General features: G+C 59.9%; 49 protein-coding genes (2 of these 49 only partly in view). 30 read left to right on the plus strand and 19 right to left on the minus strand.

What is annotated here, in order from left to right:
• The 3 genes in view from JFT66_RS05145 to JFT66_RS05155 are tightly spaced (at most 40 nt apart) and all read left to right on the plus strand, a layout consistent with a single transcriptional unit that may run on beyond the window.
• Positions 1-1,536, plus strand: the 3' portion of a protein-coding gene (locus JFT66_RS05145; RefSeq protein WP_153839833.1) for a (2,3-dihydroxybenzoyl)adenylate synthase. It extends 300 nt beyond the left edge of the window; 1,536 of the gene's 1,836 nt are visible here — the last part of the coding sequence; its start codon lies off the left edge, out of view; its stop codon occupies positions 1,534-1,536.
• Between the two features lie 40 nt (positions 1,537-1,576).
• Positions 1,577-2,746 (plus strand): histidine decarboxylase, encoded by a 1,170-nt coding sequence (locus tag JFT66_RS05150; RefSeq protein WP_153872031.1) that lies wholly within the window; start codon positions 1,577-1,579, stop codon positions 2,744-2,746.
• Between the two features lie 34 nt (positions 2,747-2,780).
• The gene (locus tag JFT66_RS05155; protein ID WP_198858904.1) at positions 2,781-3,104 is read left to right on the plus strand and encodes an isochorismate lyase; all 324 of its coding nucleotides are present in this window, start codon (positions 2,781-2,783) and stop codon (positions 3,102-3,104) included.
• A gap of 137 nt (positions 3,105-3,241) precedes the next feature.
• Here the strand turns inward: JFT66_RS05155 and JFT66_RS05160 are convergent, their stop codons facing one another.
• Genes JFT66_RS05160 through JFT66_RS05170 form a run of 3 tightly spaced genes read right to left on the minus strand, consistent with a single transcriptional unit; the run spans position 3,242 to position 8,163 of the window.
• Entirely contained in the window at positions 3,242-5,062 is a 1,821-nt protein-coding gene (locus JFT66_RS05160) for a hypothetical protein (RefSeq protein ID WP_198858905.1), read from the minus strand.
• Positions 5,063-5,074: 12 nt separating this feature from the next.
• Entirely contained in the window at positions 5,075-7,204 is a 2,130-nt protein-coding gene (locus JFT66_RS05165) for a S8 family serine peptidase (RefSeq protein ID WP_198858906.1), read from the minus strand.
• Entirely contained in the window at positions 7,186-8,163 is a 978-nt protein-coding gene (locus tag JFT66_RS05170) for a trypsin-like serine protease (protein ID WP_152612350.1), read from the minus strand. Before JFT66_RS05170 ends, JFT66_RS05165 begins: the two co-directional genes overlap by 19 nt.
• A gap of 280 nt (positions 8,164-8,443) precedes the next feature.
• On the opposite strand from JFT66_RS05170, the gene mexE reads away from it, so the two are divergent.
• The 4 genes from mexE to JFT66_RS05190 all read left to right on the plus strand — a co-directional run bounded on the left by mexE (position 8,444) and on the right by JFT66_RS05190 (position 15,109).
• Entirely contained in the window at positions 8,444-9,685 is a 1,242-nt protein-coding gene (gene mexE / locus JFT66_RS05175; protein ID WP_034119543.1) for a multidrug efflux RND transporter periplasmic adaptor subunit MexE, read from the plus strand.
• A 15-nt stretch (positions 9,686-9,700) separates the two neighbouring features.
• Positions 9,701-12,880 (plus strand): efflux RND transporter permease subunit, encoded by a 3,180-nt coding sequence (locus JFT66_RS05180; protein WP_153839827.1) that lies wholly within the window; start codon positions 9,701-9,703, stop codon positions 12,878-12,880.
• Positions 12,877-14,292, plus strand: coding sequence for an efflux transporter outer membrane subunit (locus tag JFT66_RS05185; protein ID WP_034119498.1), 1,416 nt, complete (start codon positions 12,877-12,879; stop codon positions 14,290-14,292). The genes JFT66_RS05180 and JFT66_RS05185 overlap by 4 nt, the downstream gene beginning before the upstream one ends.
• A gap of 292 nt (positions 14,293-14,584) precedes the next feature.
• On the plus strand, positions 14,585-15,109 hold the full coding sequence (locus JFT66_RS05190; RefSeq protein WP_198858907.1) for a hypothetical protein: 525 nt from the start codon (positions 14,585-14,587) through the stop codon (positions 15,107-15,109).
• A gap of 718 nt (positions 15,110-15,827) precedes the next feature.
• Here JFT66_RS05190 and JFT66_RS05195 read toward each other — a convergent pair.
• On the minus strand, positions 15,828-16,859 hold the full coding sequence (locus JFT66_RS05195) for an AraC family transcriptional regulator (RefSeq protein WP_034119496.1): 1,032 nt from the start codon (positions 16,857-16,859) through the stop codon (positions 15,828-15,830).
• Between the two features lie 168 nt (positions 16,860-17,027).
• Between JFT66_RS05195 and efeU the strand changes: the two genes are divergently transcribed.
• The 4 genes from efeU to efeO (JFT66_RS05215) are packed head-to-tail and all read left to right on the plus strand — an operon-like array spanning position 17,028 to position 21,248.
• Positions 17,028-17,873: an iron uptake transporter permease EfeU gene (gene efeU, locus JFT66_RS05200; protein ID WP_034119495.1), complete on the plus strand. Its 846-nt coding sequence runs from the start codon at positions 17,028-17,030 to the stop codon at positions 17,871-17,873.
• A 10-nt stretch (positions 17,874-17,883) separates the two neighbouring features.
• Positions 17,884-19,086, plus strand: a complete 1,203-nt coding sequence (gene efeO / locus JFT66_RS05205; protein WP_153839825.1) for an iron uptake system protein EfeO — start codon at positions 17,884-17,886, stop codon at positions 19,084-19,086.
• A 13-nt stretch (positions 19,087-19,099) separates the two neighbouring features.
• On the plus strand, positions 19,100-20,404 hold the full coding sequence (efeB, locus tag JFT66_RS05210; RefSeq protein WP_153839824.1) for an iron uptake transporter deferrochelatase/peroxidase subunit: 1,305 nt from the start codon (positions 19,100-19,102) through the stop codon (positions 20,402-20,404).
• 25 nt (positions 20,405-20,429) lie between these two features.
• Positions 20,430-21,248: an iron uptake system protein EfeO gene (efeO, locus tag JFT66_RS05215; RefSeq protein ID WP_198858908.1), complete on the plus strand. Its 819-nt coding sequence runs from the start codon at positions 20,430-20,432 to the stop codon at positions 21,246-21,248.
• 72 nt (positions 21,249-21,320) lie between these two features.
• On the opposite strand, the gene pssA is transcribed toward efeO (JFT66_RS05215), so the two are convergent.
• The gene (gene pssA, locus JFT66_RS05220; RefSeq protein ID WP_034119491.1) at positions 21,321-22,664 is read right to left on the minus strand and encodes a CDP-diacylglycerol--serine O-phosphatidyltransferase; all 1,344 of its coding nucleotides are present in this window, start codon (positions 22,662-22,664) and stop codon (positions 21,321-21,323) included.
• Between the two features lie 125 nt (positions 22,665-22,789).
• Between pssA and JFT66_RS05225 the strand changes: the two genes are divergently transcribed.
• A complete protein-coding gene (locus JFT66_RS05225) occupies positions 22,790-23,353 on the plus strand; it encodes a TetR/AcrR family transcriptional regulator (RefSeq protein WP_153839871.1) in 564 nt (187 codons plus the stop codon).
• Positions 23,354-23,407: 54 nt separating this feature from the next.
• On the plus strand, positions 23,408-23,887 hold the full coding sequence (locus JFT66_RS05230) for a nuclear transport factor 2 family protein (protein ID WP_198858909.1): 480 nt from the start codon (positions 23,408-23,410) through the stop codon (positions 23,885-23,887).
• 36 nt (positions 23,888-23,923) lie between these two features.
• Here JFT66_RS05230 and JFT66_RS05235 read toward each other — a convergent pair whose 3' ends face one another.
• Entirely contained in the window at positions 23,924-25,081 is a 1,158-nt protein-coding gene (locus JFT66_RS05235) for a PQQ-dependent sugar dehydrogenase (RefSeq protein ID WP_198858910.1), read from the minus strand.
• 12 nt (positions 25,082-25,093) lie between these two features.
• Positions 25,094-25,408, minus strand: a complete 315-nt coding sequence (locus JFT66_RS05240) for a hypothetical protein (protein ID WP_198858911.1) — start codon at positions 25,406-25,408, stop codon at positions 25,094-25,096.
• Between the two features lie 185 nt (positions 25,409-25,593).
• On the opposite strand from JFT66_RS05240, the gene ku reads away from it, so the two are divergent.
• Together ku and ligD are read left to right on the plus strand one after the other, a co-directional pair.
• Positions 25,594-26,433, plus strand: coding sequence for a non-homologous end joining protein Ku (gene ku / locus JFT66_RS05245; protein WP_153839818.1), 840 nt, complete (start codon positions 25,594-25,596; stop codon positions 26,431-26,433).
• Positions 26,434-26,457: 24 nt separating this feature from the next.
• Positions 26,458-28,947 carry a DNA ligase D gene (gene ligD / locus JFT66_RS05250; protein ID WP_198858912.1) on the plus strand — a complete coding sequence of 830 codons (2,490 nt, stop codon included), beginning with the start codon at positions 26,458-26,460 and terminating at the stop codon, positions 28,945-28,947.
• Positions 28,948-28,966: 19 nt separating this feature from the next.
• Here ligD and lpxO read toward each other — a convergent pair whose 3' ends face one another.
• Complete coding sequence (gene lpxO, locus JFT66_RS05255; protein WP_198858913.1) at positions 28,967-29,866, minus strand: lipid A hydroxylase LpxO; 900 nt, start codon at positions 29,864-29,866, stop codon at positions 28,967-28,969.
• Between the two features lie 264 nt (positions 29,867-30,130).
• Positions 30,131-31,468 carry a Wzz/FepE/Etk N-terminal domain-containing protein gene (locus tag JFT66_RS05260; protein ID WP_034119485.1) on the minus strand — a complete coding sequence of 446 codons (1,338 nt, stop codon included), beginning with the start codon at positions 31,466-31,468 and terminating at the stop codon, positions 30,131-30,133.
• Between the two features lie 339 nt (positions 31,469-31,807).
• Between JFT66_RS05260 and JFT66_RS05265 the strand changes: the two genes are divergently transcribed.
• On the plus strand, positions 31,808-32,194 hold the full coding sequence (locus JFT66_RS05265) for a TIGR03067 domain-containing protein (protein ID WP_034119484.1): 387 nt from the start codon (positions 31,808-31,810) through the stop codon (positions 32,192-32,194).
• 139 nt (positions 32,195-32,333) lie between these two features.
• Here JFT66_RS05265 and JFT66_RS05270 read toward each other — a convergent pair whose 3' ends face one another.
• Complete coding sequence (locus tag JFT66_RS05270; RefSeq protein ID WP_198858914.1) at positions 32,334-33,146, minus strand: class I SAM-dependent methyltransferase; 813 nt, start codon at positions 33,144-33,146, stop codon at positions 32,334-32,336.
• 172 nt (positions 33,147-33,318) lie between these two features.
• Between JFT66_RS05270 and JFT66_RS05275 the strand changes: the two genes are divergently transcribed.
• The 3 genes from JFT66_RS05275 (at position 33,319) to JFT66_RS05285 (ending at position 37,561) form a co-directional block, all read left to right on the plus strand.
• Positions 33,319-34,539, plus strand: coding sequence for an MFS transporter (locus JFT66_RS05275; RefSeq protein WP_233097028.1), 1,221 nt, complete (start codon positions 33,319-33,321; stop codon positions 34,537-34,539).
• 142 nt (positions 34,540-34,681) lie between these two features.
• A complete protein-coding gene (locus JFT66_RS05280) occupies positions 34,682-36,268 on the plus strand; it encodes an ABC-F family ATPase (RefSeq protein ID WP_080752973.1) in 1,587 nt (528 codons plus the stop codon).
• A 117-nt stretch (positions 36,269-36,385) separates the two neighbouring features.
• Entirely contained in the window at positions 36,386-37,561 is a 1,176-nt protein-coding gene (locus JFT66_RS05285; protein WP_034119480.1) for an MFS transporter, read from the plus strand.
• On the opposite strand, the gene JFT66_RS05290 is transcribed toward JFT66_RS05285, so the two are convergent.
• Positions 37,555-38,592 (minus strand): alpha/beta hydrolase family protein, encoded by a 1,038-nt coding sequence (locus JFT66_RS05290; RefSeq protein WP_034119479.1) that lies wholly within the window; start codon positions 38,590-38,592, stop codon positions 37,555-37,557. The genes JFT66_RS05285 and JFT66_RS05290 overlap by 7 nt on opposite strands.
• Before the next feature lie 192 nt (positions 38,593-38,784).
• Positions 38,785-39,396, minus strand: coding sequence for an FMN-dependent NADH-azoreductase (locus tag JFT66_RS05295; RefSeq protein WP_034119478.1), 612 nt, complete (start codon positions 39,394-39,396; stop codon positions 38,785-38,787).
• Between the two features lie 125 nt (positions 39,397-39,521).
• On the opposite strand from JFT66_RS05295, the gene JFT66_RS05300 reads away from it, so the two are divergent.
• Both JFT66_RS05300 and JFT66_RS05305 read left to right on the plus strand, forming a co-directional pair.
• On the plus strand, positions 39,522-40,430 hold the full coding sequence (locus JFT66_RS05300; protein ID WP_034119477.1) for a LysR substrate-binding domain-containing protein: 909 nt from the start codon (positions 39,522-39,524) through the stop codon (positions 40,428-40,430).
• A gap of 2 nt (positions 40,431-40,432) precedes the next feature.
• A complete protein-coding gene (locus JFT66_RS05305; protein ID WP_034119541.1) occupies positions 40,433-40,783 on the plus strand; it encodes an MmcQ/YjbR family DNA-binding protein in 351 nt (116 codons plus the stop codon).
• A gap of 12 nt (positions 40,784-40,795) precedes the next feature.
• Here JFT66_RS05305 and JFT66_RS05310 read toward each other — a convergent pair whose 3' ends face one another.
• From JFT66_RS05310 to JFT66_RS05320, 3 genes are read right to left on the minus strand one after another with little or no spacing between them, the layout of a single operon-like run.
• Positions 40,796-42,088: an amidase gene (locus JFT66_RS05310; protein WP_198858915.1), complete on the minus strand. Its 1,293-nt coding sequence runs from the start codon at positions 42,086-42,088 to the stop codon at positions 40,796-40,798.
• 52 nt (positions 42,089-42,140) lie between these two features.
• Complete coding sequence (locus JFT66_RS05315) at positions 42,141-42,524, minus strand: DUF1294 domain-containing protein (protein ID WP_153872047.1); 384 nt, start codon at positions 42,522-42,524, stop codon at positions 42,141-42,143.
• Positions 42,521-43,351 (minus strand): undecaprenyl-diphosphate phosphatase, encoded by an 831-nt coding sequence (locus JFT66_RS05320; RefSeq protein ID WP_153872048.1) that lies wholly within the window; start codon positions 43,349-43,351, stop codon positions 42,521-42,523. Before JFT66_RS05320 ends, JFT66_RS05315 begins: the two co-directional genes overlap by 4 nt.
• Before the next feature lie 227 nt (positions 43,352-43,578).
• On the opposite strand from JFT66_RS05320, the gene JFT66_RS05325 reads away from it, so the two are divergent.
• The 3 genes from JFT66_RS05325 (at position 43,579) to JFT66_RS05335 (ending at position 46,499) form a co-directional block, all read left to right on the plus strand.
• On the plus strand, positions 43,579-45,213 hold the full coding sequence (locus JFT66_RS05325; RefSeq protein WP_198858916.1) for a methyl-accepting chemotaxis protein: 1,635 nt from the start codon (positions 43,579-43,581) through the stop codon (positions 45,211-45,213).
• A 195-nt stretch (positions 45,214-45,408) separates the two neighbouring features.
• Positions 45,409-45,972 carry a nicotinamide riboside transporter PnuC gene (gene pnuC / locus JFT66_RS05330; protein WP_153839811.1) on the plus strand — a complete coding sequence of 188 codons (564 nt, stop codon included), beginning with the start codon at positions 45,409-45,411 and terminating at the stop codon, positions 45,970-45,972.
• A complete protein-coding gene (locus JFT66_RS05335; protein ID WP_198858946.1) occupies positions 45,969-46,499 on the plus strand; it encodes an AAA family ATPase in 531 nt (176 codons plus the stop codon). The genes pnuC and JFT66_RS05335 overlap by 4 nt, the downstream gene beginning before the upstream one ends.
• Positions 46,500-46,544: 45 nt before the next feature.
• Here the strand turns inward: JFT66_RS05335 and ggt are convergent, their stop codons facing one another.
• The gene (gene ggt, locus JFT66_RS05340) at positions 46,545-48,269 is read right to left on the minus strand and encodes a gamma-glutamyltransferase (RefSeq protein ID WP_034119472.1); all 1,725 of its coding nucleotides are present in this window, start codon (positions 48,267-48,269) and stop codon (positions 46,545-46,547) included.
• Positions 48,270-48,515: 246 nt separating this feature from the next.
• Here ggt and JFT66_RS05345 point away from each other — a divergent pair, with 246 nt between their 5' ends.
• The 4 genes from JFT66_RS05345 (at position 48,516) to JFT66_RS05360 (ending at position 54,551) form a co-directional block, all read left to right on the plus strand.
• On the plus strand, positions 48,516-48,956 hold the full coding sequence (locus JFT66_RS05345; protein WP_034119471.1) for a GNAT family N-acetyltransferase: 441 nt from the start codon (positions 48,516-48,518) through the stop codon (positions 48,954-48,956).
• On the plus strand, positions 48,953-49,546 hold the full coding sequence (locus JFT66_RS05350) for an FMN-dependent NADH-azoreductase (RefSeq protein ID WP_034119470.1): 594 nt from the start codon (positions 48,953-48,955) through the stop codon (positions 49,544-49,546). Before JFT66_RS05345 ends, JFT66_RS05350 begins: the two co-directional genes overlap by 4 nt.
• Positions 49,547-49,605: 59 nt before the next feature.
• Positions 49,606-50,751, plus strand: a complete 1,146-nt coding sequence (locus JFT66_RS05355; RefSeq protein WP_034119469.1) for a MalY/PatB family protein — start codon at positions 49,606-49,608, stop codon at positions 50,749-50,751.
• 89 nt (positions 50,752-50,840) lie between these two features.
• A complete protein-coding gene (locus JFT66_RS05360; RefSeq protein WP_198858917.1) occupies positions 50,841-54,551 on the plus strand; it encodes a dermonecrotic toxin domain-containing protein in 3,711 nt (1,236 codons plus the stop codon).
• Between the two features lie 34 nt (positions 54,552-54,585).
• Here JFT66_RS05360 and JFT66_RS05365 read toward each other — a convergent pair whose 3' ends face one another.
• Entirely contained in the window at positions 54,586-54,801 is a 216-nt protein-coding gene (locus JFT66_RS05365; protein ID WP_003173733.1) for a TOBE domain-containing protein, read from the minus strand.
• Between the two features lie 133 nt (positions 54,802-54,934).
• Entirely contained in the window at positions 54,935-55,549 is a 615-nt protein-coding gene (locus JFT66_RS05370; RefSeq protein ID WP_153839807.1) for an LpxA family transferase, read from the minus strand.
• Between the two features lie 306 nt (positions 55,550-55,855).
• Between JFT66_RS05370 and JFT66_RS05375 the strand changes: the two genes are divergently transcribed.
• A complete protein-coding gene (locus JFT66_RS05375) occupies positions 55,856-57,106 on the plus strand; it encodes a ribonucleotide-diphosphate reductase subunit beta (protein ID WP_198858918.1) in 1,251 nt (416 codons plus the stop codon).
• A gap of 44 nt (positions 57,107-57,150) precedes the next feature.
• Here JFT66_RS05375 and JFT66_RS05380 read toward each other — a convergent pair whose 3' ends face one another.
• Positions 57,151-57,450: a putative quinol monooxygenase gene (locus JFT66_RS05380; RefSeq protein WP_153839937.1), complete on the minus strand. Its 300-nt coding sequence runs from the start codon at positions 57,448-57,450 to the stop codon at positions 57,151-57,153.
• 185 nt (positions 57,451-57,635) lie between these two features.
• Here JFT66_RS05380 and JFT66_RS05385 point away from each other — a divergent pair, with 185 nt between their 5' ends.
• Positions 57,636-57,671, plus strand: the start of a protein-coding gene (locus JFT66_RS05385) for a DUF1289 domain-containing protein (RefSeq protein WP_034119466.1). The gene runs 450 nt beyond the window's last position; 36 of the gene's 486 nt are visible here — the first part of the coding sequence; the start codon lies at positions 57,636-57,638; its stop codon lies off the right edge, out of view.

The following is a 57,671-nucleotide window of genomic DNA, read 5'->3' on the forward strand; positions in this document are numbered from 1 at the left end:
GCGCCCCTCAACGCGCTCTACAGCCACCGAAAACTGGAGCTCAAGAGCTACGCCAAACAGATCGTGCCACGGCTGCTGATCGCCTCCCGCGAGCATGAAGTGTTCCGCAACGACAGCTATATTGCCGACTTCAAGGAGGTCGGTACCAACCCTGAAATCACCTTGCTGCTGGGTGAATCACGTCACGAAAACAATCTCGCTGAGTGGATTGAAACCTCAGGCCGGCGCGCCGCGAACTTCTCCCCCACCGAGCCCGGTGAAGTGGCGTTGTTCCAACTGTCGGGCGGCAGCACGGGCACGCCCAAACTTATCCCACGCACGCATAACGACTATCACTACAACGCCCGGGCGAGTGCGCAAGTCTGCGAGCTCACCGCACAGACGCGCTTTCTGTGCGCCCTGCCCGCAGCGCATAACTTCCTGCTCAGCTCACCCGGCGCACTGGGCGTCCTGTATGCCGGCGGCGCTGTCATCATGGCCCCCAGCCCGGAGCCGCTGACTTGCTTTGCGCTCATCCAGCGTCATGAAGTGAATACAGTGGCCCTGGTGCCCAGTGCCGTCGCGTTGTGGTTGCAGGCAGCGCCGGAACATCGGGAACAGTTGCACTCCCTGGAATTCCTCCAGGTCGGTGGCGCCTGCTTTGCCGACTCGCTGGCCCACCAGGTTCCCGGCGTACTCGGCTGCAAGCTGCAACAGGTGTTCGGCATGGCTGAGGGGTTGATCAACTACACCCGCCTGGACGATTCCGACGAACAGATCTTCACCACCCAAGGCCGGCCCATCAGCCCTGGCGACGAAATCAAAATCGTCGACGAACAAGGCATCCCCGTCGCCGACGGTCAGCCCGGCATGCTCGCCACCCGTGGCCCTTATACCTTCTGCGGCTACTACCGCAGCCCCGAGCAGAACGCCCAGGCATTCGACAATGAGGGTTACTACTACTCCGGCGATCTCGTCCAGCTCACGCCAACCGGCGATTTGCGCGTGGTCGGCAGGGTGAAGGACCAGATCAACCGTGGCGGTGAAAAAGTTGCCTCGGAGGAAATCGAAAACCTCATCGTCATGCACCCAGACGTGACCCACGCCGGGCTGGTGGCCATGCCCGACGACCGCCTGGGGGAGAAGAGCTGCGCCTTCGTCGTGTCGCGCAACCCCAACCTGAAACCGCCCACGCTGCGCCGCCACTTGATGGAACTGGGCATCGCCGAATACAAGCTGCCGGACCGCATCCGGCTCATCGAAACCATGCCGCTGACGGCCGTGGGCAAGATCGACAAGAAGCACCTGCGCCAGCTCCTGGCAGCGGAAACCACGCGCACCTGGTTGCAAACCCGCGTGCTGCAACTGGTCGAAGACTGCGAAGACCTGGACCCGGAAGAAAACCTGATTTTCTATGGTCTCGACTCCCTACAAGTGATGAAACTCGCCGCCGAACTCAAAGAGCGTGGCATCGCCGTCAGCTTCGAAGAGCTGGCCGACTCACCCACGCTCGCCAGTTGGTGGTCGCTGGTAGACACACGGCAGAAAGCCGCCTGACCGAGCGGCTTCGCCCAGTCAATTTAAAAAGGAGTTGAAAATGACCTTGTCCACTGCCGACCAACGCAAGCTTGAGAGCTTCTGGCAGCACTGCGTGACGAACCAATATTTCAATATCGGCTACCCCGAATCCGCCGACTTCGACTATTCGCATCTGCATCGCTTCCTGCAGTTTTCGATCAACAACTGCGGGGACTGGAACGAGTACAGCAACTACCTGCTGAACTCGTTCGACTTTGAGAAGGACGTCATGACCTACTTCTCCGAGCTGTTCAACATCGCACTCGAAGACAGCTGGGGCTACGTCACCAACGGTGGCACCGAAGGCAACATGTTCGGCTGCTACCTGGCCCGCGAACTGTTCCCGGACGGCACCCTGTACTACTCCAAAGACACCCATTACTCCGTGGCGAAAATCGTCAAATTGCTGCGCATCAAATGCCGTGCAGTCGAGTCCCTGCCCAATGGCGAAATCGACTACAACGACCTGATGGCCAAAATAGCCACCGACCAGGAACGCCACCCGATCATCTTCGCCAATATCGGCACCACCCTGCGGGGCGCAATCGATAACATCGCGATTATCCAACAACGCCTGCAACAGGCGGGCATTGCCCGTCACGATTACTACCTGCACGCCGACGCCGCGCTGAGTGGGATGATCCTGCCCTTCGTCGAACACCCGCAACCCTTCTCGTTCGCCGACGGGATCGACTCCATCTGCGTCTCCGGCCACAAGATGATTGGCTCGCCCATTCCCTGCGGAATCGTCGTGGCCAAACGCAAGAACGTCGCGCGTATCTCGGTGGAGGTGGACTACATCCTGGCTCACGACAAGACCATCAGCGGCTCGCGCAATGGCCATACCCCGCTGATGATGTGGGCGGCGCTGCGCAGCCAGTCACTGGCCGATTGGCGCCACCGGATCAGGCGCAGCCTGGAGGCCGCGCAATACTCGGTCGACCGCTTCCAGGCTGCGGGGATCGATGCCTGGCGCAACAAAAACTCCATCACTGTGGTGTTCCCCTGCCCTTCAGAGCAAATTGTGAAGAAATACTGCCTGGCCACCTCCGGCAATACGGCCCACCTGATCACCACGCCCCACCATCACGACAACCGCATGATTGATGCCTTGATCGATGAGGTGATTGCCGAAACCCAACTGACAGCCTGGCAATCCGGGAAAACATCCAAACGAGCCGCCGGCTAAAGACGGCTCACTTATCTATTGATCGAGACACACCATGCAGCCACTTAAAGCACCTGAAGCGTGCGAAAACCTCAACGACATTCGAGCGGGCATCGACTTCTTCGATCGCCAGATTCTCGAATCACTGCAAAAACGCCTGCGCTATGTGAAAGCTGCCGCACAATTCAAAGCCAGTGAACAAGACATCCCGGCCCCGGAACGAGTGGCGGCGATGTTGGAAGAGCGGCGTGAATGGGCAATGGAAGCAGGGTTCGACGTAGCGTTTATGGAAAAACTCTACGAGCAGATTATTCACTGGAACATCCAGGAGCAGATTTTGCACTGGCGCGCGACCTATCCCGAGAGGGCCCAAGCATAAAACTCGGTCGGGCGGCCAAGGCGCGGGGGCACAGCGATCCCGCGTCCTGCGCATCGCCTTCATCGAGAGAAGAACGTGCACGAAGTCTAGGGTCGGCGCCTGGTGCTGGCGATGCCCCCTGTTGTTACTCCTGGAGTTCATTCATTTAACGCCTCCAACTCAGCCTGCTTCTTGTGCAATTGAATCTGCGCTTCGATCAACGCACTCCGCGCCTTGACCACGCTGGCCTGGTTCTCCAGCGCGGTGACTTCAGTCGGCTGCACCAGTGCCTTCCGGGAGTTGAGCAGCGCGACCTGCGCATCAGTAAGGGCTTTCTCATTTGCCAGGTCCCGTAGCTCTCTTGTGTTTGAAAACAACTTAATGGCCGTCAGCGCGTCGATACCCGCATTGACCGTTTCGCCGACTGCCACTGCCTCGGCACGGGGCTTCTTGTAGCCCATTTTTATCAAACTGCCGTCTTCGCTGAATGATGCCGTCAGTTCGTTATTGGTGAACGGGCCATTGTGCAACCCCAGTGACGCCAGATGCCCCATCTGGGGAATGGAACGTTCATCCGTGAACAGCACCGCGGGATCAGTGTTGCTCATAGCGTGGCATTGCTGAGGATTGGCAATACCTTCTTGCTCCGACATAAACCGACAGATACGCAGGCGTCCCGGCAACTGTGTCCGATAGAGAATGCCGCAACGTTGGTCGCCCTCCCCGGTACATGTGCGGCTGGCACCCAGCGTCAGGTCTTTGCGCTGTGATGAAAGCGTATTGGCGGTAATCAGCACTGCGGTGCCCTGCAAGCGCCTGGTGACTAACTGGATTTCGTCCAGGGCAAGCGTGTTTTTCCAAATCGCCTTCGCCGCGTTGGAAGCCTGCTCAGCATCGGCATTCGTCGGCTTACCGTTGGCATCACTCCAACGCGCCTGCGCCGTGATTGATCCATCGCAATCGAGTGTCATGTCAGGCCCCAGCGTGTGGACAAGCCAACGCGCGCTGCCCTTCCCATCGCTGGAGTAAGAGCGCAACTGCACAATGGATTGAGGTGGTGTTGTGCCCGCCGTCGCATCCGCAAGGCCGCTGTAAACACCGTTGATTTCGGGGACGGTCGATTCCGCAGTGGCGGGTTTCTCCCTGCACGTATTGAACCTGGCGCTGTGGCGAGAGGCCAGGACACTAGGCGCCGCACTGGTCTGCCCCGGCACGTAAGTGGAACGGTAGACAACGGTGATGTCGTTCAGGGTCTTGGCAAGTGCTTCGTTGGCCGCAGTCAGCGCTTCTTTTGCGAGCAATTGAGCACGCGCCAACTTGGCAGCCTGGGCTGCTTGGCTACCGTTATGTGGCGATGGCGGGTGGTCCGTATTAAAACCATCCAGTGCATCCGTGGCTTTTTTCAGCTCAGCCTCGCGCTCCTTTGCCGCCTTGCGTAGCACCGGGACCGCTGCCACACTTTCGCTGGCCTTGACACTGCAAGCGAGGAAGTAATGGCGTTGCCTCACGCCGGTTTCGGTGGCCTCCAGGCTCGGCAACCCGATCGCTAACTTGCCAACGCTGACAATAGCTTTGAACGCTTCCTTGGCAACATCGGCGGTACGGTCATCGACTGTCGCATTGACTGACTTGAGGATTCCGCTGGGGTAGCGCTCAAGATCAAAGTTGGTGATTTTGGTGAACGCCGACAACGCCTCGAAATCGATTACCACTTCCTGCCCGGCGACAGTGCGTGGCGTTGCCGTGGCGCGGGTCTGGAACTCGATCTGCCCGACGGCCTGGGGGTTGTGTCGATCCGGAAGAATGGGGCATTGGGTCAAGGTACGCTTCACTTCAATGTCGTAGTGAAGTTCCGGTAAATGATAGCTGGCGCCCTGGGTGATTCCCGTCGGGGAAGGCGTATGCGATTGCAGGTCAGTCGTGCAACTGGCAGTGGTCAAGCAGGCCGCAACCGCTATAGCCGTCCCGAAATGGCGCATATCATTACTCCCTTAGAAGCCACGCATATAGGTGTCTGAACGAATGAATTCCTGAAGATCAGCCATGGCCACCTCAAAGGTTTGCCCTTTTTTGTAGCGCGAGACCTCGCCGGCAGGAACCTTGAGTTCGCTCCTGACCTCCACCACCAGCCGGAAATCCTCGCCTGGCGACGCCAAAAAAGGTGTGAGTTGGTCATGACGGAAGCACCACAACCCGCCCGAAGCGCTGCGCTTGAGCGCGAAGACATGCTGGCCATCGGTCTCCACACCGCAATCGATGGCGCCCTGTACCTGCAGGTCGCCTAACAGTTCGACCTCTTTTTTAGAGGTGTCGCCACTGCCCCCATCCTTGACTCGAATGCGCAGGTAGTCTTGATGGAACATCAGCGCCTTTTCGAGGTTGATACGCGAACGCGAATAAATCTGCGGTCGGCTTTTATCGGTCATTGGCAAGGTTCGCAGATTGCCGTTATCGAACCGAAGGACGCCCTCCAACAGGTCGCCACTGGTGAGCAGACGCCGCTTGATACCCACGGCGCTCAACCCATGCCGCGCCAGCAGTGTTGCTGCAAAACTGACCAGGGCAGTGGCCTGGGAGGTACCACTGAGCGTCTCAATCTGCTCGCCATCCAGCGAGGAGGCCACGTTGCAGCCTAAAGCAGCGATATCAACCCGCGAGTCGCTGTAGTTGCTGAAAGGTGTGAGGAAGCCGTTGCCGTTTTCCGCGGCCACAGAGATGACATTTTCGTTTTTGTTACCGCCAAGACTGGCCGGGACGAACGCACCGTCATTTCCAAGCCTGCTATCGACGTCACGTGCGTCGTTCCCGGCGGCCACTACAAACAAAATCTCCCGGTTGTCGCTGATGACCTTGTGGAGCCGCGGGTCCTGTGTCGATCCATAACGAACACTCATGTTGACGATTTGAGGTTTACCCAGGCCCACCCGAAATATGGCCTCGTTAAGCGCCATTCGAGAGACCTGCCGGGTACCGGCCGACAACGGAATGATGCGTAAGTGCAGCCAACTCTCCTGGTCATTGATGGCAAAGAGCGACGACACGGGGTCCATCCATGGGCCGCCGATGACCAAGCCGGTCACATGGGTACCGTGCCCGGCGACGGAGCGTGGGGCTTTTACGTCAGCCAGGCTGATCACCGACTCCAGGGACACGCTGTCGGAAATAGGCACCGGGCTTTCCAGTTCCTCGTTTCCACCGTTTTCTCTCTCGCTGAGCAGAAACAATCGTTTGGGAAATTTGCTCGCAAACGCCAGTTCACCATCCTGCAAATGAGCGGCGCTGAAGCCGTTGTCCAGTACTGCAACCGTCACTGGGCTTCGAGGCTTTTTATAGTCGCGGCTCAGTACCGACAACACCTGGCGAATCCGCGCGGCGTCGAAGGGCGCGGCGCTGCCCACGCAGTCGGGCAGTGCCACGCCGGCATCGCTGACAGCCGTCACGATCTCATCCGCCAGCTTGGGTTTTGCGCTGACCTTCATCGCAGCCGTAATGGACACTCCATCGGGCTTGACCGCCAACGCGACGACTTCGCGCTCGAAATCCGCTCGGTCACCCTTGGGGGTGAATGTGACCGGTTGAGTAGAGAAGGATAAGGGGACCGTCTCGCCTGGCCTGACCTGGTTAACATCGGCGCGCTGGAAGTACTGCTGCATCTCCCTGGCGCTGCCCGCTCGCCCTATGCGCTCGACAAACTTACTGCTAAGCAGACGATTGGGCTGCACAACGAACTCACCCGGCTTATCGCTGATGTAGAAACAGGCGGGCCAGTTCAATGCGTACACCTGCTCACCCATCGGGCTTTGCATATCGAATGCACCGGTTAGACCATTCTGCTCGCGCCACACCTCTTCATAGCCGGGTTGTTTGGTGCCACAGAGCAGTTCGATCATGGTCTGCGCACTGACTTCATGGGCTGCCGGGTAAGTGGCACGGTCCAACAGCCGGGATTCGGCGTGCGTTGCGACATAGCTCACCAGCGTGTCGGGCAATTCGCCGCGGGTGGCGCGGAACGCCGAAACCTTGTCAGGCTGACCGATTGTCGATGCATCCACCGCAAATGCCGGCGCGCCCGGCGTGGCCCCGAGCGCGCAGGCCAGGGTCACTACGCATCGCTGCCGCATATCAGGTTCTCCACGGTTGTTGTGCCAGAGGTTTTAACCATCACGTATGCGTTGGGGTTGGCTTTTTTCCAGCACGCCAGGAACCGCCCAAAGCGCGGCGTAGACAGCGAAGCAAAGTGCGAGACGACCTTGCTGTCGTCGACGTGTTTTCTTGAAGCGATACCACGAATGGTACGTGCGCCGCCCGGGTTCATCGCGCTGACGCCACTGAACGCCGGACCTCCAGAATCACCTGCGCACAACGCGCTTTTAGTCTTGCCATCCGATTCGCTGGAGAATGAGTCGGCGTCCAGGTCAGTGACCTTGAAATCACCCACGGCCAAGGTTTTATCCCCCGGCTCATCGGCAATATGTCCGGTGGCGGGGTTGAACGTCCACGAAACACAGCCGTAGCCGGCCACCAGCAACAGATCATTTTTGGCCACTGCACGCAGATCAAGGGTATCCCAGAGTAAGCGCTGGAACTCGGCCGGGACCGTACCTGAATAGGGCTCGGCAAGACACAGCGCATAGTCTGCGGGGTGACGGACGCTCGGCATTTGCGTCGTCGAGAGATAGGCCGGATCCACCGAGCAGCGGTACCTGAACGGCCCAATGCTGATGGGCGAGGCAAAATGATTGCTGCCCAAGACGACGCAATGCGCGGCAGTCAACAACACACCCTTGCCGACAAAGGTAGCGGTACAGGTCGAATCGACGCTGCCGGATTGGCTGATTGCAATGGAACGCCAATCTCCGCTCTTGGCCGGTGCGCCATTGAAGACCTGTATATCCGCGTCTTTCAGTGTTTGCGGTAACAAGGTAAAGGAAATGGGCGTGTCTGCGGCGACGATGGCCCCGTCATTCGGGGCGGCAAGCGCCGGTAGGTTGCAGCACTGCGCCAAAAACCAAAAGCCGGCGAAATGCAGATGTCGCCCGTTCAGCCGCAATCTACGCGGGAGAGAAGCATATCCATCCATTTCGGGCTCCGGTGATTGCGTCCTGACATCATCAATGTAGTCACGGCCCCTTACCTGTCAACCGAAGCCTTGGACTTTTCGCAAAAGTTCCTTGCACCTTCAGCAACAGTCTTTTGCCATCAACGCCATTGATAGCTCCCTAACGAAACCCGCATCCTAGAGGGCTAATCCCGCGCTTATATCATTCCGAATGATAGTTACCTTTGCTTCATTCGATTCGTGACATAGCACCTCGCCGCGCATGATCCGCCCATCTCAAATACATTGGCGGATGCACCTCATGGAACAGTCACTCAAACATTTGCGCTTCCCCCTGGCGATCTTGGCCGTGGTGGTGATGAGCGCGTGCGGCAAGACCCCGGACCAAACGGCCGCCATGCCCGCAGCCAAAGTCAGCGTGGCCAAGGTACTGGAGCAACCGGTCAACGAGTGGGACGAGTTCACCGGACGCCTCGAAGCGCCGGAAACCGTGCAGATTCGTCCTCGGGTTTCTGGCCAGATTGACCAAGTCGCTTTCACTGAAGGCGCTTTGGTCAAGAAAGGCGACCTGCTGTTCCAGATCGACCCTCGCCCATTCCAGGCTGAAGTGCGTCGTCTTGAAGCCCAGCTCGCGCAAACCAAAGCGGCCGCCACCCGCAGCGAAAACGAAGCGCAACGCGGTGAACGCCTGCGTCAGAGCAATGCGATCTCCGCCGAACTGGCCGACTCGCGCACCACCGCCGCCCAGGAAGCCCGCGCCGCCATGGCCGGGATCCAGGCGCAGTTGGACCTGGCCAAGCTGAACCTGAGCTTTACCCGCGTGACGTCGCCCATCAGCGGCCGCGTCAGCCGCGCTGAAATCACCGCCGGCAACCTGGTGACCGCCGATACCACCGCGCTGACCAGTGTGGTCTCCACCGACAAGGTCTACGCCTACTTCGATGCCGACGAGCGTGTCTTCCTCAAGTACACCGAGCTGGCCCGTGAAGGTCGGCGTGGCGCAACCACCCCGGTGTACCTGGGCCTGTCCAACGAAACCGGCAACCCGCACCTGGGCCAGATGAACTTCGTCGACAACCAGGTCAACCCGTCCACCGGCACCATTCGTGGCCGTGCGGTGTTCGACAACAGCAAGGGCGAATACACCCCTGGCCTGTATGCGCGCTTGAAGCTGGTCGGCAGCGGCACCTACTCCGCCGTGCTGATCAACGACGAAGCCGTCGGCACCGACCTGGGCAAGAAATTCGTGCTGGTGATGGAAGGCGACAAGCCGGCGTATCGCGCGGTGGAACTGGGGCCGAAGATCGAAGGTTTGCGCATCGTGCGCAGCGGCTTGACCAAGGACGACACGGTTATCGTCAAGGGCCTGCAGCGCGTGCGCCCGGGCTCACCGGTCGCACCGGAAACCATCCCGATGGCCAGCAAGGAAACCCTCGCCGCCTTGGCACAACAACGACAAGCGCTTGAAGCCAGCAACCTGGAGCAAGTGGCGCCGGAACAAACCGCGCCCAAGCTCGCCAGCAGCGCGACTCCACGCGGTTAAGGGATACGACTCAAGATGAATTTTTCCAAGTTCTTCATTTCACGGCCGATCTTCGCAGCGGTGCTGTCGCTGCTGATCCTGATCGCCGGTTTGATCTCGCTGTTCCAACTGCCGATCAGCGAATACCCGGAAGTGGTACCGCCGACTGTAGTGGTACGCGCCAACTTCCCGGGCGCCAACCCTAAAGTCATCGGTGAAACCGTGGCGGCGCCGTTGGAGCAGGCCATCACCGGCGTCGAGAACATGCTGTACATGTCCTCGCAATCTACCGCCGACGGCAAGCTGACCCTGACCATCACCTTCGCCCTGGGCACCGACCTGGACAACGCGCAGGTGCAGGTGCAGAACCGTGTGACGCGGACTCAGCCCAAGCTGCCTGAGGAAGTGACGCGCATCGGTATCACCGTGGACAAGGCCTCTCCCGACCTGACCATGGTGGTGCACTTGACCTCGCCGGATCAGCGCTACGACATGCTGTACCTGTCCAACTACGCGATCCTCAATATCAAGGACGAGTTGGCCCGTCTGGGCGGCGTCGGCGACGTGCAGCTGTTCGGCATGGGCGACTACTCCCTGCGCGTCTGGCTTGATCCGAACAAGACCGCCTCACGCAACCTGACCGCGACCGATGTGGTCACGGCGATCCGTGAGCAGAACCGTCAGGTGGCAGCCGGTGCCCTGGGCGCGCAGCCTGCGCCAAGTGACACCAGCTTCCAGTTGTCGGTGAATACCCAGGGCCGCCTGGTCACCGAAGAAGAGTTCGAGAACATTGTGATCCGCGCCGGCGCCAATGGTGAAATCACGCGCCTCAAGGACATAGCTCGGGTCGAGCTGGGCTCCAGCCAATACGCGCTGCGCTCGCTGATCGATAACCAGCCCGCCGTGGCGATTCCGATTTTCCAACGCCCCGGCTCCAATGCCATCGACATCTCCAACGATGTGCGCAGCAAGATGGCCGAACTGAAAAAGAGCTTCCCTGCGGGCATGGATTACCGCATCGCTTATGACCCGACGATCTTTGTACGCGGCTCCATCGAAGCGGTCGTGCACACGCTGTTCGAAGCACTGATTCTCGTCGTGCTGGTGGTGATCCTGTTCCTGCAAACCTGGCGCGCCTCGATCATTCCATTGGTGGCGGTGCCGGTGTCGTTGATCGGTACGTTTGCGGTAATGCACCTGTTCGGGTTCTCACTCAATGCCTTGTCCTTGTTCGGCTTGGTACTGGCCATCGGCATCGTGGTGGACGACGCCATCGTGGTGGTGGAGAACGTCGAACGTAATATTGAGCTGGGCCTTGAGCCGTTCCCGGCCACTGAAAAAGCCATGAGCGAAGTGACCGGCCCGATCATCGCGACAGCGCTGGTGCTGTGTGCGGTGTTCATTCCGGCCGCCTTCATCAGTGGCTTGACCGGGCAGTTCTACAAGCAGTTCGCCTTGACCATTGCGATCTCGACGGTGATCTCGGCGTTTAACTCGCTGACGCTGTCCCCTGCCCTGGCCGCCGTGTTGTTGCGTGGTCACGATGCGCCGAAGGATCGCTTCTCGAAGTTCCTCGACAAGATCTTCGGTGGCTGGCTGTTCCGTCCCTTCAACCGCTTTTTCGAAAAGGCCAGTCATGGCTACGTGGGCACCGTGCGCCGGGTGATTCGCGGCAGTGGTATTGCCTTGTTCGTGTACGCCGGCCTGATGGTGCTGACGTTCTTCGGGTTTGCTCACACCCCGACCGGTTTCGTACCGGCCCAGGACAAGCAATACCTGGTGGCCTTCGCCCAACTGCCCGACGCCGCGAGCCTGGACCGCACCGAAAGCGTGATGAAGCGCATGTCGGAGATCGCCCTGAAACAGCCCGGTGTGGAGGCCGCGATTGCGTTCCCTGGCCTGTCGATCAACGGCTTCACCAATAGCCCGAACAGCGGCATCGTGTTTGTGACCTTGAAGCCCTTCGATGAGCGTAAAGACGCGAGCATGTCGGCCGGGGCGATTGCCGGAGCGCTGAATGGCCAATACGCCAACATTGAAGAAGCGTACATGGCGATCTTCCCGCCGCCGCCGGTACAGGGCCTGGGCACGATTGGCGGGTTCCGCCTGCAGATCGAAGACCGTGGCAACCTCGGCTATGACGAGCTGTATAAAGAAGTGCAGAACGTCATTGCCAAGAGCCACAGCGTGCCTGAGCTGTTCGGCCTGTTCACCAGCTACACCGTCAACGTGCCGCAAGTCGATGCCGCCATCGACCGCGAAAAGGCCAAGACCCACGGCGTGGCGATCAGCGACATCTTCGACACCCTGCAGGTCTACCTGGGTTCGTTGTATGCCAACGACTTCAACCGATTTGGGCGCACCTACCAGGTCAACGTGCAGGCCGAGCAACAGTTCCGCCAGGACTCCGATCAGATCGGCCAACTGAAAGTGCGCAACAACAAAGGCGAGATGATCCCGCTGGCGACCTTTATCAAGGTCAGCGACACCTCGGGTCCGGACCGCGTGATGCACTACAACGGCTTTATCACCGCTGAAATCAACGGCAACGCCGCACCGGGCTACAGCTCCGGCCAGGCCCAGGCTGCGATTGAAAAGCTGTTGAAGGATGAACTGCCTAATGGCATGACCTATGAGTGGACTGACCTGACCTATCAGCAAATCCTCTCGGGCAATACCGCACTGTTCGTGTTCCCGCTCTGCGTGCTGCTGGCGTTCCTGGTACTGGCAGCCCAATACGAAAGCTGGAGCCTGCCGCTGGCGGTGATCCTGATCGTACCGATGACGCTGCTGTCGGCGATTACCGGGGTGATTCTCTCGGGTGGCGACAACAACATCTTCACCCAGATCGGCCTGATCGTACTGGTGGGCCTGGCGTGCAAAAACGCGATTCTGATCGTCGAGTTCGCCAAGGATAAACAGGCCGAGGGCCTCGACCCGCTGGCAGCGGTACTGGAAGCCTGCCGCCTGCGTCTGCGGCCGATCCTGATGACGTCGTTCGCGTTCATCATGGGTGTGGTGCCATTGGTGTTGTCCACCGGTGCCGGTGCCGAGATGCGTCATGCCATGGGCGTGGCGGTGTTCTCCGGGATGATCGGTGTGACCTTCTTCGGTCTGTTGTTGACGCCAGTGTTCTACGTACTGATCCGTCGTTATGTGGAACGCCAGGATGCGCGCAAAGCGGCCAAGGCCTTGAAGCTGGAGACACAGCAATGAGTGTGAAAGTATTCCTGCCGAGCTTGCTGGTTCTGGCGCTCGCCGCCTGCGCCGTAGGCCCGGACTACAAGACCCAGCAGTTGGAGGCGGCCAATATCACGGCCGCCGCCGACAGCAAAAGCTACGACCATGCCAAATACGAAGGCATCTGGTGGCAGCAGTTCGACGACCCGACCCTCGACCAACTGGTAACCCAGTCGCTGAGCGGCAACCGCGACCTGCGCGTGGCCTTCGCCCGTCTGCGAGCGGCACGGGCCATCCGTGATGATGCGGCCAACGACATCATGCCGGTGGTGACGTCCCGTGCCAGCAGCGATGTGGGCAAGGGCCAGATCCCTGGGCAAACCACCAAACGCGTCAACAGCGAACGCTACGACCTGGGCCTGGACATGGCCTGGGAAGTGGATCTGTTCGGACGCATCCGCCGCAACCTGGAAGCCAGCGACGCCGACCAACAGGTGGCCGAAGCCGACCTGTACCAACTGCAAGTCACCATGATTGCCGAGTTGGTGGATGCCTACGGCCAGTTGCGCGGGGCGCAACTGCGCGAACGCATCGCCCTGGACAACCTGAAGAACCAGCAGGAATCGCGCACCATCACCGTCAGCCTGCGCGATGCTGGTGTAGGCGATCAGTTGGACGTAGAACGTGCCGACGCCCGCCTCGCGGCGGTGGAAGCCAGCGTGCCGCAATTGCAGGCCGAACAAGTGCGCGAGCGCAACCGCATCGCCACCCTCCTCGGCCAGCGCCCTGACAAGCTAAGCGTAGACCTGAGCCCGAAAGACCTGCCGGCAATTGCCAAGGCCTTGCCGATTGGCGACCCGGGGCAGCTGCTGCAACGCCGCCCGGACATCCTCAGCGCCGAACGCAAACTGGCCGCCGCCACCGCACGTATCGGCGTGGCCAAGGCCGATCTGTTCCCACGGGTCAGCCTCAGTGGTTTCCTCGGCTTCACCGCCGGGCGAGGCTCGCAGATCGGCTCGGCAGCGGCGAACGCCTGGTCCCTGGGCCCGAGCATTACCTGGGCCGCGTTTGACCTGGGCAGCGTACGCGCCCGTTTGCGTGGCGCGAACGCCGAAGCCGATGGCGCGTTGGCGACCTATGAGCAGCAAGTGTTGCTGGCGTTGGAAGAGTCTGAAAACGCCTTCAGCGACTACGGCAAGCGCCAGCAACGCCTGGTCTCGCTGATCCGTCAAAGCGAATCCAGCCGCGCCGCCGCCGACCTCGCCGCGATCCGTTACCGCGAAGGCACCGTGGACTTCCTGGTGCTGCTCGACGCCCAGCGAGAACGCCTGGCCGCTGAAGACTCCCAGGCCCAGGCCGAAGTCGACCTGTATCGCGGCATCGTCGCGATCTACAAGGCGCTGGGCGGTGGCTGGCAGCCGGATACGGTGGTTGCCAGCAACAAGTAAGGTAAAGAGCTCCTTTGGTTGGTCGCATCCAGCCAATTTTTAGCCCCGTGGATCATTCGGTCGCGGGGCTTTTTTTTTGCCTGGTCTTCCTAAAATATTGAAAGTTATTTCTGTAATCCAACAACGAAGTACTTTGTAGGTAATTTCCTAGTACCGCGCCGTGCCTGGCCTCAAGGTTTAAGCACCTAATGAGGACTCTGCCTTTTACGTAGATGGGCGCCATGTTCGCATTAAAGTAATTCGCGCTCCCGTCGACAAGGAAGTGTCACTTTTATTAATGGAGCAATGTGCCATGGCTATCATGTTGACTGCCGAGCAGATGCGGTATACCAAGGCAACCAATGCCTATGCTATTAAAAATCCAGAACAGAGAACTAATGCATTCACTGTGACTGAGGAGTCCGTGGCAGCAAACACGCTTAACCTTGACGAAACCCAAAAAATCATCGATTTAAAGAAACACTTAAAAGATTATGACATGACCTCTATCAGCTCGGACGAGCTCAGAAAAGTAGCGCGAGTATTATTTGACAACGAAATGATAGACATACACGCATTTGCAGTGTTTGCCGGAGGGAACTTAGCAACTGGAGCAGACGGTCGCCCCACAGACACAGACATTAAATTCAACGCTATTGCCTTATTTAATGAAAGACTTGAGGACTACAACGATTTCCTTGAGAAAAACCCTGCCGATGTAAAAGAAGATACTTTGAGGTGGCGAAAGGGGATGATAGACGCCAATCACGCTGTAGGTGCACTGGCCTACTTCGTCAATTCCTCCAGAGGTGATTTAACAATTCATGAACAAGCTTGAATCAAAAAGGTTTGGGCAGTGCGCTAATAGGGAACTTAACGCACCGCCCATGCCTGGCGTGGCCTTCAGCGGCCGTACTTGGTGGTGCCTGAGTAGGATTTTACGTCAGGGTCGGAATTGAACATAGCTACTCTATAGGTACCAAACGATCCGGAGTATGAAGCGCTGCTACCAAAGTTCGTCGCAACAGGTTGCCACGACGCGCCCGACTGCTTCTGAATAATCAACTGCGGTGCCCTCCCTCCACCGCTCGTGGAAGCCGTGACATCAATAGTCGCACCCGCACATCCATTCGCAGACGTTATTGTGAACGGACCATACACTGCCGTTTCCACATCTGGCTGCAAAAGTCCGCTATAGCTATCGGTTATATACAGACACAAGGCGGACACCTGAGTAGACAAAAGCATTAACGCAAGGCACGGCAACGCAATAAGACTTTTCATAATCTCACCTCAAATCAATTAATAAACACTCAATTGAAATAACTGAAACCTTTATTCCTCCATAAGCACACCTCACAGTTAAACAACGGCTTTCAGCACACCACGCTTGATATCAACCAGCAGATATCAAGCGCCCGTAAATGCAGGTAGGAACACGTTGCTTACAGTGCACGAAATGAGGTGCCGAATATGCCAGCCGCGTCCTAAAACAACTAAGGATCGCTCTGTCATACCCAGGTGAAGGAATAAGTAAGGAATATCCTAGTCCCGCATCAGCGCGGGGAGAACCGACTTGGCTCGTTCAAAATCAAACTTCGATAATGGCCAGGATTCGACCCCGCCCATTTACGGAACGCCTTGTAGAACGAACTCGCATCTGCAAACCCCAACCGCGCGGCTATCTCGGCAAAGCTGATCTGCGGTTCAGCCAGCCACACAATCGCCAACTCCTTGCGTACGCTGTCCTTGAGGCCCTGATAGGTCTGCCCCTCCTCCGCCAGGCGGCGGCGCAGTGTGGAGGCGGAAATGCACAAGGTAGCCGCAAGGCCGTCGGTTTCCGGCCAAGTGTCGGGAGGCATCTGGCGCAGGTCGTGCTTGATGCGCGTAGCGAGGCTTTCGGGATCGCGGTATTTGACCAGGATGTTGGCCGGCGCATGGGCGAGGAAGCGCTTGAGTTCTTCCGGGCTGCGCTTGATCGGCAGATCGAGGCAGTCGGCAGAGAAGATCATGCGGGTGCGCGGCCGGTCAAAGCGTAGGTTGTCGGAGAACATCACCCGGTAATCGTCGTAGAAACCCGGTTGCGGGCAACGCAGTTCGATGGCGAGGATCGGGATACGGCGCCCCGCCAGCCAGCAGGCAACCCCGTGCACGATCATCCAATAGGTGAAATAGGTGAACGCACGCCTGGGCTCAGGTTCGTGTTCGAGCAGGACGATTTCCGCCAGGCTCTGTTGGCGAACCAGTTGGGCGGGCATGCGCTCCAGCATCAACGAGAGAAACCCCAGGCCGGTTTCCAGGCCAGCGGCCAGGCTGGGCTGTGCCATCGAGGCGCGACACAGGAAGGCCAGGCTGCCGGATTTGAGTTTGCGCGGGTCCATGCCGAAGAATTCATCGTCCTTGCGCCGAGCCAGCAAACGCCACAGACGCGCATAAGCCGTGGCCGGCACACGGGCAGTTGGATGCTCCAGCCACGCAGGGTCAATCCCGACCTTGCTTAACGCCTCGACAGTGGCCGCCCCAGGCGCACAGCTCTGCAACAAGGCTTCGCGCACGAGGTGAATAGAGATGGTGTCTTTTTCCGACATGGGGTGTTGAGCTGTCCGGCTGCAGTCTGGGTGGCCTGCATCATAAAGGCGGTTGCGCTTCGCCACCACCGTTCAGCCCTCGTTCAGCAAAGGTCAATATTTCTTGTTTAGCAATGAGTATCATTATGTTACAACTTAGCTTCCTAACTAGTTACGCCCCGGTGCCCGATGCTCGTTCCGTTTTTAATCATGTTGCGCGAAGGCATTGAAGCCGCGTTGATCGTTGGCATTATCGCCAGTTACCTGCAACAGACCGGCCGCGGCCAGTGGATGCCCGCCGTGTGGATCGGCGTGTTCCTTGCCGCTGCCCTGGCGTTGCTGGTGGGTGGCGGCCTGGAATTGGTCAGCGCGGAATTCCCGCAAAAACAGCAGGAACTGTTCGAAGGCATCGTCGGACTGGTCGCCGTGGGTATCCTCAGTTCCATGGTGTTCTGGATGCGCAAGGTGGCGCGCTCCATCAAGCATGCCCTGCACGAATCCCTTGACCACGCGCTGGCCGGCTCCAGGCACCAGGTAATCGCGCTGATCGCCATGGTGTTTTTCGCAGTGGCCCGCGAAGGCCTGGAGACCGTATTTTTCCTGCTGGCCGTGTTCCAGCAGAGCGAAGGCCCGGGCGCACCGATTGGCGCCCTGCTCGGTCTGATCCTGGCCATTGTCGTGGGCTTCCTGATCTATTCCGGCAGCATGCGCCTGAACCTTGGCGCGTTTTTCCGCTGGACCGGCCTGTTCATCCTGGTGGTGGCGGCCGGCATTCTCGCCAACTCGGTGCAGGCCCTGCATGAGGCCGGCGTGTGGAACCACTGGCAGACCGTGTTGTTCGATTTCAGCGCCGCGCTGCCCATGGACAGCCCGCTGGGCTCGGTACTGGCCGGCATGTTCGGGTACCAGGAGGCGCCGACCGTCAGCACCCTGGGTGCCTATCTGATTTACCTGGTGGTGGCCCTGGTGATGTTCTTCCTGCCCTCGGCGCCCGCCCGACCCGTCGCCAAGACCTCTTCCGCTTCCAGCCAGTAAGGACCGTCTCTTGTCCAACCCAACCCCTCAATCGGCCCCGCCGTCCCGCGCCCTGCGCTGGGGCGTGGCCGGCTCGGTGGCAGTGATGATCGCCGCCGGTGGCCTGTTCTATTACGCCTCGCAACTGGCCGCTACCAAACGCCAGACCAACCACAATGAAATCGCCGTGACGATCCACAGCCACGCCTGTGAGCCCAACGCCCTCACCGTGCCAGCCGGGCGCGCCAGCTTTCGTATCATCAACCGCTCCGACCGTGCGGTGGAGTGGGAAATCCTCGACGGCGTGCTGGTCGTCGAAGAGCGGGAGAATATTGCACCGGGCCTGAGCCAGGTGATCAACGCCAACCTGCTGCCTGGCGATTACGCCATCACCTGTGGCCTGCTGAGCAACCCTCGCGGCACGTTGCATGTCACGCCGACCGCAGAGTCTGATGCCCAGGCCAAGGCCAAGCCGTCGATGGTGGCCTTTATCGGCCCGTTGTCGGAGTTTCGCGTGTACCTGAGCGGCCAGGGCAATGCCCTGATCAAGTCCGTGACAGCCCTGCAGCAGGCCATTGATGCCGGTGACCTGGCCCAGGCCCAGGCGCTGTATGTACCGGCCCGCGAGGCGTATCAGCGCCTGGCGCCGGCGGCCCAACGCCTGGCCGAGCTGGACAACGCGATCAACGCTCGCGCCGATTACTTTGAAAAGCGCGAGCAGGACCCCGCCTTCAGCGGCTTCCACCGCCTCGAATACAGCCTGTTCCAGCAACACAGCCTCGATGGCCTGGCACCGATTGCCCAACGTTTGGTGGGCGATGTCACCACGCTCAAGCAACAGCTATTGGCGCAGTCCCTGCCGCCCGAGCAACTGGTAGGCATTGTGGTGCGCAACCTCAACAGCTTGGCGGATGTGCGCGCAATCAGTGGTGAAGAGGAGCGTTACAGCCATGTCGACTTGAACGGCTTTGCCGCCAACCTGGAGGTCGCCCGCAAAGTGGTGGACCTGATGCGCCCGCTACTGAGCAAGTCCGCTGCCGACCTGTTGCCGAACATCGACAGCGCGCTCAACGCCTTCGACGCCGAGCTCAACGGGCTCAAGGTCGAAGGCCGCTACACCGGCTATGACAGTATCAGCGCCGATCAGCGCAAGCAGATCGCCGCCAAGGCCAAGGCACTGGCCGCCGCACTCGATGGAATCGACCCCGCCCTTGGCCTTTCCGGCCTGCAGTGAGACGAACGCATACATGAGTGATTCAGAACAGCTAAACCTGGCGCGCCGTCGCGTCCTGCTGGGCATGGCGGCCACCGGTGCGGCGATTGCCGGCAGCAGCTTGAGCTGCCCGGCAATGGCGGCCGCAGCCGAGCAAGTCACCACCGCACCACGCAGTGACAAGACCCAGGACCACCACGACTTTTTCGGCCAGCACCAAAGCGGCATCGTCACCCCGCGCCCGGCCTGCGGCATGCTCGTGGCGTTCGACGTACTGGCCAGCGATCGTGAAGACCTGGAACGCCTGTTCCGCACCTTGAACGAGCGCATCGCGTTCTTGATGACCGGCGGCACCGTGCCCCAAGTCGATCCGAAGTTGCCGCCCACCGATTCCGGCATCCTCGGCCCGGTGGTTTCGCCGGATAACCTGACCATTACCGTGTCGGTCGGCGAGTCGCTGTTCGACGAGCGCTTTGGCCTCACCGCAGTCAAGCCCAAGCGCCTGAGTCGCATGGTCGGCTTCCCTAACGACGCGTTGGAACCGGCGCAATGCCACGGCGACCTGAGCCTGCAGTTCAGCTCCAACACACCGGACACCAACATCCACGCCCTGCGCGACATCGTGAAGAACCTGCCCGACCTGCTGCTGGTGCGCTGGAAACAGGAAGGCAGCGTACCGCCCCAGGCACCGGCCAAGCCCGGAGCACCTGCGCAGAGTGCGCGCAATTTCCTGGGCTTTCGCGATGGTTCGGCCAACCCCGATTCCAACGATGCCAAGGCCATGGACCAGATTGTCTGGGTCCAACCCGGCAGCGACGAACCGGCCTGGGCTGCCCATGGCAGTTACCAGGCCGTGCGCATCATCCGTAACTTTGTCGAGCGTTGGGATCGCACGCCGCTGCAAGAACAGGAAAGCATCATCGGCCGGATCAAACCCACGGGCGCGCCGATGGATGGCCAGCATGAAACCCAGGTCCCGGACTACAGCAAAGACCCGGAAGGCAAGTTGACCAAGCTCGATGCCCACATCCGCCTGGCCAACCCCCGCACCCCGCAGACCCAAGCCAACCTGATCCTGCGTCGGCCGTTCAACTACTCCAACGGCGTCAACAAAAACGGTCAGCTGGACATGGGCTTGTTGTTCATTTGCTACCAGGCTGACCTGGAGAAAGGCTTTATCAGCGTGCAAACGCGGCTCAACGGCGAGCCCCTGGAGGAATACCTCAAGCCGGTCGGCGGCGGGTATTTCTTCACCTTGCCGGGGGTCACCGGGCCCAAGGATTTCATCGGGCGCACGCTACTCGCTGCAACGCACCTTCACACCACTGCCAAGACCTAAAACAAACCAGAGCGGAATTTCTCCCATGAAGAAGTCGTCTATCGCGTTGTCGTTGTTAATGAGCCTTTCGCCGCTGGCAGCCTTCGCCGCTACCGCGCCGCTGGACCTGGTAGGTCCGGTATCGGACTACAAGATCTACGTCACCGAGGAAATCGGTGAACTGGTGACCCAGACCCAGGCGTTCACCAACGCCATCAATAAAGGCGACCTGGCCACTGCCAAGAAGCTCTATGCGCCGACCCGCGTGCACTATGAGTCCATCGAGCCGATCGCCGAGCTGTTCAGCGACCTCGACGCGTCCATCGACTCCCGCGTCGATGACCATGAAAAAGGCGTGACGGCTGAAGACTTCACCGGCTTCCACCGCATTGAATATGCGTTGTTCTCGCAGAACTCGACCAAGGGCCTGGAGGCTCTTACCGCCAAGCTCAATGCCGATGTGAACGATCTCAAGACGCGGGTCGACGGCCTGACCTTCCCGCCGGAAAAAGTCGTCGGCGGTGCTGCAGCGCTGTTGGAAGAAGTCGCCGCCACCAAGATCTCCGGCGAAGAAGACCGCTACAGCCATACCGACCTGTATGACTTCCAGGGCAACATCGACGGCGCGAAGAAAATCGTCGACCTGTTCCGTGGCCAGATCGAGCAGCAAGACAAGGCCTTCCTGGCCAAGGTCGACAAGAACTTCGCCAGCGTCGACAAGATCCTGGCCAAGTACAAGACCCCGGATGGCGGCTTTGAGACCTACGACAAGGTCAAGGACAACGACCGCAAGGCCCTGGTAGGGCCGGTCAACACCTTGGCCGAAGACCTCTCGACCCTGCGCGGCAAGCTGGGCTTGAACTAAGCGCTGCGGGCAAAAAAAACACCCAGGCGCCGTCAAGCGACCTGGGTGTTTTTTTGCCTGCCGGTTGCCCGGCTACAGGATGCGGTACAACAAACGCTCAATGCGCACGCGGCTGACCCGGCGCAGGAACTTGCCGACTGCTGGCGGATAATCCACCAGCGTCTGCAACTGCTGGTAACCCTGGATACGCGTGGTGTGCTGGAAAATCTGCGCCAACTCGGTACGCCGCGGTTCCAGCCATTGGCTTTTGGGGTCATCGATCAGCAAGCCGTTTTCTAGGTCGAGGCGAAACGCTCGTGGGTTGAGGTTGTTGCCGGTGAGCAAGGTGTAGCGCTGGTCAACCCACAGGCCTTTGAGGTGGTAAGTGTTGTCGCCATCGCGCCACAGGTGCAGGTTCAACTGGCCGCTGTCGATCATCGGCTGGTGGCGCTTGGCAAAGCGCCTCAGGCTGATCTCATACAAGTACGGCAATGCAGCGATGACCTTGAACGGCTCGCTGGGTGGAATGTAGAAATCGTTGGCGGTCTTGTCGCCGACAACGATGTCGATCTTCACCCCACGCGCCAGGGCGCGGTTGATCTCGCGAGTCACCGGCAATGGCAGGTTGAAGTACGGGGTGCAGATGGTCAGTTGCTGCTGGGCGCTTGCGATCAGTTCAAGGATCACCCGGCTCAGGGGGTTGTTCTTGCCGACGCCGAGCAGTGGGCTGACAGACAGGTGGCCATTGGGCAACTGGCCGGCCGTGGTGTCATAGGCCGCGTGCTTGAGGCGGCTGCGCAAATCGCCAATATCGTTGCGCAGGCTGCGGGTGGTGGGCGGGTTCGGCAGGTCCAGACGGTGTACGGCCTTGGACGCTACCAAACCATGCTCCACCAGGTGCTGCATCGAATCGGCCAGCGGTTGGCTGTGGATCAGGTGGTAACGGTCGAAGCGGTATTTGTCGAACTTGTGCAGGTACACATTGTTCAGGCTGGCACCGCTGTACAGCACGCTGTCATCAATGACAAAGCCCTTGAGGTGCAACACACCGAACAACTCGCGGGTTTGCACCGGCACGCCATACACCGGCACGTCGCTGGCGTGGCTTTGCGTCATTGCCTGGTACCAGGCGCTGTTACCGGGCTGCTTGCCGGCACCGATCAGCCCGCGCTGGGCGCGCAGCCAGTCAACCATCACCACGATGTCCAGTTCGGGCCGTGCGGCTTTGGCTGCGTGCAGGGCGTCGTAGATTTCCTGCCCCGCCTCGTCCTGCTGCAAGTACAACGCAACAACGTAGATCCGGCGGGTGGCCTGGGCGATTTTCTCCAGCAGGCAGCGACGATACGCATCAGCGCTGGGCAGCACCTCGATAGCCTCGGGGGACAGTGGAAAACCACGCAGCTTGGGCAACAGGGAACGTTTGAAGAACGACGGCATAAGGCTCGCAATGGGTCGAATCCGAAGAGGCCCCGAGCTTACACCATGGGGCCGCTCAGGTCTCGCCACCGACAAATGAAAAAAGCCCCTTGACCAAGAAGAACGATCGTTCTACTGTCTTCGGCATGAACGATATAGCCAACAGTGAAACCCGCGACATTATCCTCGACGTGACCGAGAAGCTGATCTATCGCCATGGCATCGCCGCCACTGGCATGGACTTGCTGGTGAAAACCGCCGGTGTCTCGAGAAAAAGTATCTACCGCTACTTCGCCAACAAGGATGAGTTGGTGATTGCCGCCCTGCAACGCCGCGACGAACGCTGGATGCAGTGGCTGCGCAGCGAAGTCGAACGCAGTGCAGACAGCGGCGAACGCCTGCTGGGGCTGTTCAGCGCGCTCAAACAGTGGTTCGGCTCGGCGGACTTTCGCGGCTGCGCCTTTATCAATACCAGCGGCGAAACCGGTAACGCCCAAGACCCGGTGCGCCTGTTAGCCAAAGCGCATAAACAAAAACTGTTCGAGTACGCACTTGAACTATGTCAAGCACATGGCACCCCCGACCCGGAACGGCAGGCCGTACAACTGCTGATCCTGATCGATGGCGCCATAACCGTTGCCCTGGTAATGGGTGATTCTACAGCTGCCGATAGTGCGCAATGCATGGCGCGAACGTTATTGCAACTTTGAACCCACAGGCCAGGCAACTTTCGATATAACTTTAGTGTTTTCAGGAGCCGCCCAATGTCAGCACATGCAGAAGTCCGTCCACCCTTGCCGCCGTTTACCCGCGAGTCGGCCATCGAAAAAGTCCGCCTGGCCGAAGACGGCTGGAATTCCCGCGACCCGCAGCGGGTGTCCCTGGCCTATACCCTGGACACGCAGTGGCGAAACCGCGCTGAATTTGCCCACAGCCGCGAAGAAGCCAAGCAGTTCCTGGCGCGCAAATGGGCCAAGGAGCTGGATTACCGATTAATCAAGGAACTGTGGGCGTTCGCCGGTAACCGCATCGCCGTGCGCTATGCCTATGAGTGGCACGATGACTCGGGTAACTGGTTCCGGTCCTACGGTAATGAAAACTGGGAATTCGATGAGAACGGTTTGATGGCCAACCGCTTTGCCTGCATCAACGACATGCCGATCCAGGCAAGCGAACGCAAGTTCCACTGGCCGCTGGGGCGTCGCCCGGATGATCATCCGGGGTTGTCGGATTTGGGGCTCTAGTCGCCAGCCGCAAGCTTGAAGCTTGCGGCTGGCAGCTCAATCCTGATTCAACCCGACCCGATACAGCACTCCATCATCCTCATCCGTCAGCACATACAAATAGCCATCCGGCCCCTGCCGCACATCGCGAATCCGCGCTTTCAACTCACCCAGCAGCCGCTCCTCGTGAATGACTTTGTCGCCATCGAACTGCAACCGGATCAACTCCTGGCTGGCCAGCGCACCGATAAACAGGTTGTGCTGCCACGCCTTGAACCGGTCGGCGTCATAGAACGCCATACCGCTGATCGCCGGGGATTTCTCCCACACATGATGCGGCGCTACTGTGCCTTCCACTGTCTTGCCCTTGGCTTCGGGAATCGGCAGCAGGGAATAGTTGATGCCATGGGTTGCCAGCGGCCAACCGTAGTTCTTGCCGCGCTCGATGATATTGACCTCATCGCCACCACGGGGGCCATGTTCGTTCTCCCAGATCGTGCCAGTCCATGGGTTCAGCGCCAGCCCTTGCGGGTTGCGCTGGCCGTAAGACCAGATCTCGGGGCGTACGCCCGGTTGGCCGACGAAGGGGTTGTCATCGGGTATGCGACCATCCGGGTAGATGCGCACCACCTTGCCTTGCAGCTTGTCCAGGTCCTGGGCCGTCGGCCGGTCGTTATTTTCCCCGAGCGTCACAAACAGATAGCCGTCACGGTCGAACGCCAGGCGTGAGCCGAAATGATTGCCGGTCGACAGCTTGGGCTCCTGGCGCAGGATGACCTTGAAGTCCTGCAAGCCGCTCAAATCAGCGGCCAAACGCCCACGCCCAACGGCGGTCCCGGCTTTACCGCCTTCACCGCCACCTTCGGCGTATGACAGATAGACCATGCGGTCCTGCTTGAAATCCGGCGACAACACCACATCGAGCAAACCGCCCTGCCCCTTGGCCCACACCTGCGGCACTCCCGTCAACGGTGCGGAAAGCTTACCGTCCGGGCTGACAAACCGCAGATGCCCGGGGCGCTCGGTTACCAGGAAGCCTTGCTTGTCGGGGAGAAACGCCAGCGCCCAAGGATGGTCCAGACCCTTGGCGATCGGCGTGGCGGTGATGCTGCCTTGCTCAGTGGGGAATTGTTGGCTATCGGCAGCGTACACCGTGCTCAACGGCAACAGTGAGGCGGCGCAAATAGCCGCTAGCAGGGTTTTGCGTAGAAACATAAGACCAAGTCCTTAGCGGCGATTGCCGTTGGCATCATAGGTGGACGCTTTGGGTTCGGTGGCCGGGCGTCTGGGGGCCGCCTCTTGCCGGGGGTAACGGTTGCCGATCCCGCCGTTTTCCACGGTCGGCCGGGGGCTGGTCGGGGCGGTCTGGATGCCGCGAACGGCCGGTGCATTAGGCTGGGTGCCCTGCATGCTATTGGGATTGGCCCGGTGGATAGGGCTGTTGTTGGTGTCGTAACGGCCCGGCAGGTTTTGTGCCTGGGCCAATGGCGCAAGGGCCAGGCCCAACGCCAGTACTGCAAGATGATGTACACAACGGTTCATGACCAAGCCTCTCTATGCCGAGTACTACGTGCGTTCGATAACACGCTACGCCGTGGGTTCGCGTTGTGACACTAAATAGTTTCTCATCAGGTGTAACACGATCTGTCCGAGCATCTGCCCACCGAAACTTTTGCCCTAGCGCGCGAGTCACCAGAACACAGTCTCTTCGTTAAGGAGTCACACCTATGCCACGGGCAATCTGGAAAGGCGCCATCAGTTTCGGCTTGGTTCACATCCCGGTATCGCTGGTTTCGGCCACGTCCTCCCAAGGTGTCGACTTCGACTGGCTGGACAAACGCAGCATGGACCCGGTGGGCTACAAGCGCATCAACAAGACCACCGGCAAGGAAGTCACCAAGGACAATATCGTCAAGGGCGTGGCCTTTGAAAAAGGCCGCTATGTGGTACTTAGTGAGGACGAAATTCGTTCGGCCCACCCCAAGTCGACCCAGACCATCGAGATCATCGCCTTCGTCGCCAGTGACCAGATCCCCCTGCAAAACATCGACACGCCCTACTTCCTGGCGCCGGATAAACGCGGCGGCAAGGTTTATGCGCTGCTGCGAGAAACCTTGAAAAAAACCGGCAAGGTCGCCCTGGCCAATGTCGTGCTGCACACCAAGCAGCACCTGGCCGCGCTGATGCCGCTGGAGTCGGCCCTGGTGCTGGTGATGTTGCGCTGGCCCGCCGAAGTGCGCAGCCTGGATGAGCTGGAGCTGGGCAGCGATGTGACCAAGCCGACCTTGGCCAAGGGCGAGCTGGACATGGCCAAGCGCTTGGTAGAGGACATGAGCGCCGATTGGCGACCCGATGAGTACCGCGACAGTTTCCAGGACAAGATCATGGCGCTGGTTGCGAAGAAGGCCAAGGCCGGCAAGATCGAGGACGTGGAAACGGCCGAGGGCAGCGAGGAACGCAAGTCTGCCGATGTGATCGACCTGACGGAGTTGCTCAAGCGCAGCCTGGCAGGCAAACCGGCAGCGAAGAAACCCGCCGCGAAGAAGGCCAGCAAAAAGGCCTCGTGAGCCCGCCATTGGTTGGAGAATGACATGGCAAACCCCCTGAGCGAGTACAACCGCAAACGCGATTTCGAGATTACCGCCGAACCCGCTGGAAGCTCCCCGGCCGCCAAGCGTAAAGCCTCGGCCCTGAGTTTTGTGATTCAAAAGCATGATGCACGCAACCTGCACTATGACTTTCGCCTGGAACTCGACGGTGTGCTGTTGAGCTGGGCGGTACCCAAGGGACCGAGCTTGGACCCGACCCAGAAGCGCCTGGCGGTGCACGTTGAAGATCATCCTCTGAGCTATGGCAGTTTCGAGGGCAGCATTCCCGCCGGCCAATACGGCGCCGGGGATGTGATTGTATGGGACCGTGGTGTATGGCAACCCCATGACGACCCGCGCAAGGCCTACGCGGCCGGCAAACTCAAATTTACCCTGGTGGGTGAAAAGCTCTCGGGGGATTGGGCCTTGGTACGCACTCGGCTCAAGGGCAGCGGCGACAAGGAGCAATGGTTGCTGATCAAGGAAAAGGACCAACAGGCCCGCCCAGCGTCCGACTACGATATCGTCCAGGCCCAGCCCAACAGTGTGCTCAGCGATGCCTCGGTGGGCAAAGCCCGGGCTGCCAGCAAACCCAAGAAAACTGCGAAGCCCAAGAATGCGCACACTGCGCTGCCCGAGCAATTCTCCCCGCAACTGGCAACCCTGGTCGACCGCGCGCCCGCTGGCGATTGGCTGTACGAAATCAAATTCGATGGCTACCGCATGCTGGCGCGAATCCGCGACGGTGACGTGCGCCTGTTCACGCGCAACGGCAATGATTGGACTGAGCGCCTGCCACGCCAGGTCAAGGCGCTGGAGGCGCTTAAACTCAAGGACAGTTGGCTCGACGGTGAAGTCGTCAGCCTCAACGCCGACGGTTTACCGGACTTCCAGGCGCTGCAAAATGCGTTCGATATCGGCCGTAGCCTGGACATCGTCTACTACCTGTTCGATGCGCCCTTCCTCGATGGGCAGGATCAACGCAAGGCCCCGGTGCAAGAGCGCCGCGCTGCGCTCAAATCCGCGCTTTCCGGTAGCCGTAGCAAGCTACTGCGCTTTTCCGAAGCCTTCGCCGCCAACCAGCGCGATATCTTCGAAAGTGCCTGCGACCTGGCCCTTGAGGGCGTGATCGGCAAGCGGGCCGGCAGCGCCTATGTGTCAAGCCGCAGTGCCGACTGGATCAAGCTCAAATGCCGCTTGCGCCAGGAGTTCGTGATTGTCGGCTATACCCGGCCCCAAGGTTCGCGCAGCGGGTTTGGTGCACTGTTACTGGCGGTCAACGAAGACGCCGGGCTGGCCTACGCCGGGCGCGTGGGTACCGGCTTTGACCAGGCGGCACTGAAGGCGATCTACGCCAAGCTCACGCCCCTCGAGCGTAAAACCTCGCCACTGGAAAAACCCCTGACCAGTGCCCAGGCCCGCGGCGTGCATTGGGTTGAACCGACGTTGGTCGGTGAAGTGCAATTTGCCGAGTGGACCCGTGAGGGTGTGGTGCGCCAGGCGGCTTTCGTGGGGCTGCGCACGGATAAACCGGTCTCGCAGATCATTCATGAACTGCCGCGCGCGGCCAAAACGCTCAAGCAGCCCAAGGCAAAAGAAACGCATAAGGGCGTCAATATTACCCACCCCGAGCGAGTCATCGACCAACAAAGCGGCACGCAAAAACAGCAATTGGCACAGTTCTACACCGACATCAGCCGCTGGATCCTGCCCTTTCTGCATGGCCGGCCTGTCTCCCTGCTCAGGGCACCGGAAGGCATCGACGGCGAGCAGTTTTTCCAGAAACACGCCGAGCGCATGGCCATTCCCCACATCAAGCAACTGGACCCGGCGCTCGACCCCGGCCACGCGCGCCTGCTGGAAATCGACAACGCAGACGCCCTGATGGGCGCTGTGCAAATGGGCACTGTCGAACTGCACACCTGGGGCGCGACCACGGACAAAATCGAAACCCCCGACTTGTTCGTGCTGGACCTCGACCCAGACCCCGCCCTGCCCTGGAAAGCCATGCTGGAAGCGGCGCAACTGACCCTGTCGGTACTGGATGAGCTGGGCTTGCAAGCCTTCGTAAAGACCAGCGGCGGCAAAGGTTTGCACCTGATTGTGCCCCTGGCCCGACGCGATGGCTGGGACACCGTGAAGGCATTCGCCAAAGCCATTGCCCAGTTTATGACTGAACAACTGCCCGAACGCTTTACCGCCACCAGCGGCCCGAAAAACCGTGTGGGCAAGATCTTTATCGATTACCTGCGTAACGCTCGTGGCGCCAGTACGGTGGCGGCTTATTCCGTACGGGCCCGGCCAGGCTTGCCGGTATCGGTACCGGTCAGTCGGGATGAATTGAAAGGCTTGCGCAGCGCCCAGCAGTGGACGGTGGCGAACCTGCACGAGCGGCTGCAGGGGTTGAAGGAAGATCCGTGGGCCGGCTACGCCAATCGACAGAAAATCAGCAAGAAGATGTGGGACAAGCTGAGCGCTGAACCACCGCAGTGATTCGCGCCCTGGGCACGCTTCAGATAAGAATGAAGATCAGCGCCAAACCAGCGAAGATCGCCCATTTTTCCAGGTAGTAGCGCGTGCGATTGCGCTTTTTAAGCTCTTTGCCACGCAGACGGATCTTGTACAGGCGAGTAAAGGCACGGTTGAGGCCGCCGGTTTTGTCGCCATCGTCATTGGGCGAGCCTGCGGCCGCCATCACATTGCGGCTGAACCACCGGTTGAACGCCGCCGCCCAACGGTACTTCATCGGGCGCTCAATATCGCAAAACAGAATGATCCGGTTTTGCTGCGTGGTGTTTTCCGCGTAATGAATGTAGGTCTCATCGAACATCACCGGCTCGCCGTCACGCCAGTAGTAGCTCTCGCCATCCACATTGATATAGCAGCCAGGATCGTTGGGCGTATCCAGCCCCAAGTGATAGCGGTATGAGCCCGCGTAGGGGTCACGGTGGCGCACCAGCTTGGAGCCCGGTGGCAGCTCGGCGAACATCGCAGCCTTGATCGAGCCGATGCCTTGCACCAACTCGGTGGTGCGTGGGCACAGCTTCATCGCCGACGGGTGGCTGTCGCCGTACCACTTGAGGTAGAAGCGCTTCCAGCCTGACTTGAAGAACGAGTTGAAACCCACGTCGTTGTACTGGTCCGAGCGCTTGATCTCCCCTGCGCGCATCAGGTTCTGGCCTTCCTGGCGGATCTCCTCCCAGTGCTCCTGCAACGGGCTCAGGTCCGGAAAGCCGCTGGGCGAGAGATACGGGCGGCTGGGTTGCTTGGAGAACAGGTACAGGAAGCAGTTGATCGGCGCCAGGAACGTCGAGTGATCGCTAAGCTGGCGACCCAGCTTGTGTCGCACCCGACCACGCAGGTGTACATACGCAATGGAGGCAACGTAGAGAGCAACAATGATGAGTTTCAAGGGATTCGTCACAAGTCAGGGAGAGAACAGGCTGCTCCTGCGGGCCCACAACGGCCGAGGATGGATAAGCAGCACCTGAAATCACAATTCACGTACCGGTGACACGGCCGGCTGGGCAACCTGTCGGCGTGAAACCATTGACGTTATTTAGCCACACTTTGTAACCAAAGGTTAACTAAGAATTGTGAAAAGCTGTCCACTGATTGTGCTGGAGGGGTGAGCAGGCGGGCCCTTGGGCCCGCCTGTATGAACGCTTTGCCAGGGCTATAGCGGGTCGTTTTTACCTTCGCGGCGAGGAACGCTGCTGTCACCCAATGCGGTATAAGGCAAGGCTTGGCCACGACTGCGGATGAAGTAGCGGATCAACGCAATCATCATCCCAAGCAGTAAGCCGCCGACGAGACTTAACCCGATGACCAGCGGTTTCTTCGGTTTGATCGGCGCCACAGGCTCCTGGGCGCGGCGGTCGATCGTCACCAGCTTCAAGTTGCTCATGTCGATATTCAAGCTGCGCAACCTGGCGACTTCAGCGCGTAACGGCTCTACGTCCTGCAGGAATATGTCTTCATTGCCACGCTTTTGTAGCACCTCGACTTCGCGGTTGCTTTCCAGCAGTTGCAACTCCTTGCCGATCTCGGCAATGCGTGTGTTGGTGAAGTCATCACTGGTGCGCTGTTGCAAAGCCGAGCGCTCGGCTTCCAACGCCTCGGTGCCCATGAAATACAGCGGGATCTTCTGATTGTTCACCTCTGTGCGCATGACCTGGCTCGAACCGTTGCGCGTAGCATCAGCCATGGAGGATGGCGTCGTCGGTGTGCGGATCCCCATCGACTTGGCAATCGTAATGGCTTCCGCCAGCTCAGCCAGGCGGTTGGTCCGCTCCATCTTCATCTGCAAGCGCAGTGCGCTGAGCTCATCCTGCAACTGGGCACGCTTGAGCCGGTCAGCCTCAAGCAGCTTGGCGATCTTGGACTCTTTCTCGGTATCGTAGTTGGCACGGGCAGCGTCGATCTTGCCTTTAAGCTCGCTCAAGCGGTTATTGACGATTACCTTGAGGTCGGCGCCGACTTGCTGGCGCTCGGCAGCAATGGCGTAATCCACGAACCCGTTGAGGATCGCGACACCATCGACGTCGGTCGGGTACTGCAACTCAAGGCGAATATAGCTACTGAGCGAATCGGATTTCTTGGGATCTGGCAGGATCAGGTTGACGGAATTTCGATTGAACTCCTCAAAACTCTGTTCAAGGCTTTGCCCCGGTTTCTTGAACGTCTGGAACAACTCCTCGTGGTCCTTGAAAAATCCCAGGCGGGCCTCGTAGGAGTCCAGCTGTGCGCCCACTTTTACCAGCGCATCAGCAGGCGGCAACTTATAAACTTCCGAACGGTTCAAGGCATCCAGCTCGTTGATTGCCGCAGGCCTTAACACACTGCTGACTTCATACGTCTTGGGTGCAAGGAAGGCATACCCCGCGCCTAATACGCCTGCCAGAAGCGTACACCCCACAATCAGCTTTTTTTGTCGCCAAATCGCGTGAAACAATTCAATCAGATCAATTTCATCAGAAGCAACGGAAGGCGGGAGCGGGGAAGTTCGATTCAAAATAAGAACACCTTAAGATAATACTAAAAGGCCATCATTCTCAGAAGCACAATGACTTCTCACATCAGGGGCAACGCCCTGTACACGGCGGACCAATGGCGATATGACCACTCAGTCCGCTGAAAAGTCCCACAGTTATATGGAATATTTCCATTTTATTTCGGCTAATAGGACAAATGTCACAACCCTGTCGGACTAACCTAGCTGCAAGCGTAGTCAATACATCATGAAAATGCTGTCAAATGCCTGTCCTATAAAGAAAAAAACTCAGCTTCCCTGTATTGCAGTTTCACTCTCGATACAATTGAACGCTTCCCTCTTCAGCAATAAGGAATTTGCATGTCGCCTTTTTCAGCCGCGGATTTTCACAAGCTTCAAGGTGCCTGGGAACAAACTGCCCTTGAAGACAGTGGCGTTCTCAACCCCGCTGACGCCCACAGCGCGCCAGGGGCTATAACGACAATTAGCGGAGATGGATTCGAAGTAGTTACGATCAGTGGCGATGTATTGCTGGCGGGGCGTTTTATCCTCGACGCCAGCACCACCCCCAAAAGTATCACCTGGGTCGACACCATCGGCGATGATGCGGGCAAGCAGTTGCCTGCCAGCTACTGGCTTGAAGGTGATAATTTTGTGTTTATCGCAGCGGATGAAGGGATGCCCAGGCCTACGCAATTCAGCACCGGCCCTGGGCAAACCATGCGCACCTTCGTACGGCGATCCTGATCGGCGCGTCTATCCGATTTGATCACGGCGTTTTCACAAAGCCTTCACTTTTCGATCTATAGGGTGGACCTACCTACTCCAGTGAATCACTTGGCCCGCCTCTCCTCGCGGGCCTTTTTTTTGCGCGATGGAAACTGGGTCAGCCGGCCCGCTTGGTTGCCGTCAAGGTAAAGCACAACGGCAATTGCGCGGCCTGGTGCTGATATTGGTCGTAGAGCTCTTCCCGATTGGAGTGCGGGTACTCCTGCAAGTGACCTATCTGTAATTGCGCCGCGATCGCCGCGCCAACCACACTTCCCAGGGTGTGTACATACCAATAGGAGGTCGGCCCGGCCTGCTCACCCTGCCCTTCATAGACAATCGATTCCTGCAGCACAAACGGTTCGCGCTGGAAGTAGGAGCTGGCAGGCAACAGTGGGTTGGCCGCACGCGGGTCGAACACCTCGAGGAAGGGATGGGTTTCGTACATCACCAGGGTGCCGCCAGGTTTCAGCACACTGGCGACATGCTGCATGAACAGCGCCACATCCGGCATCCAGCCCAGCACGCCAATGGTCACCAGGGCAATATCGAAACGGGCGTGCAAACGCTCGGGCAAATGATGGATATCGGTCTCTACGAACTCGGGGCTATGGGGCGACACCGCGGCCAGCTCACTTGCCTGGTCCAGAAATGCCCGGGACTGATCGATCCCAACCACCGAGCGCGCGCCCAAGCCATACAGTGAGAGGCTTTCGCGGCCATTGTTGCAGCCCAGTTGCACCGCGTCCTTGCCCACCACACCGACATCTTGCAGCAGCGCGGTGATGGTCGGGTCAAGACAGGAGAAATCAGGCCTGGCTACCGAGGCCAGCAATGCCGTCCAGGTGGCCGTGTCTTTATGCAGCCGGGCGGATTCGTCCCAGGCGTTTTTGTTGCTGGCAATTGCCTCTTGTGCTGAGGGCATGTCCATTGCTTCTCCAGAAAGTCAGTCAGGCGGGCTTGGGAAAGTAAGTCAAATGCCAGCAGGATAAAACCCTCGACGACCGCGAAACTTATCGTCAAGCCTGCTGGTCACTAAACCAACGCGTGTTCGCTCCCTGAGCACCGCTTTTGAAGGTCGCACCGTGGCCCATCCCTCAAACATGCGCATCGCGTTATCCCTGGACAGCCTGAACTTCTTCCTCGCCGATGTGCGCGACGGTCTCGGGCCGTATCTGGCGATCTACTTGTTGGCGGTCCATCAATGGGACGCGGCCAGCATCGGTGTGGTCATGACCCTGGCGGGCATCGCCGCCTTGATCACCCAAGGCCCGGCTGGTGCGCTGATCGACCGCACCCACCGTAAACGTGCAGTCATTGCATTTGCCGCGCTGTTGGTCACCACCAGTTGCCTGATGCTGCCCTTCGTCAGTTCATTTGGCTGGGTGGCGCTGACCCAAGCCGCCAGCGCGATAGCCGCCTCGGTGTTCGCTCCAGCAATTTCCGCGATTTCCCTGGGCATTACCGGCCCCCGCGCTTTCACCCGGCGCACCGGACGCAACGAAACCTTCAACCACGCCGGCAACGCCGTGGCTGCGCTGCTGGCTGGAGGCTTGGCCTATCTGTTCGGGCCGGTGGTGGTGTTCTACCTGATGGCCTTCATGGCGGTCGCCAGCGTTGTCGCGGTCAGTTGCGTACCGGCCAAGGCGATTGACCATGAGGTCGCTCGCGGTTTCGACCCGGCCGTTCACAGCGATCATGAACAGCCCTCGGGCCTGAACGTGCTGTTGGCCAATCGCCCTTTATTGCTGTTCGCCATCTGCTGCGCCCTGTTTCACCTGGCCAATGCCGCGATGCTGCCGCTGGTCAGCCAGAAGCTGGCACAGATCAACCTACAGATGGCCACGCCCCTGACCTCCGCGTGCATCGTCGCCGCGCAATTGGTCATGGTGCCAATGGCCTGGCTGGTGGGGCTCAAGGCCGATGTATGGGGGCGCAAGCCACTGTTGCTGGCCGGGTTTGTGATTCTGCCGCTGCGCGGCGTGCTCTATACCCTGTCCAGCGACCCGTACTGGCTGGTGACGGTGCAGATGCTCGATGGCATCGGCGCTGGCATTTTCGGCGCGCTGTTCCCGGTCATCGTCAAGGACCTGACCCACGGCACCGGGCGCTTCAACGTCAGCCTGGGCGCCCTCTCCACCGTATTCGGCCTGGGCGCGGCGCTGAGCAGCAGCCTGGCCGGTTTCGTGGTGCAACAGGCAGGCTACAACGCGGCCTTTCTGACGTTGGCCGGCGTGGCAGGCGTGGCGTTGCTGCTGTTATGGCTGGCGATGCCAGAGACGATGGCGAAACCATCCTTCGCTCGCCATACAACTGTTGCCTGACATATGCGACAATGCGCGCCAAATTCCAACACACATCCAAAATTTTCCGCTCAGCGACCGGGTTTCGCGCCTTGATGTCGCTGTTGACGCATGCCTGAAGGCACCTGCCGTCACGCTCGCAACCCATTGATAGGTAAAGTAATTGATCTCCACAGCTAACATCACCATGCAGTTCGGCGCCAAGCCGCTCTTCGAGAACGTCTCGGTCAAGTTCGGCGCCGGCAACCGCTATGGTTTGATCGGTGCCAACGGTTGCGGCAAGTCGACCTTCATGAAAATCCTGGGTGGCGACCTCGATCCGTCCGGTGGCCAGGTCATGCTGGAGCCGAATGTGCGCCTGGGTAAACTGCGCCAGGACCAGTTCGCCTACGAAGAATTCACCGTGCTCGACACCGTGATCATGGGCCACGAGGAGTTGTGGAAGGTCAAGGCCGAGCGCGACCGTATCTACTCGCTGCCGGAAATGAGTGAAGACGACGGCATGGCCGTCGCCGAGCTGGAAACCGAGTTCGCCGAGATGGACGGCTACACCGCCGAATCCCGCGCCGGTGAGCTGCTGCTGGGCCTGGGCATTCCCCTGGAACAGCATTTCGGCCCGATGAGCGAAGTGTCCCCAGGCTGGAAGCTGCGCGTTTTGCTGGCCCAGGCGCTGTTCTCCGACCCTGAAGTGCTGTTGCTCGATGAACCGACCAACCACTTGGACATCAACACCATCCGCTGGCTGGAAAACATCCTGACCCAGCGCTCCAGCCTGATGATCATCATCTCTCACGACCGTCACTTCCTGAACAGCGTGTGCACCCACATGGCTGACCTGGACTACGGCGAGCTGCGCCTGTTCCCAGGCAACTACGACGAGTACATGACCGTGGCGACCCAGTCCCGCGAGCAACTGCTGTCGGACAACGCCAAGAAGAAGGCGCAGATCTCCGAACTGCAATCCTTCGTCAGCCGCTTCTCGGCCAACGCTTCCAAAGCCAAGCAGGCCACCTCCCGCGCCAAGGCGATCGACAAGATCCAGCTGGCCGAGGTCAAGCCTTCGAGCCGTGTGAGCCCGTTCATCCGTTTCGACCAGAACAAAAAACTGCACCGCCAGGCGGTCATCGTCGAGCGCATGGCCAAAGGCTTCGATGGCAAACCGCTGTTCAAGGACTTCAGCTTCCAGGTTGAAGCCGGCGAGCGCGTGGCGATCATCGGTCCGAACGGTATCGGCAAGACCACGCTGCTGCGTACGCTGGTCAATGAACTGACGCCGGATGCCGGTAGCATCAAGTGGACCGACGCGGCTGAGCTGGGCTACTACGCTCAGGACCACGCCCATGACTTCGAAGACGACATGAGCCTGTTCGACTGGATGGGCCAGTGGACTCAAGGCGAGCAAATGATCCGTGGCACCTTGGGTCGCATGCTGTTCTCCAACGACGAGATCCAGAAGTCGGTGAAGGTGATTTCCGGTGGTGAGCAAGGCCGTATGCTGTTCGGCAAGCTGATCCTGCAAAAGCCGAACGTGCTGATCATGGACGAACCGACCAACCACTTGGACATGGAATCCATCGAGGCGCTGAACCTGGCGCTGGAGAACTACCCGGGCACGCTGATCTTCGTCAGCCACGACCGCGAGTTCGTATCGTCCCTGGCCACCCGCATCATCGAGTTGAGCCCTAGCGGCGTGATCGACTTCAGCGGCACCTACGATGACTACCTGCGTAGCCAGGGTGTGGTGTTTTAAGGACAGCCAGTAGTTTTCAGCTGCAAGCTGCAAGAGAAAGCCCTGTCCATGTGACAGGGCTTTTTTCATGCTCACTTATGCCATCATGCCGTACCGCCCGCCAGCGAACGAGTGCCCATGCCTGCCGCCGCCCCGTCCTCCCTGTCGATCACCCTGCAGATCGTCTCCATCGTCTTCTACACCTTCATTGCCTTTATCTGCATCGGCCTGCCGATTGCGGTGATTCCAGGCTATGTGCATGAGCAACTGGGTTTCAGCGCCGTAGTCGCCGGGGTCACCATCGGTTCGCAATACCTGGCCACCCTGCTCAGCCGCCCGATGGCCGGGCGGATGTCGGATAACGTCGGCACCAAGCGCGCGATCGTGCTGGGCCTGGCTGGCATTCTGATCAGTGGCGTGCTGACCTTTATCGCCACCCTGGTGGAAAGCCTGCCGACTTTGAGCCTGAGCATTCTGATCGTCGGCCGCCTGTTATTGGGCGTGGCCCAGGGCCTGATCGGCGTGGGCACCATCAGCTGGTGCATGGGCGCGGTAGGCACCGAACATACTGCGCGTTCGATTTCCTGGAATGGCATCGCCTCCTACGGCGCCATTGCCATTGGTGCGCCAGTCGGCGTGGTGATGGTGGCGACATATGGCTACACCAGCCTCGGTATTGCCCTGTCGGGGTTGGCGGCGTTGGGCCTGGTGCTGATCCGCACTAAACCTTCGGTGCCGGTGGTACGCGGTGAGCGGCTGCCGTTCTGGGCGGTGTTCGGGCGTATCGCACCGTTCGGCACCAGCCTGTGCCTGGCCTCGATTGGCTACGGCACGCTAACGACCTTTATTACCCTGTATTACCTCAACCGCGGCTGGTCCGGCGCGGCCTACTGCCTGACGGTATTTGGTGTGTGCTTCATCCTGTCGCGCCTGGTGTTTATCTCGGCCATCAGCCGTTTTGGCGGGTTCACTGCTGCCATCGCTTGCATGCTCATCGAGACCCTGGGCCTGACGTTGCTGTGGTTGGCGCCGTCCACCGGCGTGGCGTTAATCGGTGCCGGGCTGACCGGCTTTGGCTTGTCGCTGGTGTACCCGGCGCTGGGGGTAGAGGCCATCAAACAGGTGCCGGACAGCAGCCGGGGCGCAGGGCTGAGTGCCTATGCGGTATTTTTCGACCTGGCCCTGGCGATTGCCGGGCCGTTGATGGGCGCCGTGGCGTTGAACCTCGGCTACGGCTGGATCTTCTTCTGCGCCGCGCTGCTGTCGGTCAGCGCACTTGCCTTGACCGTACTGCTCAGGCGCCGCGCCTACTGATCCGCAGTCTGCAAACCGGCGCGAGTCGTCTGGCCGAGGGTATGGCTGAAAAAGCGCCCGGCCTCGGAGACCAGGTCGCGGTGGATACCTTCGCGATCAACACCATCGGCATCGGTGCAGATGGCCGGCATCGTTGCCAATTGATCACTGTCACACGGTGCCATGAACACGAAGTGCCCTGCCCCGGCCAACAGTTTGAAATCGGGTGGCTCCGGCAGCTTGCGCGCCAGGGCGGCAGCGTTTTTGTCCACGGCCACCAGCTTGTCACCATCGCCACTGTAGAGCAGTACCGGCACATGTACGTCAGCCAGGGTGTGGCGGCCAAACATAAGGCTCAGTGGCGCCATCAGCATCAGCGCATGGATGCGTGGGTCGGCCTGGGGTTGCAAATCGTCCCGGTCGACGACCAGTTCGCCATTGGTGGTGCAGGCGTCGCGGTCCTCCGGGCGTTGCTGGCAGTAGCGGCGCAGGCGGTCGAAATCAGGCTTGGCGCCCGCCAGGATCAAGGCAGTTTCGCCACCGGCGGAATAACCGATAACGCCGATCTGATCGACGTCAACGAAGGGCGACAGCATTGGATCGGCCAAGGTGGCGGTGATCGCCTGGGAAATCTGGATCGGCCGGCCATACAAATTGCTCACAGTCCCCAGGCGGCTGTGATCCTTGTAGTTGTCGCCAGGGTGAAGCACCGCCACCACCACAAACCCTTTGCGCGCCAGGGAGGTGGCCAGGTCATGCAGGGCCAGCGGCGTGCCGGTATTGCCATGCGACAGCATCAGCATCGGGAAACGGCCAATCGCGACCTTGGCGTCTTCACTGGCGGCAACGCGATAAGGCCCCAATTGCGTGGTGTGCCCAGCGTCGGTTGAAGGATAGAACGCAATGGCTTTCATCGGCTGTGAATCCAGCGGGTCAAGAACGCTCATGCGATGAAAGCCCACACTCCAATGAGGATGCGGTGCCGGGGCGGCGTGCACTGAAACCAGGCCGCCAACCAGGGAGAGAACCAAAACAGCACAAAGACGCATCATGGGGATGTCCACCTTTGCTGCGCAAAAACCGGCATGTCGAATAAAAAGTCCAGGGTGTTGGAACCATGTGTGCATAACCTGGGCCACAAACGAAAAAACTCCGTACTCCGCTCGCGTTCAGGCGATCAGAATACAGAGTTTAGGCGCCCGGCTTCAAAATGAAACCGAGCAAAGGCGCAATTTACACTAGCCTTACGCAGCGGCGAACAACTCTTCGTTAATGCGTACGTTGGCGTCGTTCATGGCCTTGCTGCGCGCTTCATCACCGTAGGCCAGACCTTCGGCACGGACGATTTCAATATTAGTGATGCCGAGGAAGCCGAACAGCAGTTTCAAGTAGCCTTCATGGGCGGCGCCCGAGGCTTGGTCCGCATGCAGGCCGCCAGCGGTGGAGACGATAATGACTTTCTTGTTGCCGCACAGGCCTTCAGGGCCGGCTTCGGAGTAACGGAAGGTCTGGCCGGCAACCGCGATGCGATCGATCCAGGCTTTCAACTGAGTGGGAATAGTGAAGTTGTACATCGGCGCACCCACCACCACGGCATCGGCAGCGAGGAATTCAGCCAGCGACGATGCACTCAGTTCAGCCTCGTGTTTTTGCGCCGCATCGCGCAACTCAGCGGCCGTCCCCAATGCGCCCAAGGTGGCGCCGGAGAAGTGGTTGATGCCTTCACTGGCGAGGTCACGATAAGTCACTTCCACACCCGGCTCAGCCGCTTGCCACGCCTTGACCACACCGGCGCTGAGCTGGCGGGAAGCGGAGTTGTCGCCGAGGATGCTGGAATCGATATGCAGTAATTTCATGGTGGATCTCCGAGGTGGGATCGACAGTGGCGATCAGATGGTGGTGATGCTACACATGAAACCAATAGTCGATAAGTAAGCTTAAATGCGATAGTTTGTCCCACTGACAGGACAATAGGCACAGCATGCAAGACCTCAACGACCTCTACTATTTCGCTAAAGTCGTCGAAGCCGGTGGTTTCGCGGCGGCTGGCCGGCTACTCGGAATTCCCAAATCCAGGCTGTCGCGGCGCATTGCCGAGCTGGAGGAACGCCTGGGTGCGCGCCTGCTACAACGCACCACCCGGCAACTGACCTTGACCGCCGTCGGCGAACGATACTTACGCCACTGCCAGGCCATGCTGCTGGAGGCGGAAATGGCCGACGAGGCCGTGGCCAGCATGTCCAGCGAGCCGCGCGGGCGTATTCGCGTCAGCTGCCCGGTGGGCCTGGCCCAGAACATCCTGCCGGAATTGGTGGCCGGGTTTCTTGCCGCGCATCCGTTGGTGCAATTGGACATGACGCTGGTCAACCGCCGCGTCGACCTGGTGGCCGAAGGCATTGACGTGGCCCTGCGCGTGCGCGAACTGGGCGATGAAGACCCGCTGCTGGTGACCAAGCGCCTGCGCCAGGCCCAGACGGTGCTGGTCGCCAGCCCCGCGTTCATGCGCGAGCGGCAGGTGCACACCCTCGAAGACCTCAAGCAACTGCCCATACTCGGCGCACTTGAAGCCGACCGCATGGTGCACCAGCGTATTCTCGACCCCCAGGGCAACCCTCACGACCTGGTGATGGAGGCCCGCCTGGGCATCGAAGACTTCACCGTGCGCAAGGCCAGCGCCATCATGGGCTTGGGCTTCACGGTGCTGCCGATGATGTATTGCGAGGAGGAACTGACCAGTGGCCGCCTGGTGCAATTGTTGCCGCAATGGTCATTGCCGGGCGGCTGGTTGCAGGCCGTGTACCCACATCGGCGTGGTGTGTTACCGGCCATCCGGGCCTGGATCGACTACCTGGAAGAAGGCTTCAAAGGCTGTGGAGACCGTACGTTATGAGCATGACCGAAGCACAAGTCGCCGCGTTCTGCCTGGGCCTGCCCGGTGCGCGGGAAGACTATAAATGGGGCGGCGTACGCGTGTTCTCGATTGCCGGCAACAAGATGTTTGCGCTACAGAATCTGCGCGGTGAGTCGCTGGCGTTCAAAGTCGATAAAGAGTTGTTCCTGGGCCACGTCGACCGCCCGGGCATCCACCCGGCGCCGTATCTGGCGCGAGCGCAGTGGGTCATCATGAACACGCCCTACCCGTTGGGTGCAGAGGAACTGCGTGGCCTGTTGCAGCGCTCTCACCAATTGGTGGTGAGCAAGCTGCCCAAGCGCACGCAGGTCGGGCTAAGGCTGGAGGGTTGATGGGGCGCAGCCTCAGGGCGTGAAAGCGAATGCCCGCTCGATGACCCGCGCTGCGGCTAATGCCAGATGCTCATTCCACGGCCGCGCGACGATCTGCACCCCTACCGGCAAACCATCAGCATCCGTTCCGGCGCGCACCACCACACAGGGCCAGCCGGCCAGACTGTAGGGCAACGTATGGTTGAACAACCCTGGCCGTGTCTCACCCAGGCGTGGTGCCGCAGCGGCGTCAACCGGACACAGGATAAGGTCGTGGTTCGCCATGAACCCCAGCATGGCACTGCGAAACTGGTCCCAATCAGAGAACAGCTTGATTGACTGCGCACCGGACCCCTTGCTCATCGCCCAATAACGTTCAGTAATATCGCGAGCGGTGCTCAGTGCCGAGGGAAAGGCCGCATGCACCCGCGCGCCCGCGGCTTCCAGGAGCTTGGCGACGGCCTGCAGCGTTGCCTGAGTGATGGGATCAACCGGCTCGATGCCACCATCGCTGTACCACGCGACTCGCAAACCGTTCACGCCACGAACAGGCACATCGTGCAGCGGCATTGGAATCACCCCCGCATCCCGTCCGTCCTCACCGGCGATTACCTGAAGCACCAGCGCCAGGTCATCCACATGCCGGGCCATCGGACCGATCTGGCTGCGATAGTCGCTCAAACCACCCGGGTGATCGAAAACCCCGGTATTGGGGACCCGGCCAGTGGTAGGCTTCAACGTGCAGATACCGCAGAAATGTGCGGGCACCCGCAAGCTGCCGCCGGAATCACTGCCCAGCCCCAAGGGAGACAAGCCCGCAGCAATTGCCGCTGCTTCACCGCCGCTGCTGCCACCCGGGCTATGGGCCAACCCATGGGGGTTATGCGTCGCGCCGTAGACCGGATTGTCGGTCACCCCACCTCCGCCACCCGGCGGGCAGTTGCTTTTGCCCAGCAAAATGGCGCCGGCGGCCTTAATTCGTGTCACCACCACGGCATCCTGCTCCGGCAGGTAGTCGGCCCGCTCAGTCAAACCTGCCGCCGACACCACACCACGGGTATCGATCACATCCTTGACGGTAAAGGGCACCCCGTGCAGCAGGCCCCGACACTCACCTTGAGCCAGTGCACGATCCGCTGCCCAGGCGTCGGCCAGCGCCGCTTGCGCGCGCACTTGCACCAGGGCGTTGATCGATGGATTGAGCGCTTCAATGCGGGCGAGGTAGGCCGAGACAACAGCCGTGGACGTGAGCTTGCGTTGCTGAATCAGCGCGGCAAGCTCAGTCGCCGAGCGGCGTAAGAGTGAATCTGAATCAGACAACGACATTCGTACTATCCCAATGCGCATCAGGGCGTTGAGCATAACGCCGACCTGGCCCCTACAGAATCGACAGCAACGTGCCGCCCAGGAATAACTGGTCCAACCAGAACACCTGGTGCAACAGCACGATCACCCAGAACAGCACCTGGTAAGAGACCTTGCGCGTCTTGTGCCGGAACACCTGCTGGGCGATCAACGCCCCCGGCCAACCGCCCGCCAGCTCGACGGCATGCAGGATGTTTTCCGGGGTGCGCCAGCCTTCGGTCTGGGCCTTGCGCTTATCGCTCCAGTACAGGAAAAACGCCACCACGCTGACCACGCCGTACGCCGCCAACGGGATCACCGTTTCGCCGCGATACCACAGCAAAGCCGAGCCCAACAGCGGTGCGGCACACAGCAGCACAAAGATCAGCGCCTTCAGGCGTGGGTGCTGGATGTTCATGGCTTGACCGCAGTCCAGTCGATCCAGCCGAACTGCCAGGTCGCCAGGATCACCAGGCCGAAGGCAATCCGGTACCAGGCAAAGACCGCGTAGCTATGGCTGGCGATGAACTTGAGCAACGCCTTGACCGCGATCATTGCGAAGATGAACGAGGTAACAAAGCCAATGGCGAACACCGGAAAGTCCGCCGGCTGGAACAGGTCGCGGTACTTGTAGCCCGAGTACACCGCCGCACCGACCATGGTCGGCATGGCCAGGAAGAACGAAAACTCGGTGGCTGCCTTGCGTGACAGGCCGAACAACAGGCCACCGATGATCGTCGCACCGGAGCGCGAAGTGCCCGGGATCATCGCCAGGCACTGGGCCAGGCCGACCTTGAGGGCGTCTTTCCAGGTAATGTCATCCACCGTTTCAGCGCGCACCGCATGCTGGCGGCGCTCGGCCCACAGCATGATCACGCCACCTATCACCAGGGCAGTGGCCACGGTGATCGGGTTGAACAGGTAATGCTTGATCAGGTCAGCAAAAATCACCCCCAGCACCACGGCCGGCAACACGGCGATGATCAGGTTGACGGTGAAACGCTGGGCGTTGGGCTGGGTCGGCAGGCCGATGACCACATCAAGGATCTTGCGGCGAAACTCCCAGACCACCGCGAGAATCGCGCCGAGCTGGATGATGATGTTGAAAGCTTCGAAGCGCTCGCCGCCGAAATTGATCAGGTCGGCGACGATGATCTGGTGGCCGGTGCTGGAGATCGGCAGGAACTCCGTCAGCCCCTCGACGATGCCGAGAATCAATGCCTGTATGGCGGTCCAAAAATCCATGCTGTCTCCAAAGGTCATGCGCTCGGCATGCCTCTTAGTCTTTTTTAAAGTTCACTGACGACGAACGCACTCAAGCGCCCGCGGTTGATTCTCAACGCCGGTCTGCAAAAATTCCGTGAAAAATCAGGCAGTACTCAGGTTTTTCGATTCCGGGCCGAAAGCCTATCAGACACGCCGGAAATCTCGAAGCAGCACCACAATTATAAAGAGCATGGAGTGACAGGACGATGAACAGTTTGCGCAGCATGTCGATCAGCCGCCGCCTTTGGCTGATCCTGATAGTCGCCGTGTTGATGCTGCTGGCCTTGGGGCTGCTGATGCTCAACCAGATCCATGGCGAACTCTACCAGGCCAAGCGCCAACAGACCCAACACGTGGTGCAAACCGCCAGCGGCGTGCTCAGCTATTACCAGAACCTGGAGAAAACCGGCGTACTGACCCGTGACGCGGCGCAGTTGCAGGCCCTGAGTGCGGTGCGCGGCCTGCGCTATGACCACGATGATTATTTCTGGATCAACGACCTCACCCCCGTGATGATCATGCACGCGGCCAACCCCAAGCTTGATGGCCAAAACCTCTCGGCGATTCGCGACCCGGATGGTTTTGCCGTGTTCAATGAGTTCGTGGTCCTGGCCAAGGCCAAGGGCGCCGGCATCGTCAACTACCGCTGGCCGAAACCAGGGGCCGAAGCGCCGGTGGAGAAAACCTCGTATATCCAGCTGTTCGAGCCCTGGGGCTGGATTATCGGCTCCGGCGTCTACGTGGATGATGTGCAGGCTGAATTCAGAGGCCAGGTGTGGAAAGCCTCGGTCATCGGCCTGGGCATTGCGCTGATGATGGCCGTGCTGGTGCTGCTGATCGCCCGCAGTATCGTGCAGCCGTTGCAGGCGGCGGTGAATGCCATGGGCAATATCGCCAGCGGTGAAAGCGACCTGACCCGCAGCCTCGACACGCACGGACGCGACGAGCTCACTCAACTGGCCCGGCACTTCAACAGCTTCACCGCCAAGTTGCGCCAGGTGATCGGCCACTTGCAGGTATGCGCGAACGCCCTGGGCCAGTCATCCACGGAGCTGGGCCACAACGCCAGCCAGGCCCACGACCGCAGCCAGCAGCAGTCGCAGCAGATGGAACTGGTGGCTACCGCCATCAATGAAGTCACCTACGGCGTGCAGGACGTGGCGAAGAATGCCGAACACGCGGCCAGTGAAATGCGCGATGCCCAGGCCCAGGCGCAACAGGGCCAGGTCAACATCGACGGCAGTCTGCAGCAGATCGACCAACTCTCCACCACCATCAACCAGGCCGTGGAGGTGATCCGCACCCTCTCCAGCGAAAGCACCCAGATCGGTGGCGTACTCGAAGTGATTCGCTCTATTGCCGACCAGACCAACCTGCTCGCTCTCAACGCCGCCATTGAAGCCGCGCGCGCCGGGGAGCAAGGCCGTGGGTTTGCGGTGGTCGCCGATGAAGTGCGCTTGCTGGCCCAGCGCACGCAGAAATCCACCGCCGAAATCCAGGTGATGATCGAACGCCTGCAAGGCCACTCCGAAGCGGCGGTCAAGGTCATCAGCGACAGCCACAGCGCCTCGCAGGTGACCATCGAACAAGCTGGCCAGGCTGGGGCGAGCCTCACTGCCATCGGCCAGGCGCTGCACAACCTCAACGGCTTGAACGCCTCGATTGCCAGCGCCACCCTGCAACAGGCCCATGTGGTGGAAGATATCAACCAGAACGTCACCCAGGCCGCTGGGTTGTCTCACAGCACAGCGCTGGCGGCGGAGCAATCCAGCGTGGCGAGTGCGCAGTTGCGTGGGTTGAGTGAGCAGCTTGATGGGTTGCTGCGCCAATTCCGAATCTAGCGCTGGGCAACTTGTGGGAGGGGGCTTGCTCCCGATTGCGACGGATCAGTCAGCTCATCTGCAACTGACCCACCGCAATCGGGAGCAAGCCCCCTCCCACATTTTTGTACGATGTATGGCCGTCGCACGCAAGTTTGAAGATCGCCGACCTGTAGGTACAATCACCGCCCTCTCCCACTCTCCCAAGGATCCGCCATGTCCGGGCTTGAACTGTTCGCCGCCGCCCTGGGGGTGATCGCTGTCTGGCTGACGGTCAAGCAGAACCCCTGGTGCTGGCCCATCGGCCTGGTCATGGTGTTGCTCTACACCTGGGTGTTTTTCGAGGTAAAGCTCTACTCCGACATGCTGCTGCAAGTGGTATACGCCGCATTGCAAGTCTATGGCTGGTGGCAGTGGACCCGCGCCGGCGAGGTCAAGCAGGGCCGCCAGGTCACCAGCCTGGGAACACCTGCGATCATGGCCAGCCTGGCCGTGGGTGCCGTGGGCAGCCTGTTGCTCGGCGCTGCCATGGCCCACTGGACAGACGCCGCCCAGCCGTGGCTCGACGCCGCCCTCACCGGTTTCAGCCTGGTGGCACAGATGTGGATGGCACAAAAACGCGTGCAGTGCTGGCCGTTGTGGATTGTCGTGGACGTGATTTTCGTCGGCTTGTTTCTCTACAAAGGCCTCTACCTCACCGCCGCGCTTTATGCACTGTTCACCATGATCGCCGTACAAGGCTGGCGCGAATGGCGCGCCGACCCGGCGTTGCGTTCATGAAGGTGGTGGTACTGGCCGGCCCCGAATCCAGCGGCAAGAGCTGGCTGGCGGCGCAGTTACACGCGCACTTCGGCGGGTTGATGGTGGGCGAATATGTACGGTATTTCATCGATCACCATCAGCGTGACACCTGCCTGGCGGATATCCCGGCGATTGCTCGGGGTCAGCTGGAATGGGAGGACGCCGCCCGTGCCCGGCGCCCTGCCTTGTTGATCCTCGACACCCACCTGTTGACCAACAAGCTGTGGAGCCAGACCCTGTTCGGCGACCATCCCGGCTGGCTCGACAGCGAATTGCTGGCCCGGCACTACGACCTGCACCTGCTGCTCTCCCCCGAGGACGTGGAATGGAGCGCCGACGGCCAGCGCTGCCAGCCGGACCTGGCGGATCGCCTGGCGTTTTTCCAGGCCAGCCTGGACTGGATGCAACAGCACCAGCAACCGTTGGTGGTGATTCGCGGGGATTGGCAACAGCGCCGGGTCGCCGCGTTTGCAGCGGTAAGGCAACTACTTGCACAACCCCTGTAGGAGCGAGCTTGCGCTAGCTAGCAAGCTTGCTCCAGCGCACCGGCGTTAGTAACCCAAGGACAGGCCCGTATTACGCCGCGGGTCGTTCGCCCCATAGAAGCGATTGCTACCCACCGGCTTACCACCCAAGGACGGCGCGCCCACCAGGATCGCAGCCAGGTGGTTGGCATCTTGTGGGCCGGCAAACTTATGGCCCCAGCTTTCGAGGATCTTCTGGGTGTCCGGGCTGACCGCGAAAGTCTCCAGGTTGGTGGACTCAGGCATCCATTGCTGGTGGAAACGTGGCGCGTCCACCGCTTCCTGGATGTTCATCTTGTAGTCGATGACATTCAGGATGGTCAGCAAGGTAGCGGTGATAATGCGGCTGCCACCCGGCGTGCCGACCACCATCACCGCCTTGCCGTCCTTGGTAACGATAGTCGGGCTCATCGACGACAGCGGCGCCTTGCCCGGTGCGATGGCATTGGCTTCACCCTGGACCAGCCCGTACATATTTGGCACGCCGACCTTGACGGTGAAGTCGTCCATTTCATCGTTAAGGATCACCCCGGTCTTGCTCGCCATTACCCCGGCACCGAACCAATCGTTGAGGGTGTAGGTCACCGAGACCGCATTGCCCCACTGGTCGACGATGGAATAATGCGTGGTGTTATTGCCTTCATGGGGCGACACACCCGGTTTGATCGCCTGGGAGTCCCCGGCCTTGTGCGGCTCGATGGCGTCACGCAGTTTGGCGGCGTAGTTCTTGTCCAGCAGATGCTCGATCGGGTTCGTGACGAAATCCGGGTCGCCGAGGTAGCTGTTGCGGTCCACATAGGCGTGGCGCATCGCTTCGATCTGGTAGTGCAGGCCCTGGGCCGAGTGATAGCCCAGATCGGCCATCGGGTAGCCTTCGAGGATGTTCATGATCTGGCAGATCACCACGCCGCCCGAGCTGGGTGGCGGTGCCGAGACCACATGGTAACCACGGTAGTCGCACTCGATGGGTGCCAGTTCGCGGGTCTTGTACTTGTCGAGGTCGGCCTGAGTGATGATGCCTTTGCCGGCCTGGCTGGAATCCACCAGAGCCTTGGCCACCCAACCTTTATAGAACCCGTCGGTGCCCTTGGCGGAGATTTCCTTGAGGGTCTTGGCCAAGTCCTTCTGCACCAGCTTCTGACCCACCTGCAGCGGTTGGCCGTTGTGCAGGAAGATCCCGCGCAAATCCTGGTCTTTCTCGAACTCGCCGGTGGCGGTGTGCAACAGGTCGATATCGCCCTGCTCCAGCTCAAAGCCGTTTTCTGCCAGCTTGATCGCCGGAGCAATCACCTGGGCGCGCTTGAGGGTGCCGTACTTGCTCAGCGCCAGTTCCATACCAGAAACGGTGCCTGGTACGCCGACCGCCAAATGGCCTTTGGCGCTCAAGCCCTCGACCACATTGCCGGCCTTATCCAGGTACATATCGGCCGTCGCCGCCAGCGGAGCTTTTTCGCGGAAGTCGAGGAAGGTCTTGCGCCCGTCTGCCAGTTGCACGGTCATGAAGCCACCACCACCGAGGTTACCCGCCGCCGGGTATACCACCGCCAGCGCGTAGCCCACGGCAACGGCCGCATCCACCGCGTTGCCGCCGGCCTTGAGCACATCCACGCCAACATGGGTGGCCAGATGTTGGGCGGTCACCACCATGCCGTTTTCGCCGGCCACCGGGGACTGGGAAGCAGCGTGTACAGCGCTGACCGTCAGCACCAATGCAGCGGTGATCAGGGTACGGCTCAAAGGTTGGTATTTCATCCATGGCTACTCTAATTATTGAGATGCCCCAAAATAGCCCGTCTCGGATTTAATCCCCAGTGCAATGGCGTTTTTATTACAGAACTTGTCGGTCATAGAACGGCGCGTACGCCCCGCAGGTTTAGGCCCGATCATGCCCCAACCGACTTGTTCAATCATGCCCCTGTTGGCGGACCGCAACCGCCGCGAGAATGATGCATCCTTTAAAGCACAAGGAACGCCCATGCGTCACCTGGAGCCCCGCCTATGAACGAGCACGTCGAATTCCATCTGATGGACACCGAGGCCGACTACCTTGCAGCGTTCGCCACCATGCAGCAACTGCGCCCACACCTGACCGACGCCACCGCCTTCGCTGCGCAAATCCAGCGGCAGAGACAAAACGGCTACCACCTGCTCGCCGCTCGCGAACACGGTCAAGTGATCGGCCTGGCCGGCTACCGACTGACAGAAAACACCCTCTACGGCCGCTTCATCTACGTCGACGACCTGGTAGTGGACGCCGCCCTTCACCGCCGACGCCTGGGCGAGCAACTGCTTGAGCGAGTACGCCAAGAAACCCGCGCCCTCGGCTATCGTTACCTGGTGCTGGACACCGGCATGCATATGGCCCTGGCCCAACGCTTCTATTTCCGCCAGGGCTTGCTGCCACTGGGGATGCACTTCTCTCAGGACTTGAACCCATGACCCGCGCCCTGTTGCTCAGTTTCAGCCCCCACGGCAAAGCCGCGCAAACCTTCAGGCTGGCCCGCGCCCTGCTCAATGACCTCGTACCGGGCGCCCAGGTCAGCGAACGCGATTACGGCGCTCAGGCATTGCCGCCACTGACCCGCGAGTACGCCAACGCACTGACCACACCCGGCGGCTCGAGCGGCAGCGCGACGGCGCTTTCCGAAGAGTTGATCGTCGAACTGGAAGCCTGCGACCTGCTGATCATGTGCACCCCGGTGCACAATTTCACCGTGCCGGCAGCGCTCAAGGCGTGGATCGACCATGTGGTGCGCATCCACCGCAGCTTCACGGTCAATGAGCAATTTGCAAAAGTCGGGCTGCTGCGTGATCGGCGCACCTTCGTGCTGGTGAGTTCGGGCAATGCGCGCAAGGGCCACGAGCCTGACTTCCTCACGCCCTACCTCACCACCATTCTCGCCACTGTGGGTATCTACAGCGTGGAGTTCGTCTACCTGGGCGCCATGGTACGCGGTGACGAAGCGGTCAATCGTGCGGTGGAGCAGGCGCACCAGCAGTTGTCTGCGGCAATCGGCGCTGGCCTATAAAATTTATGGCGCTAGAATCAGCGCCATTCTTTTCGCCGCCGCCCTGATACGAGCCTCCCATGAGCTTTGATTTCGACACCATCCACCCACGCCTCGGTACCGGCAGTACCAAGTGGAGCCGTTACCCGCAAGACGTCCTGCCGATGTGGATCGCCGACATGGATATCGCCGCGCCGCCCGCCATATTGCAAGCCCTGCATGCACGTCTCGATCAGCAGATTCTCGGTTACAGCGTTGCAGGCCCAGACGTACGCGACGCCATCGTCGCCGACCTGTGGGCCAAGTACGCCTGGCGCGTGCAACCCGAAGAGCTGCTGTTTCTGCCCGGCGTCGAGCCTGGCTTCAACATGGCCCTGCATGCCTTCGTCCAGCCCGGCCAAGCGGTGGTGTTGCAAACCCCCAACTATCGGCCGATCCGCCTGGCCCCCGGTCACTGGAACCTGCCGCGTATCGAAGTGCCATTCGAGCTGATCAACGGCCAATACATCACGCCAATGCCTGCGATGCGCCAGGCATTGAACAGTGCCGGTGCCCTGCTGTTGAGCAACCCGCACAACCCCATCGGCAAGGTGTTCCCGCGCGAAGAACTGCTGGCCATGGCTAACGCCTGCCTGGAAAGCGGCGCGTTGATCATCAGCGACGAAATCCACGCCGAGCTGTGCTTCGATGGCCGCCGGCATATTCCTATCGCCAGCCTCAGCCCCCAGATTGCCCAGCGCACCATCACCCTGATGTCGGCGAGCAAGGCTTATAACGTCGCAGGCTTGAAGACCTGCTTCGCCGTGGTACAGAACGCCGAGGTGCGCGAGCGTTTTAATCAGGCGCGCTGCGGCATGGTCGATAGCGTCAGCCCCCTGGGCCTGGAGGCTACTCGCGCCGCCTACAGCCAGTGCGGCGACTGGCTTGATGCGCTGGTGCAGCACCTGCAAGCCAACCGCGACTACCTGCTCGATGCGGTGCAGACTCGACTGCCCGGCGTGGTGATGCACGCGCCGCAGGGCACCTTCCTGGCGTGGCTCGATTGCAGCGCCCTGGGCTTGGAAGACCCGCAACAGTTCTTCCTCGAACACGCCAAGGTCGGCCTGAGTGCAGGGATCGAATTTGGCGATGACAGCCAGCAGTTCGTACGCCTGAACTTCGGTTGCCCACGGGCGATGCTGGAGGAAGGTTTACAGCGCATGGAGATCAGCTTACAAAACCGCTGACGCCGGCCGGAACCGCACCGCAGGTTTTCAACACACACCAGGCTTAGCAAGCCGTTGTGTTATTGAAATCCTGCCGGAGCCGAACGCCGATGATCCTGCCGCCCCGCCCTCTCGCCCCCATTGTCTGGGATTTCAAACCCATCACCGGCGATGCCCCTGCCGCGTTGCCATCTTATGGGGTAGAGCCCCTGCAACGACCGCGCAACCCGCAGCGCCATAGCCACTCCACGTCGACAGACGGCCAGAAAGCCAACTACAAGCAACTGCTGCAGACCACGAACAATGCGCTACCCAGGGTGCGCGACGAAGCCAAGAAATGGGCCGAAGAGCTCGTGTTCACCTTGACTGGCTTGAAGGTAGATGCCGACACAGTCTTCCTCAATCGCTTCCAGCAAGCCCAAAGTGCCGACACCGCCACCGGCTGGGAACATCTGGGTGAGGAACCGAAGGTTTCCCAGGCGCTGCCGGACGCGCTGTTGAGCAACTTCAACGAACACGACGGGCTACCCGGCGTGCTTGACCAGGAGGCTGGCCTGTATAGGGTGGGACGCGGGCACAGTACAAAGGGCGGCTATGGGGCGCATAACCAGTTCCCGCTTACCCCCTCCCAACTGATGCATGAAAGCTGGAAAAGTGACTTTCAGGCACGCATGACCCAAGTGCAGGAAAACTTTTGGCGCGATCATGGCGATGACTACCGCACCCTGTTGAAGGGCGAGTTCGTGTTCCAGGCGCGTGAGCAGCTCAAGGCCTACGAGCGCGCCTCACCTGCAGAACGCCTCAAGATGCCGGCCGAGCATCGCTTCACGCAGGATCACTATCGTCTGGTGATGGGGGCCGTCGCCAACCTGCCGCTGGATGAAAACCAGCCACTGACCGTGAAACAACTGCAGGCGTCAGCGCCCGTAGAGGGCGTGGTAACCACCCATATGCTTGATATCAACGGTTTTCCCGCAAACGATATCCTGCGCTTCACCGCCGCCGATGACGGCACCCATCGGCACTTGCGTGACCGCCGGGACGGTGTGCAGGTGCTGTACATACCGGCACATAAGCCGCCTTTTCTGCCGTTCGACTCTCTGGCCCAGATGGACCAATGGGTTGCTCGACAAGCGCTGGAGTCGCACTTCTGTCTCAGGGACCGGCAAGACAACAACGTCGGGTTCTGGAGCGATTTCAAATCCTTCATCACCGGCGATCATTACTCGAACACCGGCGTGGACAGCGCGTTGCGTTACCTGAGCAGCGGTTATTGGGACAGCATCGAAGGCACCGTCATCGACAGCGCCAATGTACGTATTCATGGCGATGTCTTCAGCGTGATAAGTGACGCCACGCGCAAACGCATGGCCAGCGACGCAGACGTGATGATCAAATCCAACAGCGAGGTCACTCGCGATACCTGGCTGAACGACCTGACGGCAGCGGCTGGCCTGGCCGCCAAGTTCGCGGTGATTGGCGAACCGATCGCCATCGGCTTCGCCACCGCCACCGGCTTGGCAGAAACCACGCTGGGCACCGAGAAGGCGATCTCCGGTGACACCCAGGCCGAGCGAAAACAAGGCACCGCGGCCGCATTGGATGGCTTGCTCAACACGCTGTTCTCGGCAACAAGTGGTACCGCAAAAGAGCCTGCGGTCGAGCGGCCCACGAAGATTGCCGTACGCACCGAGCTTTTCGCCGATGGCAAACAGCACATGGTCATCGATCATCCTTTGAAGCCCAGCGCCTATACCTTGCCCCGCGCCAATGGCTATGACCTGGTGGATCGCGGCAGGGTTTATCGCTACCTGAACACCCAGCCGAACGAACTGACCGACCTGGAATCGGCGCAACACACCCAGGCACGCGAGGATTTCGAGGCCTTCTGCCCCGCCCCTGCAACGGGTGGGCGGGTACGGCGCGGCGCCAACGACGAATGCTTCATCAAACTCGTTGCAGACCTGCCCAAATCCGAAAGACCGCTACAGGCCCTGGAACATGTGCGGTTGTTCCCGTCCAAAGCCGGGCTCTTTAAACGCGAACGTACGGTGGTCTACGAGAAGCGCCTGCACAAAATGGTAGAAAGCGACACCGGCCCCCAGCTGCTGCCGGTCGCCAATGGCGAACGCATCACTTACAACGCACAGGTGCGCGGCCAGATCATGGTCGACCCAGGCTTCGGTTTTTACGCAGGCGAAAGCGCAGGAGCCCTCGCTAAAGACACGCGCGTGGTAAAGCTCAACAGCATCAGCAAGGCCAGCGATGATCAACGCCAAGTCAGAGGCGTAGTCGTCACCAGTGGCAGCCAGCAGTACCTGGTAGTGGAGGCCGACACCGCCGAGTTCTACTACGCGCCACTGGGCAAGGCGCAGACGGGGGACATTACCTTCAAGAAGTGCGGCCCCTTTGAGCTGAGCCTCGCGCAAGGTTACCGCCAGTTTCTGAGTGCACAGCACAGCGTGCAGGCCCTGGAGGCCGACTTCATCGCCCTGCCCACCCTCAAGAAAGCCTACAAGCAACTCAAGCTTGCAGGTTGGCGCACAGACGACATTGATGAATTGAAGCGACTCTGCAAGGGACTGGGTCCCGACCAACAGCGCGAAGTGATTTACCAACTGCAACAGGCCAACGCGATCCTGCAACCGGATATCGCCCTGCGCCCCCATCGTGTCTCACCCCTAGAAACGCCTGTCGATTTCCCTTCCTGGCCAGCGAAACGACAAAACCAGTTCTATGCGCAAAAAACCAAAGACAAGGTGAATCAAGTGTTCAAGGCCACAGGGTTGGGGCCGGGCAATCAGTTGCGCTCGGCCAATGACCTGGCCAGGGCCGATGCGGCGACGCTGACGCTGGGCTGGTTGCGCCGCACTACCAGCCTGCGTGCGCCCAACACAGGCGATTTGATCATGAAGACCGGTGCGGGCAATTGTGGCGAAATGGCCATATTGGCCCGGGATATCCTCACCAGGAGTGGCGCCAGGGCCACCGAGTGGCATGCCAGCGACGCGCACGCCTTTACCGTGGTCGGCGGCCCGCCGGGAATCGTCAAACCGACGGTGGACTTCTCCGAGCCCGCCTGGGCTAACGCCTGGATTGTCGATGCATGGGCCGACATCGCCTGCCCGGCGCCTGATTACACGCGCCAGTTGAAAGCCACGATGACCCAATGGAGCCAGGCTGGCTGGAAAATCCGTGAAAGCCTCAATCGCAATATGAGCCCCCTGGATCCCGACTGGATGGACAAACTCATCAATCGTCCCAAACAGCCCTATCCGGCCGAGCAGGTGACCGAGCCGGCCCCGGTACTTCCCCGACCGCGGCTCAAACCTGCTAATACCGTGCATGTCGCCATGGGCGAAGCCACCACCCTGACCACTGGCGATGAAGTGCTCTCAACCCGCAGCTTGACCGATTGCTCGGCCATTGCGGTGCTCACCGACTGGGACGGTGCCCGCTACCAGTCACGCACACTGATGCACCTGACCGGCAGCAATCTGGAGCTGGGCCTGCGCGGCGGCGATACCCAGGCGTTGCTGGAAAAACTGCAAGCCTCGTTGAACGAAGGCGGTCGCGTCATCCTGGTGGGCGGGGTCAGTTCCGACTCCCTGCAAGGCATGGCTACCACTATCGGGCAATCGTTCCACGGCCGGCAGCCGCTCAGGGAATTGCTTCGAGAGCGACCGGGGGTCATCGTGACGCTGGCTGGCTCCCTCGGCATCACAGTCAACCCCGACGGCACGTTTGAGCTGATCGAGGGCACCGGTAAAGGCCTATTCCCTCAAGATCAAGTCAAGGAAATCTTCAATCGAATTGACTGAAGATGACCGCCTTGCACGCTGTTGTTGTTCACGCTTACAACTTGGCGATAGACACTTCAGTGGACTTCACAAAGGCAATCACTTCACTGCCCACCTTCAACTCCAGGTCACGCACCGAACGCGTGGTAATCACCGAAGTGACAATGCCCGACGCGGTCTGCACATCGATTTCCGACACCACTTCCCCCAGCAGAATCTCCTTGATCACGCCCTTGAACTGGTTGCGTACGTTGATCGCTTTAATGGTCATGTCGGCTTTCCTTTTGGCTGTTGGGTCAATCCGCACGAATGCGCAGGCCTTCAAAGTGCGCCAAACCATCAAAAATCAAAAGGAATATATAACTCTTTATTTATGCGATATTGATATATCGAAGCACTCAGCTTTACTGCTTCTCTCCATCAAATACCTGCCCCCGCGCTACCACACTGGCGGGCATCAGTACCGCCCCCGGCGCCAATACCGCATTGGCGCCGATCCGGCACTGGTCGCCTAAAAGGGCACCGAACTTGTCGCAACCGGTACGCTGCAACACCCCATCGACCCGCACGTGTATTTCCTTGTCATCCCGCTCATTGCGGTAGTTGGCGACAATGCTCCCGGCTTCCAGGTTGATACCGTGGCCCAGCACCGAATCGCCGACAAAATTGAAGTGCGCCAGCTTGCTGCCGCTGAACATCAAGGTGGTTTTCAACTCGGCGCCGGGGCCGATGATGCAGCGTTCATCGACCCAGCAACCACCGCGCAGCAGCGAACCACTGGCGATAAAGCAGTGTGCGCCAATGATCAGTGGCCCCTTGAGCACGGCGCCCGACTCAACCGTGGCGCTGCGATGGATGGCGATGTCATCGTGGATGTCGTAATCATCGGCAGGCAGTAAGGTCAGGAGTTGGCGCACGATGACCGGCGCCTGGATGACCAGCGCCCACGGCGCCAGGTCAGCCCAAGGGGCCAAGGGCGATAGGGCAAAGTGCGCGATGTAGTCGGTGAGTCGGATCAACGTCGAGCCCTCAAGAGGTCAGGTAAGTTCCAAACGCTAGCATGTCGACAAGGGCAAACGAAACGTGCGCGTGAAAGCCCAAGCGGTGCGCGGCAGCGACCAATGACCGCATATCTTGTGCGTTGACCGTCGTTGTTACACACCATATAGTGTGCCGACAAACAGAACAGACCACTACATAGTGTGCAGTATCGGTATTTACCGACCACACTATGCGCAGTATTTCAATGCCTAGTAGCCTGCAGATCGCACATTATTTTGGACGGGTTTACACGCCGTCAGAACAGACCAGAAGGGAGTATTTCAATGCTGAGTTGGGATGAAGTAGACAACGAGGACACCGGTGCAGCGGTGATCAAAGGCGCCAACGCCGGCCATGCAAGCGAAGCCAACATGGACCGCCTCGACGGTGCCGGCGCCGCTGCCGCCATCGAAGCCCGCGCCGTCACTGCCAACGACTCCGCCGCGATCATCCGCGCCAAGGCTGCCCTGGACAAACTCGACGTCGCCGAAGGCCTCGCTGAGCTGGAAGGCTCCGCCGCCCGCGTCGCCGTTGATGAAAAACGCATGATCAACTGCCGCGCCGACCTCAACCAACTCGTGCCTTTCAAGTACGACTGGGCCTGGCAGAAGTACCTCGACGGCTGCGCCAACCACTGGATGCCGCAAGAGGTCAACATGACCGCCGACATCGCCCTGTGGAAAAACCCCGAAGGCCTGACCGACGACGAACGCCGCATCGTCATGCGCAACCTCGGCTTCTTCTCCACCGCCGACTCCCTGGTTGCCAACAACCTGGTCCTGGCCGTGTACCGCCTGATCACCAACCCGGAGTGCCGCCAGTACATCCTGCGCCAGGCGTTCGAAGAAGCGATCCACACCCACGCTTATCAGTACTGCATCGAATCCCTGGCCATGGATGAAGGCGAGATCTTCAACATGTACCACGAGATTCCTTCGGTCGCTAAAAAAGCCGCCTGGGGCCTGAAGTACACCCGTTCGATCTCCGATCCGAAGTTCGAAACCGGCACCGTCGAGACCGACAAAGAGCTGCTGCGCAACCTGGTCGCCTACTACTGCGTATTGGAAGGCATCTTCTTCTACTGCGGCTTCACCCAGATTTTGTCCATGGGCCGCCGCAACAAAATGACCGGCGTGGCCGAGCAGTTCCAGTACATCCTGCGCGATGAGTCGATGCACCTGAACTTCGGTATCGATGTGATCAACCAGATCAAGATCGAAAACCCACACCTGTGGGATGCCGAGATGAAGGAAGAAGCGACCCAGATGATCCTGCAAGGGACGCAGTTGGAAATTGAATACGCTCGCGACACCATGCCGCGCGGCGTGTTGGGTATGAACGCGGCGATGATGGAGGACTACCTCAAGTTCATTGCTAACCGTCGTCTGTCGCAGATTGGCTTGAAGGAAGAGTATCCAGGCACGACGAATCCGTTCCCGTGGATGAGTGAGATCATGGACTTGAAGAAAGAGAAGAACTTCTTCGAAACCCGTGTAATCGAGTACCAGACCGGCGGCGCGCTGAGCTGGGACTAACACGGTCGTAATGTGGCGAGCGCGCTGCTCGCCACAGGACGGCCTCAGTTCGACACCTGCTCCAGGAAAATCAACTGCAATGGCTCGCTGAGCAGGTCATCCGCCGTAGCGGCAAAGCGCCGGAAGTACGGCGTGGCAAAATGCGTATCGAGTGCCGCCTGATCCTTGAATGCCTCGCGCATGTAGAACGTGCCGGGTTCATCTCGATGTTCGAACAACACGTAATCCAGGTTGCCAGGCTCAGCCCGTGTCGGTTCGATCAGGCTCAACAAGCCGGCCTTGAGGGCCTGTTGCTGGCCGGGTTTGGCCTTAAGTACGGCGAGGGATACCAAGGGTTTTTGCATGGTGGTGTCTCTTTCAGTGGGTTGGCTGGAACAGCCGGCAACGGCCGTGAACATCAAGGCATAGAGCCAAGGCTTCAGGGGTGTTCTCATGGTTGTCGCTCGCAGTGGATTGGGGTCATGGTTGCCTGGCTGGCGACAAAGAAACACCGACTAAACACGCTTACACTTTCTTCAAAGGCTTGAAAATGCCGCACACCATCAAGACTCCCTGCGTCGGCCTG

It is taken from the genome of Pseudomonas sp. MF6755 (assembly GCF_016405635.1).
Taxonomy (GTDB): domain Bacteria; phylum Pseudomonadota; class Gammaproteobacteria; order Pseudomonadales; family Pseudomonadaceae; genus Aquipseudomonas; species Aquipseudomonas haemolytica.

Bases quoted from the DNA above. Each gene is read 5' to 3' on its own strand.
- JFT66_RS05150 (WP_153872031.1), top strand. From the start codon at position 1,577: ATGACCTTGTCCACTGCCGACCAACGCAAGCTTGAGAGCTTCTGGCAG.
- JFT66_RS05155 (WP_198858904.1), top strand. From the start codon at position 2,781: ATGCAGCCACTTAAAGCACCTGAAGCGTGCGAAAACCTCAACGACATT.
- JFT66_RS05160 (WP_198858905.1), bottom strand. From the start codon at position 5,062: ATGCGCCATTTCGGGACGGCTATAGCGGTTGCGGCCTGCTTGACCACT.
- JFT66_RS05165 (WP_198858906.1), bottom strand. From the start codon at position 7,204: ATGCGGCAGCGATGCGTAGTGACCCTGGCCTGCGCGCTCGGGGCCACG.
- JFT66_RS05170 (WP_152612350.1), bottom strand. From the start codon at position 8,163: ATGGATGGATATGCTTCTCTCCCGCGTAGATTGCGGCTGAACGGGCGA.
- mexE (WP_034119543.1), top strand. From the start codon at position 8,444: ATGGAACAGTCACTCAAACATTTGCGCTTCCCCCTGGCGATCTTGGCC.
- JFT66_RS05180 (WP_153839827.1), top strand. From the start codon at position 9,701: ATGAATTTTTCCAAGTTCTTCATTTCACGGCCGATCTTCGCAGCGGTG.
- JFT66_RS05185 (WP_034119498.1), top strand. From the start codon at position 12,877: ATGAGTGTGAAAGTATTCCTGCCGAGCTTGCTGGTTCTGGCGCTCGCC.
- JFT66_RS05190 (WP_198858907.1), top strand. From the start codon at position 14,585: ATGGCTATCATGTTGACTGCCGAGCAGATGCGGTATACCAAGGCAACC.
- JFT66_RS05195 (WP_034119496.1), bottom strand. From the start codon at position 16,859: ATGTCGGAAAAAGACACCATCTCTATTCACCTCGTGCGCGAAGCCTTG.
- efeU (WP_034119495.1), top strand. From the start codon at position 17,028: ATGCTCGTTCCGTTTTTAATCATGTTGCGCGAAGGCATTGAAGCCGCG.
- efeB (WP_153839824.1), top strand. From the start codon at position 19,100: ATGAGTGATTCAGAACAGCTAAACCTGGCGCGCCGTCGCGTCCTGCTG.
- efeO (WP_198858908.1), top strand. From the start codon at position 20,430: ATGAAGAAGTCGTCTATCGCGTTGTCGTTGTTAATGAGCCTTTCGCCG.
- pssA (WP_034119491.1), bottom strand. From the start codon at position 22,664: ATGCCGTCGTTCTTCAAACGTTCCCTGTTGCCCAAGCTGCGTGGTTTT.
- JFT66_RS05225 (WP_153839871.1), top strand. From the start codon at position 22,790: ATGAACGATATAGCCAACAGTGAAACCCGCGACATTATCCTCGACGTG.
- JFT66_RS05230 (WP_198858909.1), top strand. From the start codon at position 23,408: ATGTCAGCACATGCAGAAGTCCGTCCACCCTTGCCGCCGTTTACCCGC.
- JFT66_RS05235 (WP_198858910.1), bottom strand. From the start codon at position 25,081: ATGTTTCTACGCAAAACCCTGCTAGCGGCTATTTGCGCCGCCTCACTG.
- JFT66_RS05240 (WP_198858911.1), bottom strand. From the start codon at position 25,408: ATGAACCGTTGTGTACATCATCTTGCAGTACTGGCGTTGGGCCTGGCC.
- ku (WP_153839818.1), top strand. From the start codon at position 25,594: ATGCCACGGGCAATCTGGAAAGGCGCCATCAGTTTCGGCTTGGTTCAC.
- ligD (WP_198858912.1), top strand. From the start codon at position 26,458: ATGGCAAACCCCCTGAGCGAGTACAACCGCAAACGCGATTTCGAGATT.
- JFT66_RS05265 (WP_034119484.1), top strand. From the start codon at position 31,808: ATGTCGCCTTTTTCAGCCGCGGATTTTCACAAGCTTCAAGGTGCCTGG.
- JFT66_RS05270 (WP_198858914.1), bottom strand. From the start codon at position 33,146: ATGGACATGCCCTCAGCACAAGAGGCAATTGCCAGCAACAAAAACGCC.
- JFT66_RS05275 (WP_233097028.1), top strand. From the start codon at position 33,319: ATGCGCATCGCGTTATCCCTGGACAGCCTGAACTTCTTCCTCGCCGAT.
- JFT66_RS05285 (WP_034119480.1), top strand. From the start codon at position 36,386: ATGCCTGCCGCCGCCCCGTCCTCCCTGTCGATCACCCTGCAGATCGTC.
- JFT66_RS05290 (WP_034119479.1), bottom strand. From the start codon at position 38,592: ATGATGCGTCTTTGTGCTGTTTTGGTTCTCTCCCTGGTTGGCGGCCTG.
- JFT66_RS05295 (WP_034119478.1), bottom strand. From the start codon at position 39,396: ATGAAATTACTGCATATCGATTCCAGCATCCTCGGCGACAACTCCGCT.
- JFT66_RS05300 (WP_034119477.1), top strand. From the start codon at position 39,522: ATGCAAGACCTCAACGACCTCTACTATTTCGCTAAAGTCGTCGAAGCC.
- JFT66_RS05305 (WP_034119541.1), top strand. From the start codon at position 40,433: ATGACCGAAGCACAAGTCGCCGCGTTCTGCCTGGGCCTGCCCGGTGCG.
- JFT66_RS05310 (WP_198858915.1), bottom strand. From the start codon at position 42,088: ATGTCGTTGTCTGATTCAGATTCACTCTTACGCCGCTCGGCGACTGAG.
- JFT66_RS05315 (WP_153872047.1), bottom strand. From the start codon at position 42,524: ATGAACATCCAGCACCCACGCCTGAAGGCGCTGATCTTTGTGCTGCTG.
- JFT66_RS05320 (WP_153872048.1), bottom strand. From the start codon at position 43,351: ATGGATTTTTGGACCGCCATACAGGCATTGATTCTCGGCATCGTCGAG.
- JFT66_RS05325 (WP_198858916.1), top strand. From the start codon at position 43,579: ATGAACAGTTTGCGCAGCATGTCGATCAGCCGCCGCCTTTGGCTGATC.
- pnuC (WP_153839811.1), top strand. From the start codon at position 45,409: ATGTCCGGGCTTGAACTGTTCGCCGCCGCCCTGGGGGTGATCGCTGTC.
- JFT66_RS05335 (WP_198858946.1), top strand. From the start codon at position 45,969: ATGAAGGTGGTGGTACTGGCCGGCCCCGAATCCAGCGGCAAGAGCTGG.
- ggt (WP_034119472.1), bottom strand. From the start codon at position 48,269: ATGAAATACCAACCTTTGAGCCGTACCCTGATCACCGCTGCATTGGTG.
- JFT66_RS05345 (WP_034119471.1), top strand. From the start codon at position 48,516: ATGAACGAGCACGTCGAATTCCATCTGATGGACACCGAGGCCGACTAC.
- JFT66_RS05350 (WP_034119470.1), top strand. From the start codon at position 48,953: ATGACCCGCGCCCTGTTGCTCAGTTTCAGCCCCCACGGCAAAGCCGCG.
- JFT66_RS05355 (WP_034119469.1), top strand. From the start codon at position 49,606: ATGAGCTTTGATTTCGACACCATCCACCCACGCCTCGGTACCGGCAGT.
- JFT66_RS05360 (WP_198858917.1), top strand. From the start codon at position 50,841: ATGATCCTGCCGCCCCGCCCTCTCGCCCCCATTGTCTGGGATTTCAAA.
- JFT66_RS05365 (WP_003173733.1), bottom strand. From the start codon at position 54,801: ATGACCATTAAAGCGATCAACGTACGCAACCAGTTCAAGGGCGTGATC.
- JFT66_RS05375 (WP_198858918.1), top strand. From the start codon at position 55,856: ATGCTGAGTTGGGATGAAGTAGACAACGAGGACACCGGTGCAGCGGTG.
- JFT66_RS05380 (WP_153839937.1), bottom strand. From the start codon at position 57,450: ATGCAAAAACCCTTGGTATCCCTCGCCGTACTTAAGGCCAAACCCGGC.